This is a genomic window from Sphingobium sp. RC1, assembly GCF_059738765.1.
On sequence record NZ_AP027306.1, the window covers coordinates 413,628 to 471,298 of the forward strand.

The 57,671-nt window shown below is 60.6% G+C and carries 51 protein-coding genes, 2 tRNA genes and 1 pseudogene (1 of these 54 only partly in view); 32 read left to right on the forward strand and 22 right to left on the reverse strand.

The window, feature by feature from the left end; translation table 11 throughout:
- The first annotated feature begins 116 nt into the window (after positions 1-116).
- The 4 genes from AC6JBC_RS02075 (at position 117) to AC6JBC_RS02090 (ending at position 6,114) form a co-directional block, all read left to right on the forward strand.
- The gene (locus AC6JBC_RS02075; protein WP_498025129.1) at positions 117-794 is read left to right on the forward strand and encodes a hypothetical protein; all 678 of its coding nucleotides are present in this window, start codon (positions 117-119) and stop codon (positions 792-794) included.
- Between the two features lie 59 nt (positions 795-853).
- Entirely contained in the window at positions 854-4,927 is a 4,074-nt protein-coding gene (locus AC6JBC_RS02080) for an Eco57I restriction-modification methylase domain-containing protein (protein ID WP_498025978.1), read from the forward strand.
- 12 nt (positions 4,928-4,939) lie between these two features.
- Positions 4,940-5,332: a hypothetical protein gene (locus tag AC6JBC_RS02085; RefSeq protein ID WP_498025130.1), complete on the forward strand. Its 393-nt coding sequence runs from the start codon at positions 4,940-4,942 to the stop codon at positions 5,330-5,332.
- Positions 5,333-5,490: 158 nt separating this feature from the next.
- Positions 5,491-6,114 (forward strand): hypothetical protein, encoded by a 624-nt coding sequence (locus AC6JBC_RS02090; RefSeq protein ID WP_498025132.1) that lies wholly within the window; start codon positions 5,491-5,493, stop codon positions 6,112-6,114.
- A 204-nt stretch (positions 6,115-6,318) separates the two neighbouring features.
- On the opposite strand, the gene AC6JBC_RS02095 is transcribed toward AC6JBC_RS02090, so the two are convergent.
- Both AC6JBC_RS02095 and AC6JBC_RS02100 read right to left on the reverse strand, forming a co-directional pair.
- The gene (locus AC6JBC_RS02095) at positions 6,319-6,420 is read right to left on the reverse strand and encodes a K(+)-transporting ATPase subunit F (RefSeq protein ID WP_498025133.1); all 102 of its coding nucleotides are present in this window, start codon (positions 6,418-6,420) and stop codon (positions 6,319-6,321) included.
- A 378-nt stretch (positions 6,421-6,798) separates the two neighbouring features.
- Positions 6,799-7,152, reverse strand: coding sequence for a hypothetical protein (locus AC6JBC_RS02100; protein WP_498025134.1), 354 nt, complete (start codon positions 7,150-7,152; stop codon positions 6,799-6,801).
- Between the two features lie 182 nt (positions 7,153-7,334).
- On the opposite strand from AC6JBC_RS02100, the gene AC6JBC_RS02105 reads away from it, so the two are divergent.
- Complete coding sequence (locus AC6JBC_RS02105) at positions 7,335-7,511, forward strand: hypothetical protein (protein ID WP_498025136.1); 177 nt, start codon at positions 7,335-7,337, stop codon at positions 7,509-7,511.
- Positions 7,512-7,521: 10 nt separating this feature from the next.
- On the opposite strand, the gene AC6JBC_RS02110 is transcribed toward AC6JBC_RS02105, so the two are convergent.
- From AC6JBC_RS02110 to AC6JBC_RS02120, 3 genes are all read right to left on the reverse strand, one after another.
- A complete protein-coding gene (locus AC6JBC_RS02110; protein WP_498025138.1) occupies positions 7,522-8,076 on the reverse strand; it encodes a recombinase family protein in 555 nt (184 codons plus the stop codon).
- Between the two features lie 1,181 nt (positions 8,077-9,257).
- Positions 9,258-9,542: an acyl-homoserine-lactone synthase gene (locus AC6JBC_RS02115; protein WP_498025140.1), complete on the reverse strand. Its 285-nt coding sequence runs from the start codon at positions 9,540-9,542 to the stop codon at positions 9,258-9,260.
- Positions 9,543-9,659: 117 nt separating this feature from the next.
- On the reverse strand, positions 9,660-10,073 hold the full coding sequence (locus AC6JBC_RS02120) for an autoinducer binding domain-containing protein (RefSeq protein WP_498025142.1): 414 nt from the start codon (positions 10,071-10,073) through the stop codon (positions 9,660-9,662).
- Positions 10,074-10,978: 905 nt separating this feature from the next.
- Between AC6JBC_RS02120 and AC6JBC_RS02125 the strand changes: the two genes are divergently transcribed.
- Both AC6JBC_RS02125 and AC6JBC_RS02130 read left to right on the forward strand, forming a co-directional pair.
- The gene (locus AC6JBC_RS02125; protein ID WP_498025144.1) at positions 10,979-12,577 is read left to right on the forward strand and encodes a GMC family oxidoreductase; all 1,599 of its coding nucleotides are present in this window, start codon (positions 10,979-10,981) and stop codon (positions 12,575-12,577) included.
- 267 nt (positions 12,578-12,844) lie between these two features.
- A complete protein-coding gene (locus AC6JBC_RS02130) occupies positions 12,845-13,042 on the forward strand; it encodes a hypothetical protein (protein ID WP_498025145.1) in 198 nt (65 codons plus the stop codon).
- A gap of 190 nt (positions 13,043-13,232) precedes the next feature.
- Here AC6JBC_RS02130 and AC6JBC_RS02135 read toward each other — a convergent pair whose 3' ends face one another.
- Positions 13,233-13,799 carry a cupin domain-containing protein gene (locus AC6JBC_RS02135; protein WP_498025146.1) on the reverse strand — a complete coding sequence of 189 codons (567 nt, stop codon included), beginning with the start codon at positions 13,797-13,799 and terminating at the stop codon, positions 13,233-13,235.
- Positions 13,800-13,936: 137 nt separating this feature from the next.
- On the opposite strand from AC6JBC_RS02135, the gene aptA reads away from it, so the two are divergent.
- The 7 genes from aptA (at position 13,937) to AC6JBC_RS02170 (ending at position 22,766) form a co-directional block, all read left to right on the forward strand.
- Positions 13,937-15,256, forward strand: a complete 1,320-nt coding sequence (aptA, locus tag AC6JBC_RS02140; protein ID WP_498025147.1) for an omega-aminotransferase AptA — start codon at positions 13,937-13,939, stop codon at positions 15,254-15,256.
- 115 nt (positions 15,257-15,371) lie between these two features.
- On the forward strand, positions 15,372-16,172 hold the full coding sequence (locus AC6JBC_RS02145; RefSeq protein ID WP_498025149.1) for a phytanoyl-CoA dioxygenase family protein: 801 nt from the start codon (positions 15,372-15,374) through the stop codon (positions 16,170-16,172).
- An 80-nt stretch (positions 16,173-16,252) separates the two neighbouring features.
- Entirely contained in the window at positions 16,253-17,296 is a 1,044-nt protein-coding gene (locus AC6JBC_RS02150; protein ID WP_498025151.1) for a hypothetical protein, read from the forward strand.
- Between the two features lie 136 nt (positions 17,297-17,432).
- Positions 17,433-19,934 carry a TonB-dependent receptor gene (locus AC6JBC_RS02155; protein ID WP_498025153.1) on the forward strand — a complete coding sequence of 834 codons (2,502 nt, stop codon included), beginning with the start codon at positions 17,433-17,435 and terminating at the stop codon, positions 19,932-19,934.
- A 79-nt stretch (positions 19,935-20,013) separates the two neighbouring features.
- The gene (locus tag AC6JBC_RS02160; protein ID WP_498025155.1) at positions 20,014-20,400 is read left to right on the forward strand and encodes a VOC family protein; all 387 of its coding nucleotides are present in this window, start codon (positions 20,014-20,016) and stop codon (positions 20,398-20,400) included.
- 44 nt (positions 20,401-20,444) lie between these two features.
- Positions 20,445-20,840: a VOC family protein gene (locus AC6JBC_RS02165; RefSeq protein ID WP_498025157.1), complete on the forward strand. Its 396-nt coding sequence runs from the start codon at positions 20,445-20,447 to the stop codon at positions 20,838-20,840.
- Positions 20,841-20,981: 141 nt separating this feature from the next.
- Entirely contained in the window at positions 20,982-22,766 is a 1,785-nt protein-coding gene (locus AC6JBC_RS02170; protein ID WP_498025158.1) for a flavin-containing monooxygenase, read from the forward strand.
- A gap of 550 nt (positions 22,767-23,316) precedes the next feature.
- Here the strand turns inward: AC6JBC_RS02170 and AC6JBC_RS02175 are convergent.
- On the reverse strand, positions 23,317-23,511 hold the full coding sequence (locus AC6JBC_RS02175) for a hypothetical protein (protein ID WP_498025160.1): 195 nt from the start codon (positions 23,509-23,511) through the stop codon (positions 23,317-23,319).
- 65 nt (positions 23,512-23,576) lie between these two features.
- On the opposite strand from AC6JBC_RS02175, the gene AC6JBC_RS02180 reads away from it, so the two are divergent.
- From AC6JBC_RS02180 to AC6JBC_RS02195, 4 genes and pseudogenes are all read left to right on the forward strand, one after another.
- The gene (locus tag AC6JBC_RS02180; protein WP_498025161.1) at positions 23,577-23,720 is read left to right on the forward strand and encodes a hypothetical protein; all 144 of its coding nucleotides are present in this window, start codon (positions 23,577-23,579) and stop codon (positions 23,718-23,720) included.
- 15 nt (positions 23,721-23,735) lie between these two features.
- Positions 23,736-23,927, forward strand: coding sequence for a hypothetical protein (locus tag AC6JBC_RS02185; protein WP_498025162.1), 192 nt, complete (start codon positions 23,736-23,738; stop codon positions 23,925-23,927).
- 577 nt (positions 23,928-24,504) lie between these two features.
- Positions 24,505-25,763: pseudogene (locus AC6JBC_RS02190) on the forward strand (N,N-dimethylformamidase beta subunit family domain-containing protein).
- Between the two features lie 51 nt (positions 25,764-25,814).
- Positions 25,815-27,149, forward strand: a complete 1,335-nt coding sequence (locus tag AC6JBC_RS02195; protein ID WP_498025163.1) for an NAD(P)/FAD-dependent oxidoreductase — start codon at positions 25,815-25,817, stop codon at positions 27,147-27,149.
- Between the two features lie 95 nt (positions 27,150-27,244).
- Here the strand turns inward: AC6JBC_RS02195 and AC6JBC_RS02200 are convergent, their stop codons facing one another.
- The 4 genes from AC6JBC_RS02200 to AC6JBC_RS02215 all read right to left on the reverse strand — a co-directional run bounded on the left by AC6JBC_RS02200 (position 27,245) and on the right by AC6JBC_RS02215 (position 31,369).
- On the reverse strand, positions 27,245-27,934 hold the full coding sequence (locus tag AC6JBC_RS02200; protein ID WP_498025164.1) for an MOSC domain-containing protein: 690 nt from the start codon (positions 27,932-27,934) through the stop codon (positions 27,245-27,247).
- Positions 27,903-28,115 (reverse strand): MOSC N-terminal beta barrel domain-containing protein, encoded by a 213-nt coding sequence (locus AC6JBC_RS02205; protein ID WP_498025166.1) that lies wholly within the window; start codon positions 28,113-28,115, stop codon positions 27,903-27,905. The genes AC6JBC_RS02200 and AC6JBC_RS02205 overlap by 32 nt, the downstream gene beginning before the upstream one ends.
- 366 nt (positions 28,116-28,481) lie before the next feature.
- Positions 28,482-28,832: a Rid family hydrolase gene (locus AC6JBC_RS02210; RefSeq protein ID WP_498025167.1), complete on the reverse strand. Its 351-nt coding sequence runs from the start codon at positions 28,830-28,832 to the stop codon at positions 28,482-28,484.
- 44 nt (positions 28,833-28,876) lie between these two features.
- A complete protein-coding gene (locus tag AC6JBC_RS02215) occupies positions 28,877-31,369 on the reverse strand; it encodes a TonB-dependent receptor (protein ID WP_498025168.1) in 2,493 nt (830 codons plus the stop codon).
- Between the two features lie 158 nt (positions 31,370-31,527).
- On the opposite strand from AC6JBC_RS02215, the gene AC6JBC_RS02220 reads away from it, so the two are divergent.
- Positions 31,528-32,178: a TetR/AcrR family transcriptional regulator C-terminal ligand-binding domain-containing protein gene (locus AC6JBC_RS02220; RefSeq protein WP_498025169.1), complete on the forward strand. Its 651-nt coding sequence runs from the start codon at positions 31,528-31,530 to the stop codon at positions 32,176-32,178.
- 231 nt (positions 32,179-32,409) lie between these two features.
- Here the strand turns inward: AC6JBC_RS02220 and AC6JBC_RS02225 are convergent, their stop codons facing one another.
- Positions 32,410-33,579 carry an MFS transporter gene (locus AC6JBC_RS02225; protein ID WP_498025171.1) on the reverse strand — a complete coding sequence of 390 codons (1,170 nt, stop codon included), beginning with the start codon at positions 33,577-33,579 and terminating at the stop codon, positions 32,410-32,412.
- A 770-nt stretch (positions 33,580-34,349) separates the two neighbouring features.
- Positions 34,350-34,424 (reverse strand) — tRNA-Gly (locus tag AC6JBC_RS02230).
- 247 nt (positions 34,425-34,671) lie between these two features.
- Between AC6JBC_RS02230 and paoA the strand changes: the two genes are divergently transcribed.
- The 5 genes from paoA (at position 34,672) to AC6JBC_RS02255 (ending at position 41,387) form a co-directional block, all read left to right on the forward strand.
- Positions 34,672-35,307 carry an aldehyde dehydrogenase iron-sulfur subunit PaoA gene (gene paoA, locus AC6JBC_RS02235; protein WP_498025172.1) on the forward strand — a complete coding sequence of 212 codons (636 nt, stop codon included), beginning with the start codon at positions 34,672-34,674 and terminating at the stop codon, positions 35,305-35,307.
- Positions 35,304-36,260: an FAD binding domain-containing protein gene (locus AC6JBC_RS02240; RefSeq protein ID WP_498025174.1), complete on the forward strand. Its 957-nt coding sequence runs from the start codon at positions 35,304-35,306 to the stop codon at positions 36,258-36,260. Before paoA ends, AC6JBC_RS02240 begins: the two co-directional genes overlap by 4 nt.
- Positions 36,257-38,473 (forward strand): aldehyde oxidoreductase molybdenum-binding subunit PaoC, encoded by a 2,217-nt coding sequence (paoC, locus tag AC6JBC_RS02245; RefSeq protein ID WP_498025175.1) that lies wholly within the window; start codon positions 36,257-36,259, stop codon positions 38,471-38,473. The genes AC6JBC_RS02240 and paoC overlap by 4 nt, the downstream gene beginning before the upstream one ends.
- A gap of 58 nt (positions 38,474-38,531) precedes the next feature.
- Positions 38,532-40,544 carry a TonB-dependent receptor plug domain-containing protein gene (locus AC6JBC_RS02250; RefSeq protein WP_498025176.1) on the forward strand — a complete coding sequence of 671 codons (2,013 nt, stop codon included), beginning with the start codon at positions 38,532-38,534 and terminating at the stop codon, positions 40,542-40,544.
- 81 nt (positions 40,545-40,625) lie between these two features.
- Entirely contained in the window at positions 40,626-41,387 is a 762-nt protein-coding gene (locus AC6JBC_RS02255; protein WP_498025177.1) for a Crp/Fnr family transcriptional regulator, read from the forward strand.
- A 51-nt stretch (positions 41,388-41,438) separates the two neighbouring features.
- On the opposite strand, the gene AC6JBC_RS02260 is transcribed toward AC6JBC_RS02255, so the two are convergent.
- A complete protein-coding gene (locus AC6JBC_RS02260) occupies positions 41,439-42,380 on the reverse strand; it encodes a GGDEF domain-containing protein (protein ID WP_498025179.1) in 942 nt (313 codons plus the stop codon).
- Between the two features lie 151 nt (positions 42,381-42,531).
- Positions 42,532-42,606 (reverse strand) — tRNA-Thr (locus tag AC6JBC_RS02265).
- Between the two features lie 86 nt (positions 42,607-42,692).
- On the opposite strand from AC6JBC_RS02265, the gene AC6JBC_RS02270 reads away from it, so the two are divergent.
- Entirely contained in the window at positions 42,693-42,866 is a 174-nt protein-coding gene (locus tag AC6JBC_RS02270) for a hypothetical protein (protein ID WP_498025180.1), read from the forward strand.
- 10 nt (positions 42,867-42,876) lie between these two features.
- Here the strand turns inward: AC6JBC_RS02270 and AC6JBC_RS02275 are convergent, their stop codons facing one another.
- Positions 42,877-44,658, reverse strand: a complete 1,782-nt coding sequence (locus tag AC6JBC_RS02275; RefSeq protein WP_498025182.1) for an aminopeptidase P family protein — start codon at positions 44,656-44,658, stop codon at positions 42,877-42,879.
- A 106-nt stretch (positions 44,659-44,764) separates the two neighbouring features.
- Here AC6JBC_RS02275 and AC6JBC_RS02280 point away from each other — a divergent pair, with 106 nt between their 5' ends.
- The 3 genes from AC6JBC_RS02280 (at position 44,765) to AC6JBC_RS02290 (ending at position 48,012) form a co-directional block, all read left to right on the forward strand.
- The gene (locus AC6JBC_RS02280; protein ID WP_498025184.1) at positions 44,765-46,825 is read left to right on the forward strand and encodes a S9 family peptidase; all 2,061 of its coding nucleotides are present in this window, start codon (positions 44,765-44,767) and stop codon (positions 46,823-46,825) included.
- Between the two features lie 81 nt (positions 46,826-46,906).
- Positions 46,907-47,305 (forward strand): acyl-CoA thioesterase, encoded by a 399-nt coding sequence (locus AC6JBC_RS02285; protein WP_498025186.1) that lies wholly within the window; start codon positions 46,907-46,909, stop codon positions 47,303-47,305.
- A gap of 89 nt (positions 47,306-47,394) precedes the next feature.
- The gene (locus AC6JBC_RS02290; RefSeq protein ID WP_498025187.1) at positions 47,395-48,012 is read left to right on the forward strand and encodes a hypothetical protein; all 618 of its coding nucleotides are present in this window, start codon (positions 47,395-47,397) and stop codon (positions 48,010-48,012) included.
- Positions 48,013-48,064: 52 nt separating this feature from the next.
- Here AC6JBC_RS02290 and AC6JBC_RS02295 read toward each other — a convergent pair whose 3' ends face one another.
- From AC6JBC_RS02295 to AC6JBC_RS02320, 6 genes are all read right to left on the reverse strand, one after another.
- Entirely contained in the window at positions 48,065-48,349 is a 285-nt protein-coding gene (locus AC6JBC_RS02295) for a hypothetical protein (RefSeq protein WP_498025189.1), read from the reverse strand.
- Between the two features lie 2 nt (positions 48,350-48,351).
- Positions 48,352-50,211, reverse strand: a complete 1,860-nt coding sequence (locus tag AC6JBC_RS02300) for an ABCB family ABC transporter ATP-binding protein/permease (protein ID WP_498025191.1) — start codon at positions 50,209-50,211, stop codon at positions 48,352-48,354.
- A gap of 177 nt (positions 50,212-50,388) precedes the next feature.
- Entirely contained in the window at positions 50,389-51,228 is an 840-nt protein-coding gene (gene dapD, locus AC6JBC_RS02305) for a 2,3,4,5-tetrahydropyridine-2,6-dicarboxylate N-succinyltransferase (protein WP_498025192.1), read from the reverse strand.
- Entirely contained in the window at positions 51,225-51,896 is a 672-nt protein-coding gene (locus AC6JBC_RS02310) for a pyrimidine 5'-nucleotidase (protein ID WP_498025193.1), read from the reverse strand. Before AC6JBC_RS02310 ends, dapD begins: the two co-directional genes overlap by 4 nt.
- 233 nt (positions 51,897-52,129) lie before the next feature.
- On the reverse strand, positions 52,130-53,008 hold the full coding sequence (locus AC6JBC_RS02315) for an LOG family protein (RefSeq protein ID WP_498025194.1): 879 nt from the start codon (positions 53,006-53,008) through the stop codon (positions 52,130-52,132).
- Between the two features lie 19 nt (positions 53,009-53,027).
- Positions 53,028-53,723 carry an extensin family protein gene (locus AC6JBC_RS02320; protein ID WP_464787557.1) on the reverse strand — a complete coding sequence of 232 codons (696 nt, stop codon included), beginning with the start codon at positions 53,721-53,723 and terminating at the stop codon, positions 53,028-53,030.
- 159 nt (positions 53,724-53,882) lie between these two features.
- On the opposite strand from AC6JBC_RS02320, the gene AC6JBC_RS02325 reads away from it, so the two are divergent.
- The 4 genes from AC6JBC_RS02325 to AC6JBC_RS02340 all read left to right on the forward strand — a co-directional run.
- Positions 53,883-55,043 carry a phosphoserine transaminase gene (locus AC6JBC_RS02325; protein WP_498025195.1) on the forward strand — a complete coding sequence of 387 codons (1,161 nt, stop codon included), beginning with the start codon at positions 53,883-53,885 and terminating at the stop codon, positions 55,041-55,043.
- 124 nt (positions 55,044-55,167) lie between these two features.
- Positions 55,168-56,748, forward strand: coding sequence for a phosphoglycerate dehydrogenase (gene serA, locus AC6JBC_RS02330; protein WP_498025196.1), 1,581 nt, complete (start codon positions 55,168-55,170; stop codon positions 56,746-56,748).
- A gap of 93 nt (positions 56,749-56,841) precedes the next feature.
- A complete protein-coding gene (locus tag AC6JBC_RS02335; RefSeq protein ID WP_498025197.1) occupies positions 56,842-57,186 on the forward strand; it encodes an endonuclease domain-containing protein in 345 nt (114 codons plus the stop codon).
- 1 nt (position 57,187) lies between these two features.
- On the forward strand, positions 57,188-57,671 hold the start of the coding sequence (locus AC6JBC_RS02340; protein ID WP_498025198.1) for an ATP phosphoribosyltransferase regulatory subunit. Its footprint extends 644 nt past the window's final position; the window shows 484 of its 1,128 coding nt (coding positions 1-484); it begins with the start codon at positions 57,188-57,190; the stop codon falls past the right edge of the window.

The window sequence follows — 57,671 nt, forward strand, 5'->3', positions numbered from 1 at the left end:
TGGCTATGATTTGTTCGCCATCGTTCGTTTGGAACGCGCGGCAAACTCCGAGCGCGAGCGATGTCAAGATGCCGACAACAGACTGAAAAACTTTCAGTATTTATGAAAGGCGGACGGTGCCGAAGTCTGGCGCATATAAGAGTGGTGCCCCGCTTTCCGCAAAAGCCCGCATCTTTCAACGCGGCGGCAGGCGAAATCGTCCCATCTGCACCAGCAACACCCTTGGCCAGCCTGCACTGGAAAGCCTTTTGGCGGCCATCCGGCTGGCCCCGGCAGTCGGCCTGCCCCTCAATCGGCTGGTGACAATCCATTGGGAGCGTGCTGGCATCACGCCCGGCCCGGCAATAGCGGCAGCGACAGCGCGCTTGCTCAAATATGCTCGGGATTGGCTTCGCGGGCACGGTCAGCCGTTCGCCTATGTCTGGATCAGGGAAAATGATTATGGCGACGGCACGAAGGGCGACCATGTGCATATCCTCTGTCATGTTCCGACAGGGCTAAGTTTCGGACGGCACCAGATGCGATGGCTCCGGCTGATAGCCGGGGCACCCTATCGGGCGCGGGTGATCGACACGCGGCGAGTTGGCGGTCATGGCAACACCGCCACGGCCGCGCCAGACCATTACCAAGCCAATCTGGAAGCGGTGGCGGGTTATGTGCTGAAAGGAGCAGAACGAGATGCCGCTGAAGCGCTTGGGCTGGGCCGTTGGGGGGATGGTGGGCGCGTCGTGGGCCGTCGTTCAGGGATTAGCAGAAACTTGTCCGCCGCTGTTCAGAATAGCAAACTTGCCTAATGATTTAGGAAAATCTTGGCGCTTCACTTCTGCCCGGATATGCGTCGAACGTGACTGATATGACCCTCTTCGCCTCTGGCGCGCTCTTCACCCAGGATTATCTGCTCGAAGGCATCCGCAATGCGCCCGCCTATCAGCAGGCGGACGTTGCCGTCCTACGGGCGGCACTGGACGCGATATCTGCAGGCTTTCCCCATGCCAGCCGTCCTAATGAGGCGACGACCGAGACTGATTTTGTGTGGCCCGTTCTGCGCGCTCTTGGCTGGTCGGACTATCTGACCCAGCAAAATCTGTCCTCCACCGGGCGCGTGGACGTGCCGGACGGCCTCCTCTTCATAGACGCGGCGGCAAAGGCGAGCGCGAACGGGCATCCTGAAGAATGGCGGCGTTATGCTTTGGGAGCGGCGGTAGTCGAAAGCAAGCGGTGGGGCCGTGCGCTGGATCGTGCCGAAGGCCGTAAGGGCGACGACCGCGATACGCCTTCGACCCAGTTGCTACGCTATTTGCGCCGGATCGACGACCTGACCCATGGGGCGATGCGTTGGGGCATCCTGACCAACGGCGCGCGTTGGCGGCTCTATTACGCGGGCGCGCGTTCCACCATCGACGATTATCTGGAAATAGACCTGTCTCGCGCGCTGGGCCTTCATGGCGACCTGCTCGACACGGGCGCAGGCGATGACGACCGCGACCACTGGCTGCGCGTCTTTGGGGTCATGTTCGGCAGGGCGGCGTTTGAACGCGCCTCCGCCGACGCGCCCAGCTTCCACGATTTGGCCCGCCGGGATGCTGCCTTTTACGAAGAGCGGGTCGCCAAGAGCCTGTCCGACCTTGTGTTCGATCGCCTTTACCCGACACTGGGCAAGGCGGTGGCGCAGGGCGCGCCAGCCGATGCGCCGCTGGATGACATCCGGCAGGCGACGCTGATCCTGCTCTATCGCCTGCTCTTCATCCTCTATGCCGAGGACCGGGGGCTGCTGCCGGTTCGGGACAGCCGGTTCGACGATTATGCCCTGCGCGTGGCGCGGCTGGACGTGGGCAAGCGCAAAGATGCGGGTGACGCCTTTTCCAGCGTGGCCAAGTCCATCTGGCGGCGCTTTGCCGACCTTGCCGAAATGATCGACAAGGGCGACCCTTCCGTCGGCCTGCCTCCCTATAATGGCGGCCTGTTCAATGCCGAACAGACCCCGCTGCTGGCCCGCGTCGCGCTGGGCGACGACATCATGGCGGAGGCGCTGGACATCCTGTCATGGGAACAGCGCGACGGCAGGCGGCGCTACATCAACTATCGTGACCTTTCGGTTCAGCAACTGGGTTCGATCTATGAACGGCTGCTGGAATTCGAACTGGTGCGGGGCGATGACGGCGCGGTCGACATCCGCCCCAATATCTTCGCGCGCAAGAATAGCGGCAGCTATTATACGCCCGATGACCTCGTGCTGTTGATCCTAGACGAAACGCTGGAGCCGTTGATCGCCGATGCGCACGCGGGCTTCCGCAAGGCGCTGGACAGCCTGAAAACAGGCGACAGCGAGGATTACAAGCTGACCCAACTGCAAAAGGCGGACCCGGCCAAAGCAATCACCCGCCTGCGCGTGTGCGACCCTGCCATGGGGTCCGGGCACTTCCTTGTCAGCCTGGTGGACCGGCTGACTAATCACGCCCTTACCGCCATCGCCGACGCGGCGGTGCTGGCGCAGCAGGAAACCGGTCTGGACTATGAAAGCCCCGTGTCGGAGGAAGTGCGCAAGGTGCGTGCCACCATCCGCCACAATGCCGAGGAATCCGGCTGGTCGGTTAGCGAGGAGCAACTGGACGATCCCCAGCTGGTCAAGCGCATGGTGCTGAAACGCTGCATTTTTGGTGCAGACAAGAATCCGATGGCGGTTGAGCTGGCGAAGGTGGCGCTATGGCTGCATACCTTCACGGTCGGCGCGCCCCTGTCCTTCATCGACCATCATCTGGCGGCAGGCGACAGCCTGTTCGGGCTATGGGTGCGCGACGCCATCGACAAGGCGGGCACGGGCGGCGAACTGCTCTATATCGAACAGTTGCGCGCCGCTGAGCGTCAAGCCGCGATCATGCAGCAGATTGAGGCGCTGACCGACGCGGAAATTGCCGAGGCGCACCATAGCGCGGCCATGTGGCGCGACGTGGAATTTCAGGTGGGGCCGTTCGACAGCTTTGTCAGCTTCATGCACGCGCTCGACTGGCTGAACCTGAAAAAGACGGACCGCGCATTGGTCAACCAATGGCTGGATGGGCAATTCGGCGAGCCGCTGCCGATCGCGCGCGGCAAGAAGACACCCAAGGGCGGGCGGAAGGAGGATTTGGAGCGCTTCACCGCCATCTGGCGCGAGGCGCGCGCGCTGATCGAGGAAGAGCGCTTCCTGAACTGGCAAATCAGCTTCCCCGGCGTGTGGCAGAACTGGGCCAGCGCGGAACTGGACGGTGGGTTCGACGCGGTGGTGGGCAATCCGCCATGGGATCGGATCAAGCTGCAAAAGGTGGAATGGTTTGCGGCGCGGCGGCCGGAGATTGCGAAGACGCAGCGCGCGTCCGACCGGGCGAAGATGATCGCCAAGCTCAAAAAAGATGGCGACCCGCTGTTCGCTGACTATGAGAAAGCGGACGGACGCGCCGCCGATACATTGCGGATGGCGCGCGGTTCAGGCCATTATCCGCTGCTGAGCCGGGGCGACATCAACCTTTACAGCCTGTTCGTCGAACGCGCGCATCGGCTGGTTAAGCCCGACGGCATGGTCGGACTGCTGACGCCCAGCGGCATTGCGTCGGACCTGTCAGCGTCGGCCTTTTTCCGGAAGGTGGCGACCGGCGGACATCTGAAGGCGCTCTATGACTTCGAGAATCGAAAGGTGTTCTTTCCGGACGTCCACGCCAGTTTTAAGTTTGCGATCATGGTGGCGAGTCCTAGCCGGACTTTCGAGACTGCCAAATCCGCCTTCTATCTACATTCGGTTGCCGAGTTGCATAACGACGAGCGATGCTTCCCGCTCGCTGCGGTGGACTTCGCGCGGGTTAACCCGAACACTGGCACCGCGCCAATATTCCGCACCCGACGAGACATGGCGCTGACCACGGCCATCTATGCGCGCGCACCGGTGCTGGTGGACAGGTCCGGCGGCCAGCCGGTGGCGGCGTGGCCCGTCAAATACGCCACTATGTTCCACATGACCAATGACAGCCATCTATTCCGCACTCGCGCGGAACTGGAGGGGCGTGAAGGCGCGTGGGAAATCGGCGGCAACCGCTGGCAGTCGGCTCAAGGAGAATGGCTGCCGCTTTACGAAGGCAAGATGGTGCAAGCGTTCGATCATCGTGCCGCCAGCGTCATCATTAATGGCGACAATCTCAACCGACCGGCCCAACCGCTGCCCGCAACGCTTGAACAGTCTGCCAGTCCGAATTGGTGTCCTGATCCGCAATTTTGGGTTTCGAAATCAAATTGTGAACTAACCCAGCCACTTAATTGGGTCTTGGGTTTTAAGGAGATCACGGCACCCACAAATGTGCGGACGTTCATCGCGGCTGCTTTGCCATCCTACGGCTTTGGAAATAAGGTGCCTATTCTGGCTCCATCGGACGGAAAAAGTGACTTATGGCTGCTACTTGCTAATCTAAATGCCATCGCGTTCGATTTTGCCGCCCGGCAGAAAATCCAAGGCCAGACGCTTAACTGGTTCATCGTCGAACAACTACCCGTCATCCCGCCCGACGCCTATGCCCGCGCCTTTGGCCCCAAGTCGGCCGCCGACATTGTGCGCGAAAGCGTGCTGGAACTGACTTATACTGCACATGACATGGCCCCCTTCGCGCGTGACATGGGGCGTGTGGATGGCGACGGCATGGTGCTGCCGCCCTTCGTTTGGGATGAGGACCGCCGCCTGCGCCTGCGCGCCCGGCTGGATGCGCTCTATTTCATTCTCTACGGCGTCTATGACCCTGCCGACCCCGAACAGTCGCGCAACGACATCGCCTATATCTATTCCACCTTCCCGATCGTGGAACGGGAGGAAACGGCACGCTGGGGCCGCTATCGCAGCCGCGACCTGGCGCTGGCATGGGTCAACGCGCTGCTGGCAGGCCATCCGGATGCCGAGATTGCGGGATAGGGAGGCGACGCGATGGTCAGCTGGATCAGGGAACAGGATGGCGTGGAATGGTATGACGAACGCCACGCCTGCCGCCGGGCGCACAAGAAGCCGGAACAACTGAAGGCGCTGGCAGCGTCCGGCACGCTCCGCACGTTGATCGACGGGGCGACGGGCGCAACATGGTATGCCGGTCCTGACATCGAGGAAGCCGGGGCGCAACATCTGAAACGGTCCGCCTCTGCGAAGAAGGCCGCCACAACCCGCAGCAGCAGCCCGAAAAATCTGGAGGAGCAATGGGCGAAGCAATCGCGGGAAAATATGAAGATAGCGCGCTATTCCGGCGGCGTTGCGGCGCATCACGAAAAGGTGCTGCTGACCGACATTGCGCGCGCCAATGAGGCACGGCGCAAGAAGGAGGAATGACCGCCTCGCGCCAGTGAGGGGGCGGGGCTATGCAAATCTCTGCGACGACTGACGCCGGGACCGGCCGCGTTCCATAGCAATATCGCTAATCCAGTTTTTTCCCGCGCGGGCGCGCGCGCGAGGATTCACTACCTGTCCTATGTTGCTATAGTAGCCGCATGGGCGGTTTGGGTTCAGGGCGATATGGCGGCAGGCCAACGGCAGACATGGCGCTGCGAATTGACCTTGCATGGATGCTGCGCACCGGCCGCGCCTGCGAGGGCATGTTGATCCGGGGCACGCTGCATTGGAACTGTGGCGGTGAACCGGCAGGGTCAATCAGCTATGCCGCGCATATGGATGAACCGGGGCAGGAACGGCTGGAACTGTCTTATTCGCGCGGGGAGGGTGAGGGACGGGAGCACGTCCGCCAGACCGTCCACCTATGCCACACCCTGCCGCATTATGGCGGCAAGCGCTGGTGGATGATTTGCCCCTATCGCGGCTCGCGCGTCGGCAAGCTTTACAAGCCAGCGGGGGGCGACCGCTTCGCTTCGCGGCAGGCGTGGAGGCTGGGCTACCACAGCCAGCGCATCGCCGCACGTGACCGGCCCTTTGAACAGCTTTCCCGATTGCAAAAGAAGCTAGGCGGCAATCAGGGCTGGGAACAACCGATCCACCGGCCCAAGGGCATGTGGCACCGGACCTTTGAACGCCATCTGGACGAATATTGGCGGCTGGATGGACAATGCGCCGTCGAAATGATGGTTCTGGTGGACCGGCTGAGTGGACGCCTAAAATAGGCGGAAATAGGGGGCTGCAAAAATATTTGGGGGCCACATTGGGGGCCACATAGAAATTCCGTAATTATGAAATGGCGTAAAACAGCCAAAAATTATGCAATTTGCGGTTCCGTCCCCGGCACCACTAACTCACTGAAAAATAACGATTTTTCTTCTTGTGAGTTAACAGTGTTCAATGCCGTGTGTAATTTTGGTGTAATCGAGTCAGATGGGCAACGCGATACGCTGCTCAAGGTTGAGCACCGCCACCAGATACAGAAGAAGGCCGATCGCCGTGATCGCCGCGAGAGTGAGGTCAAGCGTCATCCCCGCCTTCCTCACGCCTGATCGCAAAGCCGGACATAAGCCAGCGTAGCCGCCAACAGCCCGGCCAGTGCGCTAATCCAGAGCAGGTCCTGCATCGTCACGCTCCTTCCCCGGGCGCTGGCGCGGCCGAACGACGGGGCAGGCACTCAAATGCTGCGGTTCGGGTCATGTCCGATCTTCCCCAAATACGCGCCACCCGGCTGCGGCGATTCGTGAGGGGTTGCAGATATGACTGTCCGCCATTTCTTATCGAGATCGAGAAGCGGCGATCTTCATAGTATTTGCATAGGGGCAGTGTCCTCCTCCCACAGAGACGGGAAGCGCTTACCAGCCCAAGCAAGCGATCAGCGCAGGTTCCGGGGCGGCGTTCTTCGCCAGTCAAAACCTTGCACGTGGAGAAAACCCCGCCGGGCGGGAGGGCATAAGGCTAAATACCGAAGGAAGCGCCTCGCGGAGGAATCTGCGGCTGGCTTCTTTTACATTCGGTGCGCGGATATCTTTGACGGCAATTCCGGGACATTCGAACCCGAGCATTACCGCGAAAAATGCTGCTAAAATCTTATAAAAACTGGAGCGGGCGAAGGGAGCGGGCCGAGTAATCCCATGATCTTGTTGATCATTTTCGTCACCATGCCCTGATGCTGCCCCAACCTGAGAGCATTCTGGGATGGTCTGCGGGGATGATCCGGCATCATCTTGTGCGGCGATTTGATCAGCGTCTCGGTCTATCATCTCGTGATCGTCGCAGAGATCGCCGGGGCGTCAACGAGTTCCTGATCCGGGCCGATGATAGCCCCATGGAGCCGCCGATAGTGAGAGGGTCTCTCTCGTTTCCGATAGAGCCTCCGGGTCGCGCCGTGATCGTTATGCTCTTGTAATGAGTCGCGCTTGCATGGATCGGACAGGAGATCGTGATGGATGAGGCTGAAGCCCATTGGGTCGGGCACGAAGACCCCGATTGCCCAATTTGCCAAGGCCGTGTGTCGCCGGAGTTCATCGCGTATCTTGAAGTGCTGGCGGACGATCCGATCTCGCTGGAGGGTGACGACTTCTGGGCTTGGCTCAACGATCTAATCGCGCGGGATCAATAGCCCCGCCGGTTTAGGCGGCGAGCATCCGATAGACGCTGGCACGACCGATCCCCAGACGCTTTGCGATGGCGGTGGCACCCATCCCCTGTTCGCGAAGCTCCTTCACGGCGTCGGGACAGATCGTCGCGGGACGGCCTTTATAGACCCCCTTCGAACGGGCATTTTCTATGCCCCGGCGCTGGCGAGCGCGGATGAAGTGTTTTTCCAGCATCCCTACCATGCCGAAGATCGTCAGCAGCACCTCGCCCATCATGTCCGAACCGTCCATGACGATCTGGGGATCATGGATGCGAAGCACGGCCTTCTTCTCGATCACCCGCTTGGCGATGGCGAGAAGGTCGGCGGTATCGCGGGCCAGACGGTCGGGGTGAAGGGCCAGCAAGACATCGCCGGGTTCGAGCAGCCGCAGAGCGGCTTCCAACTGGTCACGACCAGCGAGGGACGATCCGTTGCCGATTTCCGAGAACACCACCACGGCACCGAGTTCTTCGAGCCGCGCCTTCTGGCTCGTGATATCCTGACCGTTGCCGGTGCTGATCCGTGCGTAACCCAGAACCTTCCCCATTGCGCCTCCCAGTGTCTCATATGGTTCTTAGGCCGGACTCTCATATTGTCTCAAAATGTCAAGAATAATCCTAATAAGACGCTTTAGGCGTCCCAATAGTGTCTCGTGTCCGGTTACCTATCCGGGGCATGCTGCGGCTCATCAACATGGACTTGGGCATGGGGAGTGCATTTTCTGATCCAGATTTGCGGCAGGTTCTGCTGATGGTCGCTGGAACGATCCAAAACTGACCCGTGGAGGATCAGGCCTCCCGTGGAGATGCCGGTCTCCACCACCTCCACAGCGGCTCCACAGGTGTCGGGTCCAGAAATGGCGGATTTGCGCCAGTCCTGCTTCATGTGTGGAGGTGTGGAACTTGTGGAGGGCAATATTGGATCAAGGAGAAATCCGAAACGGAAATCCGTCGTGAACATCCTCGGTGGAAAAGCTGCCTCCACACCTCCACCGGCTCCACACCCTCCACGGATCACAATGGAAAACGGCGAAGAAGATAAAATGACACCGTCCATAAATCACCAGCATCATATAACTGCACAAAGGATAGAAAAACTATAATCAATTATGGATATCTATATATAATGTTGATAAATAATCATTGCCACGGCAGATAAGGATTGGGCGGCAGTTCTCTCCTTTTTGTCGTAGGCAACAAAAAATATTGCGAGCGATGATCGCCATAGGATAAATAAGAATCAGAAGGAACGCTGCCCTTCCTGATTCATAACAAGACAGACAGGTCGGCATTCCTTTCCAAGTTCAACTTTGAAAGGAAAATATGGAAGACAGTCTAATTCAGAAATACCAGAGCCAAGCCCTTCAACCCACGCTTGAAGAGGTCATAGGCGATCTCGATTTCTCTACAAACTACGCATAGATGGCGAAAGCATTCGCCGTCAGCAGCAATACCGCGCCGCTGGCGTGCGCGGGCTTTGGCTCTTCCGTCAGCCCGGTTTCCCGATCACCCATGATCTGCCCGCCGCGTGCGTAGGAGGATCGCTGGAGGATGGGTTCACCGCCCTTCTTCCGGATGCGCGCGCCCGCATAACGCGGCGGGATCGCTCATTCCCCGACCGTTGGCGGGCGGCAATGCCGTTGCAGGTATTGTTGGAGGCAGCGTTCAGCAAGCGTCTCCGATGGGGCACTCCGCTGGAGGTCTTCGGGGACGCCGCCATAGTCGAGATTCATGCGGCAGAGGCGGGATGCGACGAATGCGGCGTGCTCACGGACATCATTGTTGCTGTGGAGATCGTCAAGAGCCGGATGGACGCGGCGTGTCCGCCGTTTTCGTCGGAAGCGATCAGGTAGACGGTGTGGACATTGTCGAACTGATCGATCTCGTAGTTGCCATCGACGACCGGCACGTCCCAGCCAAACAGGTCGACGAAGAGGCGCTTGCGGTCGGCAAACATGGATTGCAGCAGCGGCCGATATGCCGGTGCCAGTTGGCTATCGATGACATGGATCATGGATGTGCTCCCGGTGGTGATTTCACGGCCGAAGGAAGCAGCGACAGGGTTTGCAGAATAGACCGAGTAATTACTCGGGTTGACGCCCTCCAAGTTCAGCGAGGTCAATCTCGCCTGCTAACAGCGCGCTGACCACCAATTCGGTTCGATCAGCCCCTCATTCCTACCAGCCTCAAGGCAGTTCCGGTCGTTCCGATCAAGCGTAATGATCCGGTCGATTTCCGACCAGAGGAATGCACATTCAGCGAAGGCGCACGCACGTATGACGGGGTCGCGGCGAAACTTCGCTTCGCCAATGATCCGCATCACGGCGGCCTCAGGATAATCCCGGATGTCAACGCGGTCTGTAGGCGTGCCTCGAAGATCGGCATGATGAATGAGAGCGAAGTGGCGGAAGCCCAATTCTAACGTGATTTCCTCCATGAGCCGAGCAAGATCGACCGCCGAAGCAGCGGCTCGGCTAGCACGGATGAAGGAGTCAGCCAAGGCGACGCTCGTCGCCAGAAACACCCCTCGACGGTCGGCCTGCATCCTAGATAGCACCTCCCACCCGGTAGAGCCGGCAACCAAGCGCTGGAACTCTCAGCATCTAGCCATCCCGTCTCTCGTTAAGAGCGGATCGTTCGCCGCAGAGAGTCAGTTCAGCCACTCTGGAAGACGGTGGTTTATAAAATAACGGCGAGCAAACAAAGGAACAGGGAAGCAGTGGACACGAAACCTTGGACCAGACGTGGGGATAACATGGGCCTGGATAGGCGGAGGCTTCTACGCGCTTCTAAGGCGGCACGACATGCTGCATCGCCACCTCGGCCCCTTCCAGCGCCCAAAAAGAGTAACAGGGACAAGTGGAGCCGGAAAGAGCCCGAATTTGCCAAACCTCGTGACTCTATTGGTGTGCTTGTTGCGTTCCCTCCGGCTTGATCTTTTGCTTGACGAGCTGCAGCACAGCGCTCTCAATCGCATCATATGATGCATTAAAATGCCATTGAGATCCTGTCAACGTGAATTGACCGGGACTTCCGACATTTTAAGACATGCGGACCGACGGGTGTCGCTCTTGCCTCAAATCCCGGCTTCAAAACAGCGATTGCACGGCTCTCCAATTAACGATACGTAAGATGCATTAGAAGGGTTTGGTTGGCTTGCTACGGATGTAGCGCACGTGTCTCGGCGGGCACGATAGGAGATGGCAATAAATTCGCAGGAGTTGCAAAACATTACGGGATTTAGCCGCAGCATATGATCAAATATTCGCCTGTTCCCGTCCAGTCGGACAGCCTCAGCTGGTCTAGATACGCACGGGATGCAGCCGGGTAATCGTTGGATCCGCCGTAGAAGTTAGTGCGGATCTGCTAATTGAGATCAAAGCTATCCCACCTGCCTGACGCGGCGAGATGAACTACTGGTCTGTCGTAGCCTTTTGGAAAGGAAGTTTCGTGAAGGCAGCTGAAGAATTCGATTATATTGTTATCGGTGCTGGTTCGGCCGGATGCGTCTTGGCCAACCGCCTGTCCGCTGATCCCACGATTAAAGTCCTTGTGCTCGAGGCGGGCGGGCGGGACATCAATCCGCTGATCCACATGCCTGCGGGATTCTTCCCAATGCTTCAGGCGGGAATGGTGAGTTGGAAGTATCAAACCGCGCCCCAGAAGCATCTAGACAACCGCGTCCTCAATGATGCGCGCGGCAAAGTTCTAGGCGGCAGCAGTTCGATCAATGGTATGTGCTATAGCCGGGGCAGCCCGGAAATTTTCGACCTGTGGGCGGAGCTTGGTAACCACGGCTGGTCCTATTCGGATGTTCTGCCCTATTTCAAGCGGGCGGAATGCAGCTGGCGTGGCGAAGATAAATTTCACGGCGGTAGCGGTCCGCTGAAAGTGTCACATGCCAAAGTGACCAACCCAGGCTTCAAAGCATGGCTTGCGGCCGCCCAACAGGCAGGTTTTCCCTATAGCGACGATCACAATGGCGCCAAACCGGAGGGCTTCGGTCCGGCGGAATATACGATCAGCAAGGGACGCCGCCAGAGTACGGCGGTAGCCTATCTTCGGCCGGTCGAGAATCGTCGGAACCTGACGGTGCTCACGAAAGCCTATGTCACCCGTATCATCATGGAAGGCCATCGCGCCGTCGGGGTAGAGTATCGTCAGAAAGGGCAGGTCGTACAGGCCCGCGCCGCTCGCGAGGTCATCAGCAGCGGCGGCACCTTCCAGTCGGCGCAGCTGCTCATGCTGTCGGGCATCGGAGACGGCGATCATCTCCGGTCGGTCGGGATCAATGCGATTACCGATCTCAAGGGCGTCGGCCAGAACCTGCACGATCACGTCGGCTCACAGGTTCAGATTACTTGTCCCGAACCTGTGTCGGATTACAAGTTCATCTCAAACCCGTTGCGGATCGCAGCGGCGGCTATACGTTACATGGTCACACATACCGGGCCGCTCGCAAGCTTCAGCACGGATGCTATGGCTTATCTGAAGTCAGGTGCGCCAGGGCACGACGGGCTTGACCTCAAATATTATTTTCTGCCACTCTTATCGGGAGACAGCGCCCAGATAGTTCGCCAACATGGCTTCACAAATCTCGTCATCCTGACCCGGCCTGAAAGCCGCGGGGAATTGAAGCTGCGGTCTGCGGATCCGTTCGATCAACCAATCATCGACGCAAATTACCTGGCCGAGGAGCGCGACCGCGATGCCCTGCGGCGTGGCGTTCGGATCGCTCGGGAAATCTTTAAGCAACCCGCTTACGCCAAGTATCGCGGTGAAGAATATTATCCGGGCGCTCACTGTTCCAAAGACGCGGACCTTGATGCCTTTTTCCGCCGCGACTGCCAGGTCAACTATGAGGCCGTCGGTACATGCCGCATGGGGCATGACGAAAAGGCGGTTGTCGATGATCAACTGCGTGTGCATGGGGTTGAGGGGCTGCGTGTCGTCGACGGGTCCGTCATGCCGCGGATCACGACTGGCGATCCCAATGCCTCGATCATCATGATTGCGGAAAAGGCGGCGGATATGATGCTGAAAGACTAAAGGACTCTCGGCGTGCTGACCACAGGGAATGGCTTAAGCAAAGATGCGGATTGATTTGACCCTGATGGTCGATGGACGTCACGAACTTCTAATACTGTGGCGAAATCAGCCGGATTTAATCCTTTCGATTTAAGAAACCCGTCGGTCAGATCGCGAGCTGGGAGCCGATCGCCGCCAGTCGTATAGGAAACATTTACTTTTTTTGGGGAGCAAGAACATGGAGCCAAAGATAACACAGTCGATCGAAACGCGTTTGAAAAGGGGCGCGTGTCGATCGAACTCGGCGGCTCGCTCTCAGCCACGCCTTTAGCGACCTACTCGGCGCTGAATGGCGATACGGAGACGGACATCCTGGTCATCGGTGCTGGTTTGGCGCGCGGATCAACCTCCCTGCACCTAATCGAATCGGGCGCGAAGGGCGATCGGTTTCGATTTCGCCATAGCGAACCGCAACATCGCCTATGAGATTTCCGACAAATGGTTCCGATGCTGACTATCGGCAGCTGGGTATGATCAATGCGGCGCATCGGCGGACTCCGGCGCTGGACAAACAGGCACAGTTCTGGCTGAGACATGGCCCAATGCAGTCACCCTTCATAGAGAGCTGCCATGGTGGCTTATCGTAATAACGAAATCCTTCACGAGTTGCGACTGACTAAAAGTTAGGAGGAGTGCATGCACTAATACAGCGCGCCGACTCATCACCGACACAGCGAAAACGATGCGGACGCCTGCTGTCGAAGCTATATGCGTCGCCCGGCCCCAATATGCACCGCTCGTCATCGACAGTGATTTCGATAAAGCCGGATATCACGACACCCCCCTCTTCACCTTCATGAGTGAGGCTAATCTTTCCCGTATCCGCGCCCGGCTGCCAGGTCTCCGACAGGATTTGCAACTGCCGACCCTTCATGCTCCCGCCCACCTGAAGCAGAGAGATCAACCCCTTTCCGACTTCCTTGAGTTCGGAAGCTTTGTAGAATGACTGCGGGCGATCAATCTCGTCCATTGCAAAAAAATCGGACAAGCTGACAGACATGGCGTCCAGAACACGCTTAAGAGCGCCGATCGATGGGTTGGTGCTGTCGGATTCCATCAACGAGACAGTCGAATTTGTAATACCAGCGCGCTTAGCCAGCGCGCGTTGGGAGAGACCAGCGCTCTCTCGCGCCCGTCGCAGTCGAGATCCTATTCCAATTTCGCGCATAGCAACGACCTTCATTGTTGAGGTTGTTTCAAATATCAAACACCCTTGCTGCTAGGTTGTTGAAAGTAAACCCGTTTCTTTCGGTCGGAAAACACCTTGCGGTCTGTCCTGTTTAACCATCAACATGAGCATAAGCCGTAACGGACGATTTCGTGAAAAATATTAGTAATAGTGCAACATTGGACGCCTACTGGATGCCGTTTACCCCTAACAGGCGGTTCAAGACCTCGCCGCGCATGCTGGTCGGCGCGTCGGGGATGTATTATCGCACCGACGACGACCGCCAGATCCTCGACGGCACGGCCGGCCTATGGTGCGTCAATGCCGGGCACGGGCGCAAGGAGATCGCATCGGCGGTCGCGGCCCAATTGGAAAATCTTGACTATGCGCCGAGTTTTCAGCTGGGCCATCCGCTCGCTTTCCGCTTCGCCGAGCGCCTGGCCGACATCGCGCCGCGCGGTCTCGATCGGATATTCTTCACCGGATCGGGTTCGGAATCGGTGGACACCGCGCTCAAGATCGCGCTCGCCTATCAGCGCGCGATCGGCCAGGGAACGCGCACGCGGCTGATCGGGCGCGAGCGTGGCTATCATGGCGTGGGCTTCGGGGGCATATCGGTCGGCGGGCTGGTCAACAACCGCCGGGCCTTTTCCACCCTGCATGGCGTCGCCCATATGCGCCACACCCATGATCCGGCCCGAAACCTGTTTTGCGACGGGCTTCCCGAACATGGCGCGGAACTGGCCGACGATCTCGAACGGCTCGTCCAGCTGCATGGCGCGGAAACCATCGCCGCCGTCATCGTCGAGCCGGTCGCCGGATCGACCGGCGTGCTGTTGCCGCCGCGCGGTTATCTCAAGCGCCTGCGCGAAATCGCGACCCGGCACGGCATCCTGCTGATCTTCGACGAGGTCATCACCGGGTTCGGCCGCCTCGGCAGCCCCTTTGCCTCCCAGCATTTCGACGTCACGCCCGATATCATCACGACGGCCAAGGGCCTGACCAACGGCGCCATACCCATGGGTGCGGTGTTCACCTCACGCGAGGTCCATGACGGCTTGATGCAGGGGCCAGACGCGGCGATCGAGCTCTTCCACGGCTATACCTATTCCGGTCATCCCGCCGCCTGCGCCGCCGGGCTGGCGAGCCTCGACATTTATGAGAGGGAAGGCCTTCTCACCCGCGCCGCCGAACTCGAGGAGCATTGGCGGAGCAATTTTCTGTCGCTCAAGGATGCGCCCAATGTCGCCGACATCCGCGCCATGGGCTTGGTCGCGGCAATCGAACTGACGCCCCGGCCGAACGATCCCGAATCGCGCGGATTTGAAATATTCGCCCAATGTTTCGAAAAGGGACTCCTCGTCCGCGCGAACGGGAACACTATCGCACTCTCGCCACCGCTCATCATCAGCCGTGACGAAATCGACTCGCTCACACATATTTTATCCGACATACTGGGACGGACAGCATGACGCGATCCTGGCACCAGGAACGCCCGAGGAGGTTTCGCCAGACGAAGCCTGCCCTGCGCGGTCTGTTCCAGTGTGTCAGCAAGAGATCATTCACGCTCGGTGAAGTCGCTTCACAATGACCATCCAGCATCTTCCCAATACGGCGACGATCGAGGAAGCCACCGCGGTGATGCGGGCGCATGGCCATGTCGTCATCGATTGCCTGATGCCCGAAAGCGTGATGGATCAGGTGCGAGCGGACATGGAGCCGTTCATCCCCAAAGGGCCATCGGCCAGTGACGAGTGGGGCGGCGACAAGGCTCGCCGCGCGGGCCGGTTGATCGCCCGATCGCCCGCCGGACGGGACCTTGTCACCAACGCGCTGGTGCTCGGCGTGGTGAAGAACGTCCTGGACGGCGCATCGACTATTCAGGTCTGCACGACCGAAACGATCCTGCTGAACCCCGGCGCCCCGGCACAGGTCATCCATACCGACGAACTGCTGTACGACGATTTCGTCTTTCCCGACGACTGCATGGCCTGTTGCAACACCCTATGGGCCGTCACCGACTATACCGAAGAAAATGGCGCCACCCGGATCGTGCCGGGCAGCCATGCCCGCCCGCCCGCAGATTATAAGATGGAAGACACGCTGCCTGCCGAAATGAAGCGGGGATCGGTGCTGATCTTCTCGGGCAAGCTTTGGCATGCCGGCGGCCATAACCGGTCGAATGACGTGCGGATCGCGCAGGCGGTCAACTATTCCCTGGGCTGGCTGCGACAGGGTGAGAATCAATATCTCGCCTGCCCCCAGGACATTGCCCGCACCCTGCCCGAAAATCTGCTGAAGCTCATGGGATATGAGGTCGGTCCAAAATATGGGTACGGCCATGCCGGGGCGCAGAGCGACCCCTTGAAAGCATTGATGGAAAACTGAACGACTAAAGGATGCCGCCATTCCAGGCAACCGTCCTGACGAGGGGCAAATGTTCGCCGGAATCATGAAAGGAAAAAGCCATGAACACGCACGCTTTTCTAAAGCCTATTGCCGAACCCCAGATTCTCGAAAACGCATTCAATGAGGACCAGCGGCAGCGGCTTTTCTCCGTGCTGCGGGACGAGGGGCCGTGGAGCACCATCCTCACGCAGGAATTCAGCTCGCCCGAGGAAGTGATCGGCACGACGTCCGGCTCGCTTCCCGAAGGCTTCGTGCCCACATGGGACATGTTCCTGAGCCCGGTCTTCAGGGCGACGCTGGGGCGTGGCTATGCCAGCCTTTATCCTGAGATCGACGATTGTTTCTACAACAGCAAATTCCTGGAACTGGCCCGGAATTACTGGGGCGCGCAATATGCCGCACCGAACCTGATGCTGTGCAATATCCAGGGGCCTTCGCGCTCGGGCGGTTCGCCCCATGTCGATGGCGCGGACTATCGTGGCGTCACGATTCAGAACACCCCGTCCTGGCTGATCGGCATCATGACCAAATCGGGTCTGTTCCGCCGTTGGCAGGTCAAGAAGGCGCAGGTCCTGACCTGGTATTACAAGGGCCAGATCGGCGGTGGCTTCACCTACTGGCCCGACGGCCCGGACGGGCAGCCCAAGCAGCTTTATGCGCCGATGTGGGGCCGCGCCGCCGTCGTCGAGAATGAGGTCATGTATCATGGGGCAAATTCCTGCGGACCGGCTGACATGCGTCAACCCGAGGGCCTTGCGATCGATTCGGTAATCGCCGCCGATCCCCAGTCGGATGGATGGCAGATCAAGACCGGCGACAGGGTCATCCAGCAATTGCCGGCCGACGAGCTTCGTCTGCTGTTTCACTGGGGCGCCGACATCTACATGAATCTGGCGGAGATGACCGCCGCGCTCGATCATAGCGACGACCTGACGCACGAACAGGTCATCGACACCTTTATGTCAGAGATGCGGGCGCAGGGCATTGCTTTCAAGACGCCCAGCGATCCGCTGCATGACTCGGAATTCATCGCCCTCGTCACCAACACGTTCGACCCGGGCCTGCCGACGATCATGCCGGAGATATACGACGTCGCCGCATAATAATATTCGGTAAAGCAATGACAATATCGCGGGCCGGTCAATATGAACCGGCCCGCTCGTCTGTAAACGACGATAAGAAAATTCGATAAATATTATCGCCCGTCGACGGGACAAGAATTAAAGGGAGGTTATGCATATGGTTGACTTCAAGAAAAATCGTGTCGCCCTATATTGTACATCCGCATTGTTTCTGGGTGCTTTTCCCCATGCCGCGCAGGCGCAGGACCAGGCCGGTGTCGGTGCTTCGACCGATATCGTCGTAACCGCCCAGCGCCGGGACGAGCGCGCGCAGGACGTGCCCATCGCGATCACGGCCTTTTCCCCCGAGCGCCTCCAGCAGCAGAATGTCAGCGAGGCGCAGAACCTGCAGGCGACCGTGCCATCGCTGGTGGTCGGCACCAACGGCACCCCCAATCGCGAGGCGCAGAGCTTTACCATACGCGGACAAGGCGCGACCTTCCAGGCTTCGCCGGGCGTCGTCGTCTATCTGAACGAAGTACCGCTCCCCGCGCCGATTTCGCTCCCGCAGCAGGGTGGCGCAGGCAATTTCGTCGATCTTCAAAATGTGCAGGTTTTGAACGGGCCGCAGGGCACCTTGTTCGGCCGCAACACCACGGGCGGCGCCGTCCTGCTCGTCCCGCAAAAGCCGACCAACCAGTTCGAAGGCTATGTCCAGGCCAAGATCGGCAATTATGACAACCGGCAGTTCGAAGGCGCGATCAACGTGCCGGTCGTTGACGACAAGGTGCTGCTGCGCGTCGCGGGCGCCTACCAGGATCGCGACGGCTACACCTATGACGAGGTCTGGGACAAGGACCGCGACGACATGCACTGGTATTCCGGGCGCGTCGGCCTGACCCTCAAGCCGTTCGAGGATTTCGAAAACTATACCATGGCCTATGGCGCCTATTCGAAGAATAACGGCAGCGGGATCATCAACAAGGGGTTCAACATCCCTGCCCTGTCGGACCCGTCGCTGGGTTTCTGCTATGAAGGTCCGACGATCCCCGGCCAGATCGCCTCATGCGACGTGTATCGCGCTGCCATCGCAGATTCCCAGGCGCGCGGTCCGCGCCGCACGGCGCACGGCGTCGACGACTATCAGAAGACGAAGACCTGGGGCGTGACCAACACGTCCACGCTGAACCTCAACGACCAGCTCACGCTGCGCAACATCGTCAGCTATCAGCGTTTTACCGTCTCCTATGCCTCGGACAGCGACGGCAGCATCTTCCAGCAGGAGGACAACGACCCCTATCGGTTTCCAGAGCCGGGCCAGGCCGTCCTCCCCGGGGACGGTACGCCGCTCACCTTCGTCAACGCCACGCCGACCGAAGTTCCGCGCGACAACATCAAGGTCTTCACCGAAGAATTGCAGTTGCAGGCCAATCTGTTCGACAATCACCTGACGCTCACTACCGGAGGGTTCTTCTTCGACCAGAGTCCGGTGAGCGACCAGGGCGCGGCGTCGATCGGCTTCTGTCCGGCCACCTTCACCGGCTTCTGCCCGGCTTACAACATCCGTTATTCGATCAAGAACAGGTCGAAGGCGCTTTACGCGCAGGCGACACTGGATCTAGGCCTGCTCACGCCCGCGCTCGAAAATCTGAAGCTGACCGGCGGTTACCGCCATACCTGGGACAAGGTGAGCGGCAGCGCCAATCTGTTCGGGCTCAATCCCAGCCCGTCGCCACAGGCGCCTGGCATCTATCTCTGCTCGGCAAGCAATTTGAGCGTGGACGATCCGGCGCAGTGCGAATTCAGGAGCGTGCTCAAGACCAACGCGCCGACGTGGACCTTGGGCATCGACTATCGGGTCTCGCCCGATCTGCTACTCTATGCCAAGGCGAGCCGGGGCTACAAGGCGGGGGGCATCAACGCCAATGCCGTGTTCTCCAACACCCGCACGTTCCCGCCCGAATATGTCACCTCCTATGAAGGCGGCTTCAAGTCGGACGTGCGCGTCGGCGGCGTGCCGCTCCGCTTGAACGCCACCTATTATTATCTGACCTACAAGGATATCCAGCGGGCCACGGGCGACTTCAATCCCGATACCCAGGCCGCCGGCGCCCAGGTTCTGAAGGCCGACGCCCGCATCCAAGGCGTGGAGGCCGAAGCCTTGCTGAGGCTATTCCCCGGTTTCGAAATCGGCGGGACGTTCAGCTATACCGACGCCAAATACAAGAAGTTCGAATATCAGACCAACGTACCCGTGCAGGATTGTTCGGGCGACATCATCGCCCCGCCTGGAACCGCCAATTTGCGGTGCCTGCCGTTCCAATATGTCGCGCCCTACATCTACAGCATCCACGCGTCGGCGGAAAAGCCGCTGGGCGACAATTTGGGCATGCTTTCCCTGTTCGCGATCTATTCACACTCAGCGGGGCAGCATACGACGGCCACCACGCTCCCGGCGAACGAGCCTGGTGAAAAGCTGGAGGCATTCGGCACGCTCAACGTCTCCATCGACTGGAAGAATGTCGGCGGAAGCAATCTGGATCTTGGCCTTTACGGCACCAACCTCACCAACAATCTGTACCGGGTATCGAACAGCGGCACGTTCAATTCCGTGCTCTATACCTCCAATCTCTATGGGGAACCGCGCATGTATGGCGTTCGCGCGCGCTATTCTTTTTGAGGCGGGCAGAGCAATGTCGCGCAATGCGACATGACCTGGCTATCCACCATCCTGTATCTTATTTTTAGAAGGCAGTTTCATGAGCAAAACATCCTTATATTATGCCAAGCTGATCGTGGATGATGCGGAGGCGCTGGCCCCCTTCTATCGTGACGTGCTGGGCATGAAGGAAATCCGGCGCATCTACGAACCCGAGCATGCCCGTCCCCATCTGGAAATCTATATGTCGGCGGGAGACAGCGAACAGATCTGCCTGATGCAATATATCGGCAGGCCGACGCCCGCGCCCGGCGAAGTGCGGATCGCCTTTCTGGTGGAAAGCGTCGACAAGGCCGTCGCGACCTCGCAAGCCATGGGCGGCGGCATCATCCTTCCGCCCGAGACGATCGAACAGCATAATTTCCGCTGGGCGACAATCTCCGATCCCGAAGGTCATGCCATAGAACTCATGCAGTTCGGCGTCTGACGGCGTATCGATCGCATTTGACGGATATTTCTACGGAGAGAATCGTGAGCAAGATTTCACTCTATTATTTCAAGCTTATGGTAAAAGATGCGGACGTTCTGGCACCCTTCTATCAGAATGTTTTCGGAATGAAGGTGGCCGGACGTTTCGATGGCCTCCAGACCGAGGAGCCTCATCTGGAAATCTTCCTTACGTCGGAAACCGAAAGCGGCACGCAGCAGATCGCCCTGATGCACTATATCGACGGGCCGACGCCGACGCCCGGTGAAGCGGCGATCTCCTTCATGGTCGACGATGTCGATACCGTCGTTGCCGCCGCGCTCGCGGCGGGCGGCGCGACCAAGCGGGGGGCCGAGACGCTGGAGGAACATAAGTTCCGCTATGCTATCGTCACCGATCCCGAAGGGCACAGCATCGAGATCATGCAATTTGTCGTCTGAACCAGGACGCGGGGGCACGAGCGACCGTCTGTCCGGTTGCCATCCGCCTGCTTGAAAATTGGCCAAAAAGGGGCGGTGGCAAAGGCGCCCGCCAGTCTCGAACGATACGAGCTTAGAAATGCAAAGATTCGGAGCTGTCAGATGAATGATTCCCAGGTGAAAACGCGAATATCCCCCGAAGCACTACGCGAGAAATACCGTATTGAACGTGACAAGCGATTGCGGGCCGATGGTCCGAACCAATATCTTGATCCCAATGTCGTCTTTAGGGACTTCGACGCCGATCCCTATGTGGAACCAGGTTTCACGCGCTCGGCGATCATCGAAGAGACTGATGTCGCGATCGTCGGCGGCGGTTTTGGCGGTATCTTGACTGGTGCGCGCCTACAGCAGCAGGGCATAGACGATTTTCGCATCATTGATCGAGCGGGTGATTTCGGCGGCACATGGTATTGGAACCGCTATCCGGGCGCGGCATGCGACATTGAAAGCTATATCTACCTGCCGCTGCTTGAGAAAACCGGCTACATCCCGACTGAGAAGTACGCGAAGGCAGCGGAAATCTTTGCATATTGCCAGCAGCTTGGCCGACATTTTGACCTGTACGAGCGCGCCGTGTTCCAGACGCAGGTGTCGGAGGTTCGATGGGACGAGGCCCGGGCCCGCTGGTTGGTGCGCACCAACCATGAGGACGTGCTGGCTGCGCGCTTCCTCGTCATTGCCGGCGGGATCATGCACAAGGCCAAACTGCCCGGCATTCCAGGGATCGAGGCCTTCAAGGGGCACAGCTTCCACACGAGCCGTTGGGATTATCAATATACCGGTGGTGGCCCGGCTGAACCAATGGATCGCCTGAAAGACAAGCGCATCGGTGTCATCGGCACAGGCGCGACAGCGGTGCAGGCGGTGCCCAATCTTGCTCGCGACGCCGAGCATCTTTACGTCTTTCAGCGAACGCCGTCGGGTGTGGGCGTCAGGAACAATCGGCCCACCAATCCAGAGTGGGCCAAGTCGCTCCAGCCAGGATGGCAGCAACACCGCATCGAGAATTTCGAAGCCCTTGTCAGCGGTCAGTCGGCGGAGGAAGATCTGGTCAATGACGGCTGGACCCAGATTTCCGGCGGCGTCAATTTCGAAGGCGGAGCGGCGGACGATGACCAGTATGAGCTGGCCGACTTTGCCCGCATGGAGGCGATCCGCGCGCGCATAGATGAAATCGTGCATGATCCTGCCACGGCAGAAGCGTTGAAGCCCTGGTACAACACCATGTGCAAACGCCCCTGCTTCCATGACGAATATCTTCAGAGCTTCAACCGCCCCAACGTCACGCTGGTTGATACCGACGGCAAAGGCGTCGAACGGATCACCGCCAATAGCGTCGTGGTCAACGGCGTCGACTATCCGGTCGACTGCCTGATCTACGCCTCTGGGTTCGAAGTATCGACCGGCTACACCCGCAGGCTTGGCTTCGAACTTTACGGCCGTAATGGTAAAGCCCTGACCGATGCCTGGAAGGACGGCGCAGCGACCTTGCATGGCATGTATACGAAAGAATTTCCCAATCTTTTGATGTCCAGCCTTGTTCAGGGTGGTACCGGCGTGAACGTCGTTCCAATCCTCGATCAGGTCGCAATTCAGACAGCCTACACGATCAGGCGCATGGTCGATGTGAATGCCCGGACGTTTGAGCCCACTGATGAAGCGCAGGAAGGCTGGTTCGGCATACTCCTCTCGCATCTCACCGGAAATGCAAAATTTTCTACCGAGTGCACCCCCGGCTTCTACAATAATGAAGGATCGCTCGGCGACCAGAATATGGCGCGCAACGCCCCCTATGCCGGGGGCACGCTGGCCTATTTCGAAGAGCTGAGGACATGGCGGGAGGCTGACGCACTCGAAGGCCTCGAAATCTCGAAGAACCAGTAAGCCGTAGCGAGATTTGTGCCCTCGACAGACTAAGCCCCGCAGGCGCGCCTGGCGCCTGCGGGGCTTAGTCATTCTGGTTCGCGATTTGCGGCGGCGGCGGCCATTTCCGTAGTGTGGTTCCGGCTGCAAAGGCGGAGCAGCGCATGCGCAGATGTATACGATGTATATCGTCCTGCGACATGCTCGGAAGAGCAGAAGGCGCGCTACCTTCCTAAGATCGCGCCTCTTGACCTACTCCGCCGTTCGGTATCTAAGTGCGACATGGCTCGCATTAAGGAGACCTCTATGTCGATGGAGAAGTCAAAACCGTCGTTTTTTCCTAATCCGCAAGAATGTCCTAAGTCTGATTGGTCTACACGAAAGACATTATCGGAATAAACATACTATCGGCAGAAAAAATAATGAAAATGAGGTATGTTGTTTCATATTTGCCAATAGAATGTCTCGGATTTGAATCTTCTTTTAGCGCGGGCGCTAATAATTTGGCTGACGCGGCCACCGCCAGCACCTCCCCAAGTGTAAAAACGCTCGATATCCTATCGAGTGGCGATCAGCCGCTCACGGGATGAGTGGCGCCGCTGCTTCTGCGCATCCGCTCGCCACGATATCGGCAATCGATATCCTGCGGCGCGCCGGGAGCGGCGGACGCGTCAATTGCAATGAACGCCGTTTTGGGCATGGCGCCAGCCATGTTGGCTTCATGTTCCAGAACCGAGGTCAGCTTTTTCCTTTCAAGGAAGGCCATGGGGGCAAGACTTCGATTGGCGCGCTCCTCTGGAACGGGGTGTGCGTGTTGCCAGTCGTTAAGCGTTGGCCGAGATGGGCTGGGCGATCCAGGGCGATTTCCCCAATTTCGAACGATATCAGGCGATCGAGACGGGTCACGCGGACGGCGCACGAAGTTATGCGGCTGCCGCCGACATGAGGGCGGATGGCGTCGCCTTAGCTTATTAAGTGGGAGTTCAACCTATGAATCGACGTGAGATCATTGCTGGTGGTGGCATGACAATGCTGGCGGGAGCGATGCCCGCTGCCGCAGCCGCAGCGAAATCGGCCAAGGTTGCGCCCGATCCCATCACCGACCTGACAGCTGCCCGAGAGTGGGCGGCAGGGTCTGTGCGGCACCTGGCGGCCAGGCGCAGGCGCTTCGCTCATCATTGAAGATGGCGAACTCGCCCTCATCTATGCCGATGCAGTCGGAAAGACGCGGGTCATCAGGTCGGGCCTGCGCCCGCTGTCGAAGCGGTGGCAGATGGTCAGCGTTGCGCTCGATACAGTGGCGCAGACCGCGACGCTCACGCAATGGCCGGTCTTGCATGCGCTGCTGGAGCGGCGTGGCGAGGAACCGGTCTCCACGACGCAACCGCTCGAAGGCGGACTGTCATCGACTAAAATCGATTGCCTCGCCTTCGCCGGACTTTCTAACCCGGACGCCTGTCCTGCCAACCATAGCGGCGATTGGGTGGAAGCTCATTATAACGGTAAGCTCGACCGGGTACGCTGGAGCAGCGGGGTCCTTTCCATTGCTGAAGTTGAGGCGCTTTGTGAAACGGGGCATTGCCCGGCGGATAACAGCTCGATCCTGGGCTGCTGGGACTTTTCACGCGGCATCGACACTGTCGATATCGAGGATCTTGGCCCCCACGGCCTGCACGGCCGCACGTTCAATCTTCCTGCCCGAGCGGTGACTGGCTTCAACTGGGACGGCACCGAACATAATTGGCGACATGCGCCGGAAATGTATGGAGCGATCCATTTTCATGATGACGATGTCCATGATCTTGGCTGGCCGGATGATTTCACGGTCACGCTGCCGGACGATCTCCCCAGTTCCATCTACGCTGTTCGTCTGCGCGCCGGCGACCATGAATATCGTATCCCTATCTTGGTCCGTCCGAGTGCCGGGCAGGCAAGGTCGCCGATCGCATTCGTCGCGTCCACCGCTACCTATCAGGCCTATGCCAACAACATCACCACTGCGGACCTGATCTATGCCGCTACCGGCGACGAAAACATGCTGGACGAAGTATATCTGACGGTAAAGGCGCATCCTGAGTTTGGTCGCTCGGCTTACGATCGGCATGCAGACGGAAGCGGCGTCCAATACAGCTCCGCTCTCCGGCCGATGGTCGATTTCCAGCCCGGCGTCACCAAGCCATGGACGCTTCAGGCCGATCTGCTGGTCACCGCATGGCTTGTGCGATCAGGCTATGGGTTCGATATGGTGACCGATCACGATCTTCACCGCGACGGCGGCCAGGCTTGGAGGGGTATCGCCTGGTCATCACCGGCAGTCACCCCGAATATATGTCTCTGGAGATGCGGGAGGCGTATGACGCCCATCTCGCGGCAGGCGGACGGCTTGTCTATCTTGGCGGCAATGGCTTTTACATGCGCGTCGCATTCAACGACACCATCGATGGCGCCATGGAAATGCGGCGCGCTTCGCAGCCACTGGACGGGTTGTGGGACGAGGCGCCAGGCAACCATTATTTCAGCTTCAACGGCGAACTCGCCGGACTTTGGTCCAATCAGCACAATCCACCGAATTTTTCGGTCGGCGTTGGCTTCGTCAATATCATGCTGGGAAAAGAACTTACGTTCGAACGCACTGAGGCAGCAAGCTCACCACGGGCCCGTTTCCTGTTCGAGGGCACGGAAGGCCCGATCAGGAATGACTTCGGCCAGATCTACGGCATGTTGGGCGGGGACGAATTCGATCGCTTCGACGTGAACAAGGGCTCACCGCACCATGGGTTGGTGGTCGCGACTGCAGTCAATCGGACGGTGGATCATCCATTGGCGAAACTGCATCAGGCAGACATGACCTTCTTTGAGACACCAAGAGGCGGTGCGGTTTTCTCGGTGTCGTGCATCTCCTGGGGATTGGGCCTGAACGGCAATGATCGAGACAACCAGGTATCGCGCGTGATGAAAAATCTGGTCGATCGTTTCATTGCTGAAGAGCCGTTTGTTTACCCGCCAGCAAACTGCTAGCTAACTACGCCACATGCTGCATTAGCAGAACTTCCACTTTGGAGCAGATAGATGAAACTGGACAATGGCCCCCTCGATCGCAACGCGTTCGAAAAGGGGCGTGTGCCGATTGACCTGAGCGGCTGGCTCCCAGCCACGCCATTGCCGACCTATGCAGCGCTAGATGGCGACATCGAGACGGACATCCTGGTGATCGGCGCGGGTCTGGCGGGCGGATCGACCTTCCTGCACATGATCGAGGCGGGCGCGAATGCCGTGCTGATCGAAGCCAAGCAACCGGCGAACGGCGCTTCCGGCCGGAATGCAGGCCATTATCTCCCCTATCTTGGTGACGTGGAGACTTTCAAACAATGGGGCGCGAAGGGCGATCGCTTTTTCGAGTTCGCCATAGCGAACCGCAACATCGCCTATGAGATTTCCGACAAATATGACTTTGATGCCGACTGTCGGCAGCTGGGCATGATCAATGCGGCGCATCGTCGAATCCCGGCGCTGGATAAGCAAGCGCAATTCTGGAGCGCGCATGGCTATCGCGTCGATGAAGTCGGTGGCCAGGAACTGGCGGATCTGCTCGGCACCGATCATTATAGCTACGGGCAGGTGTGGCGCGAAGGAGGCCGGGTTAATCCCTATCTCTTTACCAATGGCATGGTCTCAGCGGCACAGCGGCTGGGCGGGCGCGTCTACGGAGACACGCCTGGGCTTTCCTGCACGCGGGAGGGCTTGCGCTGGCGCGTCCGCACGCCGACTGGATCGGTCTTGGCCCGGAAGGTCGTCGTCTGCACGGCAGGCTACGAAAACACGCCCTTCCTGCCGGAACTTGACAGGGGCAGCTATCCCCTCGTCGCGTCGGCTCTCGCCACCAAGCCTTTGCCGCCAGAACTCGCCCGCAAGCTGATCCCGAGCGGCGCTGTTGTCGAGCAGTATCCCGGTCTCTATCATATGCTGCTGGACAGGACCAATCGCCTGATTTCGTCGACTGTTCCCGCTGTCGGGAAAGTTCATGACGCGTCGCTATATTTCTCCATCTTTCAAACCTGGCTCAACAAGGCTTTCCCTGTTAGCCGGGATTTCAACATCGAACTGGACTCATACTGGTCTGGCATCATGTTCAACACGACGCCGGTCAATCACAAGGACTATGCTTCCGTGCACGACTTGGGTGACGGCCTCTATGCCTTTATCGATCTCGGCAGCTGGGGCAATTATATCGGCCCCATGCTGGGCAAGAGCCTTGGGCAGGCTCTGGCGGCCGACCGCCCCGACGATTTCGTGATGCCGTTCCGGGCGCCGAAGAAGAGGATGTGGCCGGGACAGTTCGCGTTCAGCGTCCAGCGCGTGGGCGTTCCGATGTTGCGGATCGCCGATCGGCTAAAGCTCGTCTGAGCCTGACATTATGGATCCTGTTCCCGAGAGAATGGATCCCGTTCCGGAGAGAGCTTCATCGAAGCGATCTCCGACCAGGCGCTGATCAGTGTGGTTCAGCGCTTTAACGGGATCGCCGGATCGCCAACACGGACCATGCCTTCTTGCGCGACATTGCAGTAGACGCTCACCCGCTGGTTCATGTCGCTAACCAGCGTGCGGGTTATCCTCATGTCCTTTGCCAAGCCGGGCTGCTGGGCCGATGCCATCGTGCACCGGATGCAGTCAGCCATGACTGCGATTTCAGCTGTACCAAGCCGCAGAGACGTTCCAATCCATTCCCGCTCGCGCAACATAGCCGCAGCGCCATCGTCATCGATCAGGAAGTTCGGCCGAAATCGCCGGGAGGGCAGTTCGGAATCCGGCAGTAGATTTTGCATATAGCGGAGAGACGATGTCGTGAGTATGTCAACTGGAAAGAGGTCGACATAAGTCCCGACTGCGGCGGTGGCTCGCGATGCCTCCTCTCCCAGCAGGTTAAGGTCCGGCAAGCTGTCGTCGGCATTCAAGCCGAACATCATCCGCAGTTCGCCCTCCAGATCGCCCGTTTCGAAAATAGCGGGACCTTGATCTACCGGCCCTGACGTGTCGACGCACACAAGTTCCAGGTCACGCCCGATTGCATCGGAGAGCAGATCGTTCGCCGACCGGTCGGCCGTCGTGATGCAGGTGCCATCGGGCAGCTCTATTTCGGCATGCGGGACGAGCCCAGCGCTAGTGCCGGAGAGGTAACGCGCGGTGCACATCAACAAGCGGGGAATATATCGTGCCCCGGATCGCACCTGATTTTTTGTCGCGGACAGCCCATCCCCGGTCCCATTTCAGACCTTGTGCCCTGACCTCGACCTCATCAAGCTGCTCGCCGCCCATCGATTTCACAGGGTATCGCCAAATCTCCTGCACGATCAGCTTTTCTGGCGCGTTCATGGACACTATCCTGGCTTAAGCGTGAAAGATGCCGATATGCCCGATGAAACGGAGTGTCAGGCCGCCATGCGCTCGGCCAGGACGTCGATCGGGTTGCGGTTGTCCAGCGCGCCCAGGAATCCTTCGCCCCTTTCAATCGCGTCGTGCAAGCCAAATCCAGTCCGACGATGACCGCAGCTGCTGAGAAGCTGATTTTGGTATATCGAAGAAAATCCTCCGTAAGCTGCACATCCCTCATCATACTGCCCCCAACGAAGTGAGTATGTATTCTTCGGGATGTCCTTCGCACGAGGGGACACGCAGGTCTATCTACCATACGCGCCCCCCGCGAATTTCGACTGCGGTCGCAGTCTCAATGATCGTTCGTCAGGCGCGGGCTATGGCTTTGATCTCCACGCGCGTCTCAGGCGTACCCAGGGCAGCGACGCCAACAGCCGTCCACGTAGTCTGGACATCGACCAGATAGACCTTCTTCGCTGTCATGAACTCCATCATCCCTTCGGGGAAGCCCGTATGGAACGTCGTGAGTTCCACAAGGTCGGCCCGGGTCCGGCCTGCTTGTTTCAACACTTCGTCCAGAGCCTCAAAGGCGAGCCGATAATGTGTTTCAGCAGAGCCATCATCGCCTTCACCGGCGACGACGCCTGAAAAGAGGATCAAGTCGCCGACGCGCACGAAAGGCGCGAAGCCATAAAGGTCGGCATAGTCTTCGCTCATTATTCTTCACTCCAATATTAGCATTTGAACACGCAAGGACAATTTCAGTAGGTGATGCGCAGCTGGAGGGAAGCGCGACGCTTCATGCCATAATTCTGGCCAGAAAAACCAAGCGAGCCGAAGTCGATGCCGAACAGAACCTGATCCTCGTTCAACAGATTTTCCCCGACCAGCGCAATCTCTCCCTTGGCGCGGCTGCCGAGCGGCATGTCGCTAAGTGCGATCCGCGCATCAACTGTGTTGGTGGGTGGCGAACTCGTGGAAGCGTTGAATGGGGAAATGAGGTCATTGCTCGTGAAGAAGACGCGGCTCCGATAAGCGTAGGACGCACGAACACCCACGGTTCCAAGCGAACTCGGCGGGAAGAGGTATTCGACGGACGCATTAGCGTTGAACTTTGCAAGGCCACCAAAGCGTGCCCTGTCCTTTATGTCGAACAAGGTGCCCGACGCATCACGGAAGAGGAATTGCTTGTATTTGGCATCCGTGTAACCAACCGTACCGGTCAGCGTCAGGCCGCGCATCGGCAGGATTGTCGCTTCCGCTTCAATTCCCTTATATTCGGCCTTGCCGGCGTTGACGATATTGGTCGTCGCACCACCCGCGCTCGCGATGAACTGAGAGACCTGCAGATCCTTGTAGCGCGTATAGAAGGCGGCGAGGTTCAAACGCAGCTTGCGGTTGAACAAGTCCATCTTCGCGCCGATTTCATAAGCGGTCAGCTTTTCCGGATCGAAGCCGTTAAGCCGGTATCCGGTCGAACATGCGCCGGTGGCAGGATCGACCACACCGTCGCAGATACCATTGGCGGCCGGGTTGAAACCGCCCGATTTATAGCCGGTCGAAACCTTGCCATAAACATTCACGCCGGGATCGACCTGATAGCTCACCGACGCCAGAAATGATGTGTTCTCGTTGGTTTGGCTGCCGCTGGTGTTGCCTACGTTCGGCACGCCGTCCGTAAGGTTGGCGAGGTTCATGCGCTTGCTGTCACGCGTATATCGGATGCCTGCCGTCAGTTCGAGATCGCGGTTCAGCGATGCGGGGCGCCAGCTGACCTGTGCATAGGCGGCCTTTGACTTCGCCGTCTGAGTGTAGGCCTGCGTGGGGGTCGTGTTGATGCCGATGAGGTCGATGCCCTGCGCGATGAGGGCATCGCCCACCTCCGCAGGAATGCCGAGCCCAACGAGCTGGTCGGACCCAAGAACCAGTGTCAGCGGCTGCGGTTCGTTATACGACACCTTCTCCCGGAAATAATAGGCGCCTACGATGTAGTTGAAATCACCTGCCTCACCGGTGAGCTGAAGTTCCTGGGAGAACTGCTTGGAGCTTTGCGGCGTCGCGTCCACGGAATCGAAGGTCAGCACCGGCTGGACCGAATATAGCGTCGGGGAGTTGAAATCCAAAACCTGCCCCAAAAGACCGGCCTGCGAGAAGCCGCCGGGCGTTACGATGCTCATCTTGCGATAGCCGGTAATGGATTTGAGATTGAAGGCCGGGGAAATTTTCCAGTTGCCTGTGAAGCTGTGCCCCTGGATCACCGACCGGGCCCGATATTCTCCGGGAATCAGGGTGGCCGGCGCCCCGCCGCCGTTGATACGCTCACCTGGACCGGCAAAGAGCAAAGGACTGCCGCCAAGCGAGGCTGAACGGGAGAAGTAGGCGTAGGTGTTGGCCTGCCCACGCGCAGCATCAGGCGCGGGGCAATCCGGCGCACCGAAGAAACAGCTATATTGGAAGAATGCGGGCGCTCCGACCTGGCTGTTGCGATCATAGGCATAATCGAAGCGGACATTGCCCAAATCCGCCTTCACCGCCGCTGTCAGCGCATCGGTATTGAGGGAGCCCGGATCTCTGGAGTCAGGGGTCGCAGTGCTGTCGAAATAGCCGTCGCGTTCGCGGTGAAGATAGGCGAACGATGCGGCGATCGGCAGCGTTTCGTTGAGGCCCGTATCGATGCGGGCGCGCATGGTCCAATCGTCGTAGCGGCCATAGGATGCCTTGGCGTCCACGCCGAACGTATCCGAAGGTTTGCGCGTGATAAGCTGGATCGCGCCGCCGGTCGTATTTCGGCCGAACAGCGTGCCTTGCGGACCGCGCAGCACTTCGACCCGTTCCACATCCACCAGGTCGAACAACGCACCGGCCTGTCGCGCCACATACACGCCATCCAGATAGAAGCCGACGCGGCTGTCCGCTGCAAGGGAAGGATCGCTTTCGCCGATACCGCGGATGGAGACGCCCGCCGCGCCGGTGAAGCCCGGTGCGGGCTGGATGACCAGATTCGGGGCGATCTGCGCGATCTTGTCGATCTGTTGTACGTTCGCCTTGTCCAGCGCAGCAGCGCTGAGCGCTGTGATGGCAATTGGGGTCTTCTGCAGCGATTCATTTGTACGGCGTGCCGTGACAACGATGTCTGTGAGCCCCTCGGCGGGAGCTGCGCCCGACGATGGCTGCGGGCTTTGGGCATAGGCGTATGTGGATGCGGTGATCGATAACATGACCAGTGTCGCGCGGAATGCATGTGCGTTCATCATGGCTAGTCCCCTTTTACCGAATGACATCGGGTCCACTGTAAACAGCACATGCGATGCATTAGTGCAAACTTGTTTTTGCGTGATCAAAGACGGTGAAGGAGGTCGAGTGGCCCTCCGCGACTGTTTTCTCCGCGTCCGTATTCGGTTAGGGGTGCAGTATGCCCGTAGGAGAGACCAAACGAACCGCCGATACGATGACCCGCCCCGGGGGGCGCACGGAGCGTAATCGACAAGCCGTCGCTGACGCCGTCTTATCCTGTCTGCGGGAAGGTCGCTGGGACTTTGAGATCCAGGAGATCTCCGCATTGTCCGGCGTCCACCGCACCACCATCTCTCGGCGCTGGCCGGATCGTGGCGCGCTCATGGCAGAGGCGATGCGCGAACATGGCGGCCATTTCTCCGTAGCCTTCACCGGCAACTGGGAGACGGACATTCGAAAACTTACACAGCGTCTTTTCGATTTTTTCAGCGAGCCGACCGAACTCGCCATGAACCGAATGCTCGCTATCAGCGACAACATAACCTTCAATGAGGCGATGTATGAGTACTGGATGCCAGTGTTCGTGTCACTTCAGGAGCCGATCAAGCGCGCGAAGGCGGAAGGTCTGGTGAAGGCGGATGTCGATGAAGACCTCATTATGATGATGCTGTCCTCTGTCGTGATGCTATTCACTACCCTCAGGCTGCCAGCCGACCCAGACCTGCCTGTTAAACTCGCGGAACAGATCATCACCTTGTGCCGATCAACTGCCAGCAACAGTGTCGGCAAAACCAGGAAGTCCATCGAAGTCGCTGGACAGGATGGCTGATTGAGCTCGCAGCCGCCGTGAGACGAGCCCGGATTGCTTTCGTGGAGAACCCCGCGCGGACGGCTACAGGCAGTTTGATCAGAAAGTTTGTCTGTCATCGCATTGTCGCGCGGCTAAGACAAGTGAGCTAATTTCAAATCTTCGCGACGGGTGGGCATCAACAATATGGCCGTCTAATTTGTACAGCGAACGAGCATTTTCCCTGAACATTGCAGCCCGGCGGCCCAAGGCTCAGACGCGCGACTTTCGCGCCATGGCGAACAGAGGAATGGCGATCAGGCACATCGCACTGTAAACGCTGAACACCGACGTGTAGCCGCCGCCCGAGTTTAGCAGTCCGGCTGTCAGCAGCGGCGCAAAAGCCGCAAACGTACCGGAAATTGCTGCCGCAACCCCCAACAGCATGCCATAATGTTCCGGTGAGCCTACTTCCCGCAGAATCAACGGCGCGAGTTGGCTCGACAATCCGCTTGTTATCCCCCACATCACCACAAAGGATGCTAGGGAAACCATGCCCAGCGGGTGAGGCGTGAAGGCGGCGAGAAGCGATAGGGTCCCAATAGCTTGCGCCGCCAATCCCACCCTTAGGATGCGTCCTGGTCCCCAATGATCGGCTAGTATTCCCGCCCCGAGCAAAGCGGGCACACTCAACAGGCTATTCGCGCTGAAAACCTCAACAGCGCTTGCAGACTGCATCCCGAATTTTATCAGATAGTCGATAACGGAATATAGCACTCCCTGGGTGCTTACCGAAGCCAAAGCCAACCCGGCGACGAGGTACACAAAGCCGCGATTTCGGAGCCCGGCCCAGCCGCTTTTCTGCTGCGCATCATCGACCGGCGTGTCCGAGTCAAAGGAGCGACGTCGCTGCGGGCGCGGGATGAGATAGATCAGGACCACGGTCCCGGCGATAACAAGCCCGGTGAGTTGCAGGCTGCGGCGCCAGCCGAAGCTGCTGATCAGGGTCGACTGGGCAAGGGGAGCAAGCGCGGCGCCGAGCGCCAGAGCGGCGAAGTAGACGCCAAGCCCCAGGCCCTCCCTGCGGACGAACGCAGCAGTCAGAATGGAAACTGACGGCGTGATGGTTGCTGCTCCCATGCCCAATCCGATAAGTGCAGCACCAAAATAGAAACTGGCAATCGTATGCCAGGATGTTGCGATCCAACACCCTAGGCCAAGTGTCAGGACGCCGACAGCCAGCGCCCTCCGCGGATCGGTCCGATCGGCGACCGCGCCCGCCGCGATGGCTGCCACGTTGAGCGAAAGAAGCATGAGTGTCAGGGCGCCGCCAATCATTGCGCCGCTCCACGGCTCGGTTTTGGCTATGACAGGCAGATAGAGGCTGAAGGACACGAGCACGCCGCCAATGCAGAGCGCAGTAACGCCGCTTAAAATCGCCAAGGTTAGCCATTGGCCATAGGCGCGAGATTGGATTACATGATCAGCAGGTCCCACGACTTCTACAGATTGGTGCATAGTCACAAAGTCTTCTTCGAAAAGTGAGGCCTACCGTCAGATCGATCGATCAGCCGGATTCTAAGTAGCCGTTTAACGCTACTCATGGCGCGTTTAGCCATAGAATGAGTCTATGGTCAAGGGAACCACTCAGACGTCAGAAAGACTGCTGTCAGGCAAAGATGCGCTGTCATTGGGCCGGTGCTGTTAAGCCCAGCTAGATGGCGCCTGGCCGTGTGCATCCGAGCGGCCGCCTCTCTCTGCGGTGCTGGGTTATGGCGACTATTAAGCGGCTGTCAGCTCGCGCAAAAAATGCCCTGTCCGGGCACGTCCAGCCTTTTCCAGATGATGTGTTGGTGCTATTGCTGGTGTCGGTGATTTTCCACTGCCGATTTGCAGGGAAAATCAGCCTTTTGTGTGCCTGATGGGAGTCCTCTTCTGGACCTCAAAAAGGCCGACTGGGCAATGCTGCCACAGCGTCTCCGGTTTAACCTAGTGCAGTGCGACCCTGCCGCCTCGATATCCGGTTTCGCGCGCCGCAGATGCGCCTGCTCACCACAACGCTCGCGGAAGGCGTAGGTGATCGAGTCAACGACATGCTGCCGACTACGCTGGAGTAACGGTGAGTGGTGGACCCGTGGTGGACCCGCAGCACCTGAAGAACCGCGAACTTGATGGCCGACATCGGCCTAAGTTCTTAATTTCCCTAAGGAAACTGGAGCGGGCGAAGGGATTCGAACCCTCGACCCCAACCTTGGCAAGGTTGTGCTCTACCCCTGAGCTACGCCCGCTCTGGCGGCCGGAGGAAGTCCCTCTCGGCGGGTGAGGCGGGCAACTAGCAGCGGTTGGGGAGGTCGGCAAGGGAGAATTTGGCCCCGGCCCAAATTTATCCCGCTGGCGGACTTTCGGGCGGGGCAGAAGGACTGCGCTTGGCTGTGGAAGGTGCGCACCCTATCTGGGCCGTGCCGCATCTTTTCTGACCGTGGCGGATCATCCGGGAATATGCTTCGTATTGGCTACGGCAGGAGGAAGGACGATATGGCGCCAGATGATCTCACTCGCCGTGCCGTGCTGCAAGGCGGGGGCGCAGCGATCGCGGTTCCGGCCGTGGCGGATGCGAAAACCGGGGCGATGCGAGTGCCCGAATTTAACGAGGGAAGACACATGACTACCGTGGAGCTGACCGTGAACGGCCGTCAGGTGCATCTGCAACTCGATCCGCGCACGACATTGTTGGACGCCCTGCGCGAACATCTGCACCTCGCCGGCACCAAGAAGGGCTGCGACCATGGTCAGTGCGGCGCCTGCACCGTGATTGTTGAGGGTCAGCGGATCAATAGCTGCCTGACGCTGGCCGTCATGCATGAGGGCGAAACCGTCACGACGATCGAGGGGCTCGGCACGCCGGAAAAGCTCCATCCGATGCAGCGAGCCTTCATCACGCATGATGGCTATCAGTGCGGTTACTGCACGCCCGGTCAAATCTGTTCCGCTGTTGCCGTGCTGGGTGAGATCAAGGCGGGTATCCCGAGCCACGTGACCGATGATCTGGAACAGGTCGCTTTCTCGGACGCGGAATTGCGGGAGCGGATGAGCGGCAATATCTGCCGCTGCGCCGCCTATCCCAACATCATCGCCGCCATTCGTGATGTCGCCGGGGAGCAAAAGGCATGAGGCCCTTTACCTACATCCGGGCCGCCAGCATCGAAGATGCCGTGAAGGCCGCTGCGGATACGAAGGGCGCGCGCTTCATCGCAGGCGGCACAAATTTGCTGGACCTCATGAAGCTGCAGATCGAAACGCCGTCGCATCTGATCGACGTCAATCATCTCGGCCTCGATCGGATCGAGCGGACGGCCGAGGGCGGCTTGCGGATCGGGGCGATGGTCCGCAACACGGCACTTGCGGCGGACAAAATTGTGCGGCGCGACTATGCGATACTCAGCCGTGCGCTGCTTGCGGGCGCATCGGGCCAGTTGCGCAACAAGGCAACGACCGCCGGAAATCTGCTCCAGCGCACCCGCTGCCCCTATTTTTACGACATCCGCATGCCCTGCAACAAAAGGAAACCGGGTAGCGGGTGCTGCGCGTTGAAGGGGATCAGCCGCAGTCTGGCGATCATCGGCACCAGCGACGCCTGCATCGCGCAGCATCCTTCCGACATGGCCGTGGCGATGCGATTGCTGGATGCGACGGTGGATACGGTGGCCTCGGACGGCACGCGCCGCTCCATTTCCATAGCCGATTTGCACCTGCTGCCGGGGGATACGCCGCATGTCGAAAATGCGCTGCAACCGGGTGAGCTCATAACGTCGGTGACATTACCCCGACCGATTGGTGGAACCCATGTCTATCGCAAGGTGCGGGATCGCCATTCCTACGCCTTTGCCCTTGTTTCCGTGGCGGCAGTGTTCGACGGGGATGGTGGCGCCCGCTTCGCCTTTGGCGGCATCGCGCCCAAGCCATGGCGCGTTGCGGCGGCTGATGCGGCGGTAAAAGCTGGCCCCGCTGCGGTCGCGGAAGCCGCGTTGGCAGGCGCCCGGCCTACCGATCAAAACGCGTTCAAGCAGCAACTGACCGCCAGGACGCTGGCATCCCTCTTCCGCCAGAAGGAGGCGCGGCCATGAAGTTCGATAAGCCCGCCACGATCAATCCCATCGATCGCGGCCGCGTGGTCGGGATTGCGCATGATCGCATCGACGGGGCGGCAAAGGTCACCGGCACCGCGCCCTACGCCTATGAACGGCATGATGCCGCGCCCCATGCCGCCTATGGCTGGATTGTCGGATCGGCGATCGCGAAAGGCAAGATCGACGCCATGGACCTGCGCGCCGCTCAAGCGGCACCGGGCGTGCTGGCTATCGTCACGCATCAAAATGCCGGGCCACTCGCGAAGGGCGGGAAGAATACCGCCCATCTGCTCGGCGGACCCCTGATCGAACATTATGATCAGGCGGTGGCGTTGATCGTCGCCGATACGTTTGAAAATGCCCGCGACGCCGCCCGGCTATTGCGCATCGACTACAGTCCGGAAAAGGGGCGTTACGATCTCGCCGTCGAACGCGGAAATGCCATCGTGCCGGAAGGGGGGATCGGTGGCCCTGCCGACACGCGCGCGGGGGATTTCGAAGCGGGTTTCGCCAGCGCGGCGGTAAAGATCGACCAGAGCTACACGACGCCCGACCAAAGCCATGCGATGATGGAACCCCATGCAACCACGGCTGCATGGAATGGCGATCAGCTGACCTTGTGGACATCGAACCAGATGGTCGCCTGGACCGTCGAGGACATGGCGGTCACGCTGAAGATCCCGAAAGAAAACGTCCGGGTAGTCTCCCCCTATATCGGCGGTGGCTTTGGCGCGAAGCTGTTCCTGCGCGCCGACGCACTGCTGGCGGCTCTGGGCGCACGCATGGTGGGCAAACCGGTCAAGGTGGCCCTCGCCCGGCCGCAGGTGCCCAACAACACCACCCACCGCGCCGCGACCATTCAGCGCATCCGCATCGGCGCAGACAAGGATGGCGTTATCGATGCGATCGCCCACGAAGTCTGGTCCGGCGACTTGCCGGGCGGTGGTCCGGAGGTCGCGGCACAACAGACGCGGCTGCTGTATCGCGGTGCCAATCGGCTGACCGCGCATCGGCTGGCGGTACTGGACCTGCCCGAAGCCAATGCGATGCGCGCTCCGGGCGAAGCCGTGGGCTTGCTGGCGCTGGAAGTCGCCATGGATGAACTGGCCGAAGCCTGCGACATCGACCCGGTCGAACTGCGCATCCGCAACGATGTGCAATATGATCCGGAAGCAGGACCGCAGCGCCCCTTTTCCAGCCGCAAGTTCGTCGAATGCCTGCGCCAGGGCGCGGAACGCTTCGGATGGGAAAAGCGTCATCCGCAGCCCGGCCAGGTTCGGGACGGCCGCTGGTTGATCGGCATGGGCATGGCCGCCGCTTTCCGCAACAATCTCGTCGCGCCCTCCGGCGCACGGGTCGGCGTGGACCGGAACGGCCATGTCGTCGTGGAAACCGACATGACGGACATCGGCACCGGCAGCTACACCATCCTCGCGCAGACGGCAGCGGAAATGCTGGGCGTGCCGATCGAAGCGGTCACGGTGCGTCTGGGCGACAGTCGCTTCCCCATATCGGCCGGATCGGGTGGCCAGTTCGGCGCGAACAGCTCAACCGCAGGACTCTATGCCGCCTGCGTCGCCTTGCGGACAAAGCTCGCCGCCAAGGCTGGCTTCCCCGCGGACGACGCCATTTTCGAAGACGGGCTGGTGCGGTTTGGCAATCAGTCGCAGCCCATTGGCGCCCTCGCGGACGAAGAAGGGCTGTGGGCGGAGGACCGGATCACCTTCGGCAAACTGACCAAAGATTATGCGCAGGCGACCTTCGGAGCGCATTTCTGCGAAGTCGGGGTAGACATCGACACGGCGGAAGTGCGGGTCAGGCGAATGGGCGGCGCGTTCGCGGCGGGCCGCATCCTCAATCCAAAATCGGCCCGCAGCCAGGTCATCGGCGCCATGACGATGGGCGTTGGCGCGGCATTGATGGAGGAGCTGCATGTCGACACGCGCTTTGGCTTCTTCGTCAATCATGACATGGCGGAATATGTGGTTCCCGTGCATGCCGACATCCCCGAACAGGATGTGCTCTTCATCGATGAACTGGACGACAAATCCTCTCCGATGAAGGCCAAGGGCGTGGGCGAACTCGGCATCTGCGGCGCTGGCGCGGCGGTTGCCAACGCCATCTACAATGCTACGGGAATCCGCCTGCGCGACTATCCGCTCACCATCGACAAGCTGCTGGCCGGGCGGGAAGGGTCGGCGCTGGCCTGACGCTGCACGGCGGGTGGCGTCGTTGTCAGGGGGAGAGCGCGCCGCTATGAGCGGCGCCATGAAAGCCGCGTCCCTTTGCCTGTTGCCTGCATTGCTGTCCTCTGCCGCGCTCGCCCAACCGGCGGCACCTGACAATACGCAGGCACGCATCATCATCACGGGAACAGGCTTGCCCCTGCCGCCCGGCACGCCTGCCTATGGGTCGGTGGAGATCGAACGCCAACGCCTGCTGAACAGCGCGTCCGGCAGGATCGAAAGCATCCTGACCGATGTGGCCGGGTTTCAACAGTTTCGCCGATCCGACAGCCGGTCGGCAAACCCCTCGGCCCAAGGGGCGAGCTTGCGTGCCTTGGGCGGCAATGCGTCCAGCCGTACGCTGGTGCTGCTGGACGGGGTGCCGATGGCCGACCCATTTTTCGGCTACATCCCTTTCAGCGCGCTGGTGCCGGATCGGCTTTCCGGCGTCCGGGTGACGCGTGGGGGGGGCGTCGGCGCTTTCGGATCGGGCGCAGTCGCAGGAACCATCGAACTGGCAAGCGCCACACGCGAACAATTGCCCATGCTGACCGCCAGCGCCTTTTACGGCAGCCGCGATGCGACCGAATTGTCGGCCAGCCTCACGCCTGATCTTGGCGGCGGCTTCGTCTCCCTCTCCGGCCGCTGGGACAGTGGAGATGGCTTCCAAACCACGCCATCGGACCAGCGCGTGTCAGCGACCGTTCCTGCCGCCTATGACAGTTGGTCGGCCAATCTGCGCGCCGTGGTTCCGGTTTCCGCCAATGAGGAGCTGCAATTCCGCACGACATTGTTCCACGACGATCGGACGCTTCGCTTTCGTGGCGCGGACAGTGTGAGCGAAGGACATGATGCAAGCATCCGCTATGTGTCGCGGGGCCGGTGGCAGGTCGATGCCCTTGCCTATGTTCAGGCGCGCAACTTTTCGAACATCGTCATTTCGTCCAATCCGCCTTTCCGCAAGACGCTGGATCAGCGGAACACGCCTTCCACTGGCCTTGGTGGCAAAGTCGAACTGCGACCGCCGGTTGGCCCCGATCATCTGCTGCGCATCGGCTTGGACAGCCGCTTCGCCAGTGGCGACATGTTCGAGGATGCCTACAGCGCCACCACCGGATTGGTCACGGCGCGCCGCCATGCGGGGGGACAGCAGCTCACCACGGGCATGTTCGCCGAAGATGACTGGACGCTGGGTCGCCTTGTCCTGACGGGAGGGGTACGAGCCGACCGCTGGACGATCAATAACGGCTTCTTCCGCGCGGCGGGTGTTAGCGCGACCGACCGGGATTTTGAGAACCGCTCCGACTGGCAGATGTCGGGCCGCGCCGGTGCGCTCTGGCATGCCGTAGAGGGCGTTGCGCTTCGCGGATCGGCCTATACCGGCTTCCGCCTGCCGACGCTGAATGAGCTTTACCGGCCTTTCGTCGTCTTTCCGGTCACGACGCAGGCCAATGACGCTTTGGCGCCGGAGAAGCTGAAGGGGATCGAGGCCGGGATCGATGTCAGCCCAGTCAAAGGCATGACCTTGTCGGCGACCGCCTTCTATAACCGGCTGGACGATGCCATCGCCAATGTCACGATCGGCACCAATCTGCGCAAGCGGGAAAATGTCGATGCCATCGTGGCCAAGGGGGTCGAACTGACCGCTGTCGGCCAGATCGGTTCGCTATTCCTGTCCGCTTCCTACGCCTATAGCCACAGCGTCGTTCACGCGCCGGGCAGCCTGTTCGACGGCCTTTCCCCTGCCCAGACGCCCCGCCACGCCGCCAGCACGACATTGGCCTGGCAGCCCCGGCGCGGACCCAGCCTGTCTGCCACCCTGCGTTATGTCTCCGCTCAATATGAAGACGATCTTCATGCCGATCGCCTGCCGGGCGCCGTGACCGCCGACGCCGTCGCCCGCTTGCCGATGGGTCACGGAGTCCAATTGATCCTGCGCGGCGAAAATCTGTTCGATGAAGATGTCGTCACCCGCCGCGTGACGACCCCCGCAGGAGTGTCGGAGGATCTCGGCGCGCCGCGCACATTGTGGGTCGGACTGACGCTGAACCGCTGAATCTCGCGCTTCTTGCTCCACTTTAAAGAGGGCAGGCGCGCGCTTTGCTAGAGCGGCCGGAACGATCCGATCCGAGGTTCCGTGCACGCAATTTTCGATGACTCTTCCCCGCCATCTTTTTCGACAGCCCGGCTGGCTGAATTTCGATCGCCCAGCCCGACGGAACTCGAAATCTTCTCCAGCCTCGCAGGCCCGGTTCAGCAGATCGCGCGCAACCGGACGATACGGCGGGAAGGGGATATCCCCCAGTCAATCCATATGCTGCTGGAAGGCTGGGCGATCAGCAGCATGACGCTGGCCGATGGCGGGCGGCAGATATTGAAGGTGCATTTGCCCGGCGACATTCTCGGCACGCCCAGCATGGCGCTCGACCGGGCGGCAGAAACTTTGACGGCGCTCACGCGCGTCAGGCTGCGGTCGATCAGCCTGTCGGCATTTGGCGGCCTTTTCACCCGCGCGCCGCACATGGCGGCTCTCATGTTCCTCAGCGTGCAGCAGGAACGCGTCATGTTGATGGACCGGCTCTGCTCGATCGGCCGCACTTCGGCCGAATCCCGCCTTGCCGACTTTCTGGTTCATCTGCATGGCCGCCTGAACGTGGTTCATCCGGGCACCGGGCCGCGTTTCGAACATCCGCTGACGCAGGAACAGATTGGCGACGTCATCGGCCTTACCGCCGTCCATGTGAACCGCGTCTTCCGCACGCTGGAGGACAAGGGACTCATCCTGCGGGACGGCCACATGATCGAACTGCTCGACATCCCGGCGTTGCGCAAACTCAGCGGCGTACCGCCCCGTACACTCGCGCGGGATTTGAGCTGGCTGCCAAAGCCGCTGCCCTGATCTGCGTCTGCCATGCACCAGGAAAAGCGGGGAACGCGGCAGGACCGTCCGTCATCCCATCAGGATCATGTTCCGCCCCTGCGCCTTGGCTCGGTATAGCGCCGCGTCGGCATCATTGAGCGCGCCCGTCCATTCCGCCCCTTCGTTGACGAGCGCAACGCCCGCCGAAAAGGTGATGGCGCCCATCGGCTCATCGGTGTCACGCAGCCTGAAGGCCCTTTGCCCTAAGTCCCGCCGGGCTGTGTCCAGCAGCTCCACGGCCTGCTCTGGCGCCAATCCCTTCATTACCACCAGAAATTCCTCGCCGCCCCAGCGGCCCACCAGTTGGCCACCGCAGCTTTCGACCAGGGAAGTTGCAACCATCTTCAGCACCCGGTCGCCGACCGAGTGGCCATATTGGTCGTTGACGCGCTTGAAATGATCGACGTCACAGATCGCAACGGCGAAGGAGCGTTTCGCGTTTTTCAGCTGGTCCATCGCCGTTTCCAGCGCCCGCCGGTTAAACAGGCCGGTCAACGCATCAAGGTTCGCGTCATGGCGTGCGGTGTCGAGTTCCTGCCTTAGGACCTCCACCTCCCTTGCTGCTGCGGCGAGATCCTGCTCGGCCCGCAGTGAACGTTCGATCATGTCGGAAATGACAAGGCCCACGCCAGCGACGTCCTTGTCCGCCAGCTTTTCATAACCGATGTTGAGGTCCCGGTTGAAATCTCCGGTTCGTTCCGCCGCGCTGTTGGCGACTTCGGCCAGCCGCAGGAGTTGATGCCGGGTCTGGTTCCTCAAGGCGTCGGCGTTATGGGCTCCACCCTGACCGCCAAGGTTGCCGAGACAGCGCACGAAGATGTCGTCCGCCTGCTGCTGACTCAACCTGATGCCGCCATCTGTGGCATCGTTGACGGCTTTCGACAGTGGCTCGTTCGTGCCGCTTTTCAGCACATAGCCCATAGCGTAATTTTGCGGCGTAGGCGCGAGACTTTGACGCTGAAGAAACGTCAAGACCTCGTGCGCAACGGCTTGTTGCTCGCGCACCTAAAACTCCCCCCGGATTTCCCGATTCCCCGCAGGCGAAATAATATGGATTAAATTACGTAACAATAATCAAAAATAGGAAAATAGGCGAGCACGACTGCTCCAGCCTGTTGGGAAATGGTGCTGCCGGCGAGGATTGAACTCGCGACCTCAGCCTTACCAAGGATGCGCTCTACCACTGAGCTACGGCAGCACTTTCACCATTCCGCAAAGCCTTTCGGGCGGCGGAGCCGGGCCTATGGCCGCGCGCGTCCTGCTTGTCAAGGCGGGTTGCGGCCGATGCCCCAATTTGCTTATGGCGCAGCAATGACAAGCGGACAGGACGATCGGAAGGCACGGCTGGCGCAGGCGCTGCGCGACAATTTGCGCCGCCGCAAGGCGCAGGCGCGGCAGGAGGCGGGTAAGACCGCAGCCCCGCCATCTTCTGGCGAGACGGATCGACGCGACGACTGAAACGCGGCGATTACAAGGGCGCGCAGGCCTGCTTCAACCATGCCAGCGCGTCGCTATCCAGCTGCGGCCCGACAATCTCGACCACCTTGGCATGATAGGCATCGACCCAAGCTCGATCCTCTGCCGTCAGTAATTCCACCGCGATGGCATTGCGATCGATAGGCGCGAAGGTCAGCGTTTCAAAGCCCAGCATCTCCCGCTCGGCGCAGGGCACGTCACGCCGATCGACCAGCACCAGATTTTCGATGCGGATGCCATATTCGCCCGTCTTGTAATATCCGGGCTCGTTGGACAGGATCATGCCCGGTTGCAGTGGTTCGTCGCCACCTCCGGCTGTCGCAATGCGCTGCGGCCCCTCATGCACCGACAGGAAGCTGCCCACGCCATGTCCCGTGCCATGGGCATAATCGAGCCCCTCCGCCCAAAGAAACTGGCGCGCCAGAACATCCAGCTGGCTACCGCGCGTTCCCGCCGGAAACAGCGCCTGGCCAAGCGCGATATGCCCCTTCAGCACCAGCGTGAAGCGCCGCTTCATCTCTTCCGTCGGCGTGCCGATCGCGATCGTCCGCGTCACATCGGTCGTTCCGTCGCGATATTGGCCGCCCGAATCGACCAGATAGAAGGAGTCCGGTTCAATCGGCCGATTGGTCTTCTCCTCGACCCGGTAATGCACCACCGCGCCATTAGGCCCAGCGCCACTGATCGTGTCGAAGGACAGGTCCTCCAGCAGCCCGGTCTCCTCGCGAAACGCCTCCAGCCGGGCAGCGGCGGTAAGCTCATCGACCCCGCCCTTGGGCGTTTCGACGGCAATCCAGTGCAGGAAACGTGACAGGGCAGCACCATCGCGGGCCTGCGCCGCCTTATGCCCGGCGATCTCCGCCGGGTTCTTGATCGCCTTGGGCAGAACGGCCGGATCGCGGAGCGACAATATCGTTGCCCCGCCCGCGTCCAGTGCTTCGAAGATCGCCGCCACCGCGCGCTCAGGGTCCGCTGCAACCGTCTTGCCTGCAAACCCTCCTAGCGCCCCGGCAAAGTCCGCGCGCGGATGCACCCGCACTGCGTTGCCCAGATGCTGCACGACCGCCTCGTCCATCTTCTCGGGCGCGACATAAAGGTCCGCCGTCGCATCGGCATGCACGATCGCATAGGCCAGCGCGACAGGCGTGCGGGACACATCCTTGCCCCGGATGTTGAAGGTCCAGGCGATGGAATCCAGCGCCGACAGCACCACCGCGTCCGCCCTTTTCGACGTCACCCAATCCGCCATCGCCTGCCGCTTTTCTGCGGCGCTCTGCCCGGCGTAGCGATCCTCATGGACCACCAGCCGCGCATCGCTGGGGGCAGGGCGGTCGGGCCAGACCGCGTCCACCGGGTTGCTATCCACCGCCACCAGCTCCGCCCCGCGTTCAGTCAGCGCTTCGCTCGCCGCCTTCACCCATGCGCGGGTGTGCAGCCAGGGATCATAGCCGATCCGCCCGTCCTCGGGAGCATGAACGCCAAGCCAGGCTGCAACGGATGTCTGCGGCACGCTCTCAAATTGCCAATGCGCGCCATCGACCTGCTCGCGCACTTGCAGCGTATAGCGTCCATCGACAAAAATCGCCGCTTCTTCGGGCAGCACCACCGCGCTCCCCGCGGATCCCTGAAAGCCCGTCAGCCAGGCAAGGCGCTGCGCATATTCGCCTACATATTCGCTCATATGCTCATCGGTCAGCGGCACGACAAAACCGTCCAGCCGCTCGCGCATCAGCTGTTCGCGCAGGGCTTTTAGACGGTCTTCATGGGTCGACATCGCATTTCCTTGATCGAGAACCCTTGCGCAGGGCAGGCTGCCGCCAACATAAGCAGGCCCAGCCGCTTATGCCAGCGCGCCTCCTATACGAGAATCAGGATACTGAATGACCGCCGACACCACGCCTCCTTCCGCCGCCCGCCGCCCCCACAGCTTCGCCCACCACGGCATCACGGTGGAAGATCCCTGGGCATGGCTGCGCGATCCGGGTTATCCGGACGTGAAGGACAAGGATGTCCTGTCCTATCTTGAGGCGGAAAACGCCTTTTTCGAAAGCGCCATGCAGCCGCACAAGCGGCTGACCGACGCGCTCTTTGCGGAGATGAAGGGCCGCATCAAGGAAGATGACAGCTCCGTTCCGCAAAAAGACGGCGATTATGTCTATTGGCGAGCGTTCGAAACCGGCGCGCAATATCGCAAATGGTATCGCCGCCCGGCGGCTGGCGGCGAGGACCAACTGATCCTGGATGAGCCTGCACTGGCGGAGGGTCATGAATATTTCCGCCTCGGCGCGCTGTCCGTCAGTCCGGACGGCCGTTACCTCGCCTACGCTATCGACAATAACGGTTCGGAACGGTTCGAGGCGCGGATCAAGGACCTGTTAACCGGAGAAATCCTGCCCGAAGTCATCCCCGACACGCTTTCCTCACTCGTCTGGACCAGCAACAGCAAGGGCCTCCTCTACGGCATCGCCAACGATCAGTGGCGCACCGACAATACGCGCCTCCATTGGCTGGGCCAGCCGGTGGAAAGCGATGTTGAACTTTTCCATGAGGATGATGAGGGCTTTCGCGTCTCGGTTGGCCTCACCTCCTCGGAAAAATGGATCGTCATTGCCACAGGCGACCATGTTACCACCGAAAGTTGGCTGCTCCCCGCCGACAATCCCTTGGCTCAGCCGATGCTGGTGTCCGCGCGCAAGCCGGGGCGCGAATATGATGTCGATGAGCATGAAGACACGCTCTACATCCGCACCAACGACACCCATCCCAATTTCCGGCTGGTAAAAGCGTCGCTGGATGCTCCGGACAACTGGTCGGAAGTGATCGCCGCCGATCCGCACTTCTACCTGACCGATTTCACCCTGTTCAAAAACTTCTATGTCACGGAAGGGCGGCAGGACGGGCTCGACCAGATCGAACTGCGCGATTACGCGACCCATTCGGCCAAGCGTCTGCCCTTCCCGGAGGCGAGCTATTCCGCCTCGCTCGACGACAATCCCGAATATGACGTGACGAAGCTGCGCATCGGCTATGAATCCATGGTCACGCCGGACACCATCTATGACTATCACCTCGCCACTGGCGAGCTGGAAGTCCTGAAGGTCCAGGAAATCCCGTCGGGCTATGACGCGACCCGCTACGCAACCGAGCGGCTGACCATCCCCGCGCGTGACGGCACGCCGATCCCGGTGTCGATCGTCTATCCCAAGGACCTGCCCCGCGACGGCAGCGCGCCGCTCCACCTCTATGGCTATGGCGCCTATGGCATCGCGATGGAACCGGGTTTTTCGACCAGTCGGCTGTCACTGCTGGACCGGGGCTTTGCGTTCGCGCTTGCCCATATCCGGGGCGGTGATGACCTCGGCCAGCAATGGTATCTGGACGGCAAGCTCGACAAGCGCACCAACACCTTCAACGACTTTGTCGATGTGGCGAAGGGCCTCATAGAGCGTGGCTATACATCAAAGGGCCGAATCAGCATCTCCGGCGGCTCTGCGGGCGGAGAGTTGATGGGGGCGGTCATCAATTCCGATCCCGACCTCTGGGGCGCCGTCGTCGCGCACGTCCCATTCGTCGATGTCCTCAACACCATGCTAGATGAAAGCCTGCCCCTGACGCCCGGCGAATGGCCTGAATGGGGCAATCCGATCGAGGATAAGGCTGCGTTTGAGACGATCCTGTCCTACGATCCCTACAATAATGTCAGGGCGCAATCCTACCCGCCGCTCCTCGTCACCGCTGGCCTCAACGACCCGCGCGTCACCTATTGGGAACCCGCAAAGTGGGTGGCAAAGCTCCGCGCGACCAAAACGGACCAGAATGTCCTGCTGCTCAAAACCAACATGGGCGCCGGCCATGGCGGTAAATCGGGCCGCTTCGAAAGCTTGCAGGAAACGGCCGAGGAATTTGCCTTCATCCTCTGGCAGTTAGGCGTATCTCAATAGCCGATATCTCTCCCCTCCCTTTTAAGGGAGGGGTCGGGGGAGGGTGCGAGCGCAGCGAGCCAGCGACGGAGCATCAATATAATGTCCTCCAACTACACGACCCGGATCACCGCAGGTCCCGAGCATATCGACATGCTCGGCCATGTGAACAACGCCGTCTGGGTGCAGTGGATGGAGCAGGTCGCGACCGAACATTGGACCCGAGATGCCGCGCCGGAACATCTGGACACCTATCTCTGGGTCGTGACGCGGCACGAGATCGACTATCGCGGCAATGTGCGGGAGGGCGAGATGGTCACCGCGCGCACCTGGATAGCGGAAGCGCCGCGTGGTGCGCGGTTCGACCGGCACATGGAATTCATCGGCCCTGATGGAAAGGTGAAGGTTGCCGCCAAATCCACCTGGGCAATCATCGACAAGGGAAGCGGCCGCATCCTGCGCGTGCCAGCCGATGTTGCCGCCCCTTTTCTGCCAGACTGACGACAGCCCGTCTCTCTCCAGCAACCGCGCATCCGGAACCCGGTTCATTCCGGCACGTTACCCGGCTCTCAACAGTCACAGGAGAGAATATGCGTAAATCCGGCTATTCCCTACGCGCTCTTGCCGCCGCTTCGGCGCTTTTCCTCGCGAGCGGTCCCGCGCTCGCAGGCGATGAAGAACAGGCGCTCAAGGCCATCGCGCAGGCGCAGGGCAAGATCGACGCCGCCGCCAAGCTGCAAGCGGGCCAGTTCGACCCGGCCGTTCTCGCCAAAGCTCAGACTTCGCTCCGCCTCGCTCAGGAACGGCTGAAGAGCGGCAAGGAACAGGACGCCATCAAGGCCGCCGTCGAGGCGCAGGGCTTTGCCGACACCGCAATCGGCCAGAGCCAGGTGAGCGTCAAGACCGATGCAGAGGTTCAGGCATCCACCGCCGCCGCCGCGCAGCAGGACGCCGCCGCCGCCAATGCGCGCGCTGACGCCGCCGAACGGGCGGCTGCTTCCGCTGCTGCCGACGCACGGGCCGCACGGGCCGCCGCTGCGACCGTCCCGGCCGCCACCACCGTCACTACCGAAACCGTGAAAAGCGCGCCTGTGGCGACCGTTCGCAAGGCCGCGCCGGTCAAGCGCAAGGTCGTCCGCAAGACGACGTCCGCGCCCGCGCGTGCCACGGTTGTCGAAAAGACGACAACGACCGTCACCAACCGCTGATAGCTGAAAGGCAAGCGGCCTCGCGTCCTGAACCGGGGCCGCTTGCCTAACCTTAGGAAAGGATGCCCACGGCACCTTCCGCCCATAGCAACATGGCCAGGATCAAGATGGCACCGGCCCACAGCAACCGCCGCCCGCGCCCGGTAATTAGCCGCGCACCGACCTGATAGGTCAGCACAGCGCCGGTGAGTAGCACGCCCGCCGCAAGGAAATCATGGCCGGTCCAGCGCACCTCATCGGTGAACCGCATTGCGACCAGCGGCACCATCAAGATGATCGCGATCGCCGCCCATGGTGCCAGTCGCCAGCCGCGACCGGCGTCCGTCATCTGCCGCATTCTCACCCCATCCTCATTGATGCTTCCCTGACAGCGATCCCGTCATCGATCACCGGATTTGAGGGCATCTCCTCTCGCTCTGTCGCCTGGCGCGTCCACATCGCGGCATAGAGGCCATCGGCCCGCACCAGATCAGCATGGCGTCCGCGTTCCACGATCCGTCCCTGATCCAGCACGATGATCTCATCCGCGTCCACCACCGTCGACAGGCGATGCGCCACTACCAGTGTCGTGCGCTTGCGGGAAATATTGCGCAACACATCCTGAATTTCCGTTTCCGTGCGGCTGTCGAGCGCGCTTGTCGCCTCATCCAGCACCAGCACGGGCGGGTCCTTCAGCAGCGTTCGGGCAATCGCCACGCGCTGCTTCTCGCCGCCGGACAGCTTCAGCCCGCGCTCGCCCACGCGCGTGTCATAGCCCTGCGGCAGCCGCATGATGAAGTCGTGGATGGAGGCAGCCTTGGCCGCCGTCTCGATTTCCGCCTGCGTCGCGCCTGCCCGGCCATAGCCGATATTATAGCCGACCGTGTCGTTGAACAGCACCATGTCCTGCGGCACGATGCCGATCGCCGCGCGCAGGGATGCCTGCGTAACCTGCGCAATGTCCTGCCCATCAATCAGGATGCGGCCACCCTGAATGTCGTAGAAACGGAACAGCGTGCGCGCGATGGTGGACTTGCCCGCACCCGAAGGTCCGACGATCGCCAATGTCCGTCCGGCTGGTACGGCGAAGCTCACATCATGCAATATCTCGCGATCGGGATCATAGCCGAAGCGTACATGATCGAAGCGTACTTCGCCCGCGCGGACGTTCAGCGCCGGGGCGTCCGGCGCATCGGCAATCTCCGCCTCCGTATCGATCAGCTTGTACATCGCCTCCATGTCGATCACGCCCTGCCGGATCGTCCGGTAAACCATGCCCAGCAGATCGAGCGGCCTGAATAGTTGGCTAAGTAACGTGTTAACCAGCACTACGTCGCCGGTGGTGAAGCTGCCCTTGCTCCATCCCCACACGGTATAGCCCATCGCCCCCGCCATCATCAGGTTGGTGATCAGCGATTGGCCGATATTCAGCCATGCAAGGCTGTTTTCCGATTTGACGGCGGCATCGGCGTAACGCCGCATCGCCGTGGAATAGCGCGCCGCCTCGCGACTTTCCGCGCCGAAATATTTCACCGTTTCGAAATTCAGCAGGCTGTCCACCGCATGCGCGACCGCGTTGGTATCCATGTCCACCATGTCGCGGCGCAGCTGATTGCGCCATTCGGTGATGGTGCGGGTAAACCAGATGTAGAGGCCGACCATCGCCAATGTCGCGACGACGAGGCCCGGCCCGAACTTGACGAAAAAGATGACGCACACCGCCGCCAGTTCCAGCACCGTCGGCGCAATGTTGAACAGCAGGAAATACAGCATCGTGTCGATGCTCTTGGTCCCGCGCTCCACGATCTTGGTGACCGCGCCCGTGCGTCGATCGAGGTGAAAGCGCAGCGACAGGCGGTGCAGATGCTTGAAGACATCATCGGACAGCCGCCGCCCGGCCTCCTGCCCAACCCGCTCGAACACCGCATTGCGCAGATTGTCGAACAGCACGCTCCCAAACCGCGCGCCCGCATAGGCGACGACCAGGGCTACGGCGAGCGCCACGCCGGGTTCCAGACCCGGCGCCATGCGGTCGATCGCGGCCTTGTAGGCGAAGGGCATCGCCAGGCTGATGACCTTGGCGAATACCACCAGCAGCATGGCAATGGACACGCGCCGCCGCAGCGCCGGGGCGTCCGATGGCCAGAGATATGGAAGAAACCGCCGCAGCGTTGCCCAGACAGGCGGAAGGGGGGTGTTGTCAGGTGTGGATGGCGGCATCGGGCGAATGTAGGCGACCGGCGCTCATCTTATAAGCCCCTCCCGCAAGCGGGAGGGGGAAGGGGTGGGTGCGAGCGCAGCGAGCTTGCACCCCATCCCAGAGGGCGGCACGATTGCTGGCGCTATCGCGGCCCACCCCCGACCCCTCCCGCCTGCGGGAGGGGAGCAGGTAGCAGATCAATCCCGCAACAACTCGTTGATCCCGGTCTTCGACCGCGTCTGCGCATCCACGCGCTTCACGATCACCGCGCAATACAGGCTCGGCCCCGGCGTGCCATCGGGCAGCGGCTTGCCGGGAAGCGATCCCGGCACGACCACCGAATAAGGCGGCACTTCGCCCATAAAGACTTCGCCCGTCGTGCGATCCACGATCTTCGTCGACTGACCAATGAACACGCCCATCGATAGCACCGAACCTTTGCCGATGCGCACGCCTTCCACGACTTCCGACCGCGCGCCGATGAAGCAGTCATCCTCGATGATCACCGGATCGGCCTGCAACGGCTCCAGCACGCCGCCAATGCCGACGCCGCCCGACAGATGGACATTCTTGCCGATCTGCGCGCAGCTGCCCACCGTCACCCAGGCATCGACCATCGTGCCTTCATCGACGAATGCGCCGATGTTGACGAAGCTCGGCATCAGGATGACATTCTTGGCGATGTGCGATCCGGCGCGAGCGAAGCTGCCCGGCACCGCGCGGAGGCCGGCGGCGCGAAACGCCCCTTCGTCCCAGCCTGCGAACTTGCTGGGCACCTTGTCCCACCAATGGCCAGCGCCCGGACCATTGTCGATCATGACATTGTCGTTGAGGCGGAAGGAAAGAAGAACCGCCTTCTTCGCCCACTGATTGACCTGCCAGCCCTCCGCCGTGGGTTCAGCAACGCGCAGCTCACCCTTGTCCAGCAGCGCCAGCGCCTTGTCCACCGCCTGACGGACTTCGCCCTGCGTGGTCAGGCTGACATTGGCCCGGTTTTCCCAGGCAGCGTCGATGGTGGCGATCAGGTCTTGGCTCATGGTCTTTCCCCAATGATGTCGGCCAAAAATGGCGTCAGATGGTCGGTTTCGAAATCGATAAAGTCCGGATGATGCTCATGATTGCCCGCTTCGGAGCCATTATTCACCCAGATGGTGGACATGCCGATCGCCTTGGCGGGCCGCAGGTTGCGCGCCATATCCTCGAAGAAAGCGGCGCGGGTCGGATCGACGCCATGGACACGGCATAGCTCGGCATAACCTGACGGATCGGGCTTGGGCACATATTGGCAGGCATGAATGTCGTGGATCAGTTCGAAAGCCTGGCCAAGGCCCAGCTTGTCCAGCACGCGCTCCGCATAATCCGCATCGCCATTGGTGAAGATCAGGCGGCGGCCGGGCAGGGCGGCGATATGGGCGTTCAGCGCCGCGTCCACCTCCAGCCGATCCATCGAAATATCATGCACATAGTCCAGGAAGGCACGCGGCTCGATGCCATGATGGTGCATCAGCCCCGATAGCGTCGTGCCATGTTCCATGAAGTAGCGCTTCTGCGTAGCCTTCGCGACATCCGGGTCGCAGCCCAGCAGCCCTTGAATGAACTCGCCCATTTTGACGTCGATCAGCGCGAACAGGTCCGCCTTCGCCGGGTACAGCGTATTGTCCAGATCGAAGATCCAGCAATCGACATGGTCAAGCTCGGCACGCATGGCCGCGCCCTAGTCTTCACAACCCCAAGAGGCAACATCTAACCCTTCTCCCCCACGGGGAGAAGGATATGAAGCCTTGGCCCGAAAGGGCTTAGGCGAAGTTGGATGGGGGGGGAAGGGGAGCGAAGTAATATATTCCCTACTCACCAGCTAGGAGGCCGTGCTCCTGCGAAGGCAGGAGCCCAGTTTTGTCCTCTCGGCTAGGCTCCTGCCTTCGCAGGAGCACGTTGCACTTACCCGCACCCCGGCCCTTCACTATCCTGATAAAAAGCCTGCACAGCCTTCCACGCATCCTCGGCCGTCTCGACCCAGGTCAACAAATTCAGGTCCGAAGGCGAAATCACCCCCTCATCCGCCAGTGCTTCGAAATCCACGACCCGTGTCCAGAACTCCCGCCCGAACAGCAATATCGGAATGGGCTTCATCTTCCCCGTCTGTATCAGCGTCAGCAGCTCGAACATCTCGTCAAACGTGCCGAACCCGCCCGGAAACACAGCCAAAGCCCGCGCCCGCAAAAGGAAATGCATCTTCCTGAGCGCAAAATAATGGAACTGGAAACTCAATTCCGGCGTCACGAATCGATTGGGCGCCTGCTCATGCGGCAGCACGATGTTCATGCCGATCGTCTGCGCGCCCACATCCGCCGCGCCGCGATTGGCCGCCTCCATGATGGAAGGCCCGCCGCCCGAACACACCACGAAGTGGCGGCATCCCGCCTCATTCACCGGATATTGCGCCGCCATCCGCGCCAGCTTGCGCGCTTCTTCATAATAGCGCGCCTTCTTCCCCAGATTCTCTGCGATTCGCCGCTGGTCCGGCGTCGTGGCGGCGTCGATCCTTGCCTGCACCTGTTCCGGCTCCGGGATGCGGGCCGATCCATAAAAGACGAAAGTGGACTCGATCTTCGCTTCGTCCATCAGCAGTTGCGGCTTCAACAGTTCCAGCTGAAACCGCACGGGCCGCAAATCCTCGCGCAGCAGGAACTCGGTATCCTGAAAAGCCAGGCGGTAGGCGGCGCTGGTGGTTTGCGGGGTGCCGACGGTCTTTTTGGCGTCTGCGGCTTCCTGCCGGGCAGGACGGAATTTGCGTTCTTCGATTTCTTTTCTTGTCATTCAACCCAACTTAGGAAGCTCAGCGGCAAAAGCCACCTCTTCCGCCCATATCGAAATGAAAATGATCATGATGCGCGACATTATAGTCGGGGCTCAACACCGTGCGGAACCGCTTGCAGGCGCTCGCCCGCACTACCTCCAGAAACTGCCGCGTCTGCCGGTCGCCATTCCATCCCTGCTCGATGGTGATCCGCCGCCCGTCTGACAGGACAAAGGCCGACACATCCACCGCATTGCTGTGCGCATGTTCGGACAGCCTGCCGCTGCCAGCGATCGGGCGGCAATTATAGGTGCCGAATGTCTCGATCCGCTCGATCTCCGCGCCCAGGATCAGTCGCGCGGCAGGCTGGACGCCATAGCGCGCCCACGCTGCGAAATTGGCCGCCAGCCCGCATGTCATCGCGCCCAGATTGGTGGCAGGCACGCCGATGTCGAGCAACTTGACGCTACCCATCGCGGAACAGCCGCCGCCGAAATTCTGATCAGGCAGGGGGGTGAAAAGCACCGATTGCGATTGCAGCTTCACCAGACATTGCCGCAATTCCATCGGCGGCGGCGCTGACGGACGCGCGCTCTTGACCGGCTTCGATGGACGCTCGACCCGGCCCCGTGGCACCAGATCGCCGCCGCATGACGCCAGTGTCAGGCACAGCGCCAGCAAGGCCGCCTGACCCACGCCGCGCATTGCCGCTTTCCCCCATGCCCGCTCTTTCATGCTCAATCATTTACCACGCGCCGCGAAGCTGTGGGTTAACAACGGCAACGGTTCGTCGCATCCAGATATTCGGCTTGACTCTTAGCGCCCGGTCTTTAGGGCGGCGAGCGGGCCACGCGGTCCCAACGCCGCGCGAGCTCTCTGCAAGGAGAAGCGTACATGACTGATGTGACTGCCGCAGACGCCACTATTGCGCCTGCCGCCAAGCCCGCTACGAAGCCGGCACGCCCCTATTTCTCTTCCGGTCCCTGCGCCAAGCCTCCGGGCTGGAGCGCCGACAAGCTGAGCGCTGAATCCCTCGGCCGCTCGCACCGCGCCAAGATCGGCAAGACCCGCCTCGCTTATTGCATCGATCTGATGCGCGAGCTTCTGAACCTGCCTGACACCCATCGCATCGGCATCGTCCCCGGTTCCGACACCGGCGCCTTCGAAATGGCGATGTGGACCATGCTGGGTGCCCGCCCCGTCACGACGCTCGCTTGGGAGAGCTTCGGTGAAGGCTGGGTGACGGACGCTGCCAAGCAGCTGAAGCTCGATCCCACGATCATCCGCGCCGACTATGGTCAGCTACCCGACCTGAACAGTGTGAACTTCGCCCACGACGTGCTCTTCACTTGGAACGGCACCACCTCGGGCGTGCGCGTGCCGAACGCCGACTGGATCCCGGCCGACCGCGAAGGCCTGACCTTCGCCGACGCCACCAGCGCGGTCTTCGCTTATGAGATCGACTGGACCAAGATCGACGTCGCCACCTTCTCCTGGCAGAAGGTGCTGGGCGGCGAGGGCGGCCATGGCGTGCTGATCCTCGGCCCCCGCGCCGTCGAGCGCCTTGAAACCCACACCCCCGCCTGGCCGCTGCCCAAGGTCTTCCGCCTGATGGCGAAGGGCAAGCTGGCCGAAGGCATTTTCAAGGGTGAGACGATCAACACCCCCTCCATGCTGGCGGTGGAAGACGCGATCTTCGCGCTCGAATGGGGCAAGTCGCTCGGCGGCCTTAATGGCCTGATCGCGCGCAGCAACGCCAATGCGGCCGCGCTCGATAAGCTGGTGCAGGAACGCGACTGGCTTGGCCACCTCGCTGCTGACGCTGCCACCCGCTCCACCACCAGCGTCTGCCTGACGGTCGAGGGTGCGGACGAAGCATTCATCAAGAGCATGGCTGGCCTGCTCGAAAAGGAAGGCGCCGCCTATGACGTCGCGGGTTACCGCGACGCCCCGGCTGGCCTGCGCATCTGGTGCGGCGCGACGGTGGAGACCGCCGACATCGAAGCGCTGGGTCCGTGGCTCGACTGGGCCTACGCAACGGCCAAGGCTGCTTAATTTTCGAACCCACCCCATATTCCCCGTCATCCTGACGAAAGTCAGGATCTCGGGCGGCTAGGCAGACCCTAGAGGCCCGAGATCCCAGCCTTCGCTGGGATGACGAATTGAAAGGCAATTCGTCATGCCCAAGGTACTTATTTCCGACAAGATGGACCCCCGCGCCGCCGCGATCTTCCGTGAACGTGGCCTGGAGGTCGACGTCATCACCGGCAAAACCCCGGAAGAGTTGAAGGCGATCATCGGCCAATATGACGGCCTCGCCATCCGCAGCTCGACCAAGGTCACCAAGGAAATCCTCGACGCCGCGCCCAACCTGAAGGTCATCGGCCGCGCGGGCATCGGTGTCGACAATGTCGATATCCCGGCTGCGTCCGCCAAGGGCGTGATCGTCATGAACACTCCGTTCGGCAACTCCATCACCACCGCCGAACATGCCATTGCCCTCATGTTCGCGCTCGCCCGCCAGCTGCCGGAAGCCAACGCCCAGACCCAGCAGGGCCTGTGGCCGAAGAACGGCTTCATGGGCGTGGAAGTCACCGGCAAGACGCTCGGCCTGATCGGTGCGGGCAATATCGGTTCGATCGTCGCCAGCCGCGCGCTCGGCCTCAAGATGAAGGTCGTCGCCTTCGATCCCTTCCTCACCCCGGAACGCGCCGTCGAAATGGGCGTGGAAAAGGCTGACCTCGACACGCTGCTGGCAAAGGCTGACTTCATCACGCTCCACACGCCGCTGACCGACCAGACCCGCAACATCCTGAGCAAGGAAAATCTCGCCAAGACCAAGAAGGGCGTGCGCATCATCAACTGCGCGCGTGGTGGTCTGGTCGACGAAGCCGCGCTTAAGGAAGCGATGGATTCGGGCCATGTCGCTGGCGCCGCGCTCGACGTGTTCGTGCAGGAACCGGCCAAGGAATCGCCGCTGTTCGGGACGCCCAACTTCATCTGCACCCCGCATCTGGGCGCATCGACCGACGAAGCGCAGGTCAATGTCGCGCTTCAGGTGGCTGAACAGCTCAGCGACTATCTGCTCGACGGCGGAATCACCAACGCGCTGAACGTGCCGAGCCTGTCCGCTGAAGAAGCGCCGAAGCTCAAGCCCTATATGGCGCTTGCCGAAGAACTGGGCAGCCTCGTCGGCCAGCTGGAAGGCGACCGCATCCAGGGCGTTTCGGTCGAGGTCGAAGGCCATGCCGCCGAACTCAACCAGAAGCCGATCACGGCGGCGGTGCTCGCTGGCCTGATGCGCGTCTATTCGGACACGGTGAATATGGTCAACGCGCCGTTTCTGGCAAAGGAACGCGGCCTCGACGTCCGGGAGGTCCGTCACGACCGCGAGGGCGACTACCAGACCCTCGTCCGCGTCACGGTAAAGACCGAAGCCGGCGACAAGTCGGTCGCTGGCACCCTGTTCGGCCACGGCAGCCCGCGCCTTGTCGAGCTGTTCGGCATCAAGGTCGAAGCCGACCTCGAAGGCCATATGCTCTACATCGTCAACCAGGATGCGCCCGGCTTCATCGGCCGTCTCGGCTCGACGCTCGGCGAAGCAGGCGTTAACATCGGCACCTTCCACCTTGGCCGCCGCAGCCAGGGCGGGGAAGCCGTGCTGCTGCTGTCGGTCGACGGCGCGGTCAATGACGATGTGCTGAAGGCTATCTGCAACCTCGCAGGCGTCAAGACGGTGAAGCTCCTCCGCTTCGCGTAACTCTGAAAAGCCCTCCCCCCTCGGGGGGGAGGGTTTGGGAGAGGGGGAGCAACGGTGCGTCTCGACCCAAAGCTCAAGGAACGCGCGAGACAAATGCGCGCCAACCCCACGCCCGCCGAACAAAAGCTATGGCTCGCACTTCGAGCCAACCGCTTCGAAGATCAGCAATTCACCCGCCAAACGATTATCGCGCCATATATCGCCGATTTTGCCTCCAAAGCGGCAAAGCTCATCATAGAAATCGATGGGGATACACATTCGGCCAAAGATCGCTATGACGCACGGCGAACAGAATTTCTGGAATCGCTAGGATATCGCGTGCTTCGTTTCGGCAACCCGGATGTGATTGGCAATATTGAAGGCGTGCTGGGTGTGATTGCACAAGCGTTGCGCGCAGTCCCCCTCTCCCAACCCTCCCCCCGAGGGGGGAGGGCTTAAGATGAGCATCCCCCCCGGCCTCCTGCCCGAAGGACTGTCCGACCGCCTGCCGCCGCAGGCCGAAGCCTCCGCGCGCCTCGCGCGCCGCGTGCTCGATACGGTCGCGTCGCACGGTTATGAGCGGGTCATGCCGCCGCTCGCCGAATTTGAAGAAACACTGGTCAGCCGCCTCAAATCCATGCGCGCGCAGGACCTCGTCCGCGCCGTCGATCCAGTATCGCAGCGCAGCCTCGCCCTTCGTCCCGACATGACCGCGCAGGTCGGCCGCATTGCCGCGACCCGCCTCGCCAGCGCGCCGCGCCCGCTACGCCTGTCCTATGGCGGCCCCGTGATCCGCCTGAAAGCCAACCAGCTCCGCCCCGAACGCGAACGGCTGCAAGTCGGCGCCGAACTCATCGGCAGCGACAGCGTTGCCGCAGCCGTCGAGATCGTGAATGTCGCAATCGAGGCGCTCCAGGCCGCCGGCGTCACCGGCATCACCATCG

What these genes read in the sequence shown, in the direction of transcription:
- AC6JBC_RS02090 (WP_498025132.1), top strand. Translation starts at nt 5,491, where the DNA reads ATGGGCGGTTTGGGTTCAGGGCGATATGGCGGCAGGCCAACGGCAGAC.
- AC6JBC_RS02175 (WP_498025160.1), bottom strand. Translation starts at nt 23,511, where the DNA reads ATGGCCTTCCTTGAAAGGAAAAAGCTGACCTCGGTTCTGGAACATGAA.
- AC6JBC_RS02275 (WP_498025182.1), bottom strand. Translation starts at nt 44,658, where the DNA reads ATGTCGACCCATGAAGACCGTCTAAAAGCCCTGCGCGAACAGCTGATG.
- AC6JBC_RS02325 (WP_498025195.1), top strand. Translation starts at nt 53,883, where the DNA reads ATGACTGATGTGACTGCCGCAGACGCCACTATTGCGCCTGCCGCCAAG.
- AC6JBC_RS02215 (WP_498025168.1), bottom strand. Translation starts at nt 31,369, where the DNA reads ATGATGAACGCACATGCATTCCGCGCGACACTGGTCATGTTATCGATC.
- AC6JBC_RS02110 (WP_498025138.1), bottom strand. Translation starts at nt 8,076, where the DNA reads ATGGGGAAGGTTCTGGGTTACGCACGGATCAGCACCGGCAACGGTCAG.
- AC6JBC_RS02115 (WP_498025140.1), bottom strand. Translation starts at nt 9,542, where the DNA reads ATGATCCATGTCATCGATAGCCAACTGGCACCGGCATATCGGCCGCTG.
- AC6JBC_RS02155 (WP_498025153.1), top strand. Translation starts at nt 17,433, where the DNA reads ATGGTTGACTTCAAGAAAAATCGTGTCGCCCTATATTGTACATCCGCA.
- AC6JBC_RS02315 (WP_498025194.1), bottom strand. Translation starts at nt 53,008, where the DNA reads ATGACAAGAAAAGAAATCGAAGAACGCAAATTCCGTCCTGCCCGGCAG.
- AC6JBC_RS02160 (WP_498025155.1), top strand. Translation starts at nt 20,014, where the DNA reads ATGAGCAAAACATCCTTATATTATGCCAAGCTGATCGTGGATGATGCG.
- paoC (WP_498025175.1), top strand. Translation starts at nt 36,257, where the DNA reads ATGAAGTTCGATAAGCCCGCCACGATCAATCCCATCGATCGCGGCCGC.
- AC6JBC_RS02310 (WP_498025193.1), bottom strand. Translation starts at nt 51,896, where the DNA reads ATGCGTGCCGAGCTTGACCATGTCGATTGCTGGATCTTCGATCTGGAC.
- AC6JBC_RS02095 (WP_498025133.1), bottom strand. Translation starts at nt 6,420, where the DNA reads ATGACGCTTGACCTCACTCTCGCGGCGATCACGGCGATCGGCCTTCTT.
- AC6JBC_RS02300 (WP_498025191.1), bottom strand. Translation starts at nt 50,211, where the DNA reads ATGCCGCCATCCACACCTGACAACACCCCCCTTCCGCCTGTCTGGGCA.
- AC6JBC_RS02280 (WP_498025184.1), top strand. Translation starts at nt 44,765, where the DNA reads ATGACCGCCGACACCACGCCTCCTTCCGCCGCCCGCCGCCCCCACAGC.
- AC6JBC_RS02105 (WP_498025136.1), top strand. Translation starts at nt 7,335, where the DNA reads ATGGATGAGGCTGAAGCCCATTGGGTCGGGCACGAAGACCCCGATTGC.
- AC6JBC_RS02135 (WP_498025146.1), bottom strand. Translation starts at nt 13,799, where the DNA reads ATGAAGGTCGTTGCTATGCGCGAAATTGGAATAGGATCTCGACTGCGA.
- paoA (WP_498025172.1), top strand. Translation starts at nt 34,672, where the DNA reads ATGGCGCCAGATGATCTCACTCGCCGTGCCGTGCTGCAAGGCGGGGGC.
- AC6JBC_RS02170 (WP_498025158.1), top strand. Translation starts at nt 20,982, where the DNA reads ATGAATGATTCCCAGGTGAAAACGCGAATATCCCCCGAAGCACTACGC.
- AC6JBC_RS02205 (WP_498025166.1), bottom strand. Translation starts at nt 28,115, where the DNA reads ATGAACGCGCCAGAAAAGCTGATCGTGCAGGAGATTTGGCGATACCCT.
- AC6JBC_RS02080 (WP_498025978.1), top strand. Translation starts at nt 854, where the DNA reads ATGACCCTCTTCGCCTCTGGCGCGCTCTTCACCCAGGATTATCTGCTC.
- AC6JBC_RS02200 (WP_498025164.1), bottom strand. Translation starts at nt 27,934, where the DNA reads ATGTGCACCGCGCGTTACCTCTCCGGCACTAGCGCTGGGCTCGTCCCG.
- AC6JBC_RS02150 (WP_498025151.1), top strand. Translation starts at nt 16,253, where the DNA reads ATGAACACGCACGCTTTTCTAAAGCCTATTGCCGAACCCCAGATTCTC.
- AC6JBC_RS02320 (WP_464787557.1), bottom strand. Translation starts at nt 53,723, where the DNA reads ATGAAAGAGCGGGCATGGGGGAAAGCGGCAATGCGCGGCGTGGGTCAG.
- AC6JBC_RS02270 (WP_498025180.1), top strand. Translation starts at nt 42,693, where the DNA reads ATGCCCCAATTTGCTTATGGCGCAGCAATGACAAGCGGACAGGACGAT.
- AC6JBC_RS02250 (WP_498025176.1), top strand. Translation starts at nt 38,532, where the DNA reads ATGAAAGCCGCGTCCCTTTGCCTGTTGCCTGCATTGCTGTCCTCTGCC.
- AC6JBC_RS02085 (WP_498025130.1), top strand. Translation starts at nt 4,940, where the DNA reads ATGGTCAGCTGGATCAGGGAACAGGATGGCGTGGAATGGTATGACGAA.
- dapD (WP_498025192.1), bottom strand. Translation starts at nt 51,228, where the DNA reads ATGAGCCAAGACCTGATCGCCACCATCGACGCTGCCTGGGAAAACCGG.
- AC6JBC_RS02100 (WP_498025134.1), bottom strand. Translation starts at nt 7,152, where the DNA reads ATGATAGACCGAGACGCTGATCAAATCGCCGCACAAGATGATGCCGGA.
- AC6JBC_RS02295 (WP_498025189.1), bottom strand. Translation starts at nt 48,349, where the DNA reads ATGCGGCAGATGACGGACGCCGGTCGCGGCTGGCGACTGGCACCATGG.
- AC6JBC_RS02285 (WP_498025186.1), top strand. Translation starts at nt 46,907, where the DNA reads ATGTCCTCCAACTACACGACCCGGATCACCGCAGGTCCCGAGCATATC.
- AC6JBC_RS02195 (WP_498025163.1), top strand. Translation starts at nt 25,815, where the DNA reads ATGAAACTGGACAATGGCCCCCTCGATCGCAACGCGTTCGAAAAGGGG.
- AC6JBC_RS02220 (WP_498025169.1), top strand. Translation starts at nt 31,528, where the DNA reads ATGCCCGTAGGAGAGACCAAACGAACCGCCGATACGATGACCCGCCCC.
- serA (WP_498025196.1), top strand. Translation starts at nt 55,168, where the DNA reads ATGCCCAAGGTACTTATTTCCGACAAGATGGACCCCCGCGCCGCCGCG.
- AC6JBC_RS02210 (WP_498025167.1), bottom strand. Translation starts at nt 28,832, where the DNA reads ATGAGCGAAGACTATGCCGACCTTTATGGCTTCGCGCCTTTCGTGCGC.
- AC6JBC_RS02185 (WP_498025162.1), top strand. Translation starts at nt 23,736, where the DNA reads ATGAATCGACGTGAGATCATTGCTGGTGGTGGCATGACAATGCTGGCG.
- AC6JBC_RS02240 (WP_498025174.1), top strand. Translation starts at nt 35,304, where the DNA reads ATGAGGCCCTTTACCTACATCCGGGCCGCCAGCATCGAAGATGCCGTG.
- AC6JBC_RS02335 (WP_498025197.1), top strand. Translation starts at nt 56,842, where the DNA reads ATGCGCGCCAACCCCACGCCCGCCGAACAAAAGCTATGGCTCGCACTT.
- AC6JBC_RS02120 (WP_498025142.1), bottom strand. Translation starts at nt 10,073, where the DNA reads ATGCAGGCCGACCGTCGAGGGGTGTTTCTGGCGACGAGCGTCGCCTTG.
- AC6JBC_RS02290 (WP_498025187.1), top strand. Translation starts at nt 47,395, where the DNA reads ATGCGTAAATCCGGCTATTCCCTACGCGCTCTTGCCGCCGCTTCGGCG.
- AC6JBC_RS02145 (WP_498025149.1), top strand. Translation starts at nt 15,372, where the DNA reads ATGACCATCCAGCATCTTCCCAATACGGCGACGATCGAGGAAGCCACC.